Here is a 57,671-nt window from a genome sequence, read left to right on the forward strand (position 1 = left end):
ATAGCGGCTTGCCTGGGCGGTTTGCTGCAAATTGGCGGCCAGCGAAGCCTGCAACTGGGCCAGCCAGGCGCGCTCGGCATCGGTGTTTGGCTTGAGTACAGACGCCTTGCTCTGAGCCTGTTGCCACTGGCCGGACTGATAGAGCTTCATCACGGGCTCAAGCTGACGAGAGAAATGGGGGCTCACCTCCATCGCAAGACAGGCTTGGCTGACCAGGGCCAGCAGGCAGATCCAGATCCGCAACATAGTTATGACTCCAGTTTGAATTTGAGCGTGATGACTTGCACCAGTTTGTCGCTGGCGCCCGGTCTCGGCTGATAGCGCCACTTGTTGATGGCCTGAATGGCCGCCCGCTCGAACTGACGCTTGGGCTTGGCCTCGATCACTTCCACATCCTGTACTCGCCCTTCAGCATCGACGCTGAAGCGCAGGGTTACGGCGCCTTCGATTCCCGCCTGCTGGGCGCGATAGGGGTAAACCGGTTCGATCCGTTGCAGCGGCATCAACATATCGCCGGCGCCAACACCGGCGCCTTGCTGCTGACCATGAAAGTTACCGCTCAGTACGGGAGCCGTGCTGGTCGCCACACCGGGGGCATAGACCTGCACAGCACTGAGGCTGGATACCAGATCCAGGCTAGGTTGCACCGAAGGCAGCGGCGCTGCAGCCGGCAACGGCATGGGAGTCGACGCCAGTGCGGCGGGAGGTTCCGGCAGGGGTTCCGGCTCTTGCGGCACCGGGCGCTCACGCACCTGCACCTCTGTCACTTCATTCTGCATGTTGATGACGATGGATTTTTGCTCACTCGCCACCTTCTCGCCTTGGGGCGGTTCAACCAGCGTGGCCATGAACAGCAGGATCCCCAGACTGAGGGCAATTCCCAGTCCCAGACTCATCAACTTGTATTTCATTTCGGTGCCACCGCCACGGCAATATTGGCAATGCCCGCCGCCTTGGCCTCATCCATCACCCGCACTACCTTGCCGTGCGGTACTCGCTCGTCGGCCTGGATCACCAGGCTGGCATCGGGCTGTTCCGCCAACAGGCGGGCAATACTGGCCTGTACCCGCTCCACGTCTATCTGCTTGCGGTCGAGGAAGATCTGACCCTGGGCACCTATCGCCAGCATGATGCTGGAGGATTTCTGCGCCTTGGCCTGACTGGCCTGGGGTCTGTGCACCTCGAGCCCGGCTTCACGCACAAAGGAGGTGGTGACAATAAAGAAGATCAGCATGATGAACACGATATCCAGCATGGGGGTCATATCGATCTGCACTTCGTCACGCTGACGTTTGGATTGCCGTCTCATTGCATTACCTTCTCTTCTCGCAGGCCGTCCCGGGTCTTGGCCAGCGCACGCTTGGCCTGGCTCTCGAGTCGGCTGAGTAACAAGACGCCGGAGAGGGCCACCACCATGCCTGCCATGGTGGGGATGGTGGCGCGAGAAATACCGCCCGCCATGCTCTCCGGGTTAAAGCGGTTGGCCGCGGCCAACGCATCGAATACGCCTATCATGCCGGTTACTGTACCGAGCAGGCCCAGCATGGGGCAGAGCACCACCAGGGTGCGGATGAAGATCAGATGACGGTTGAGCTCAAGCTCGGCCTGAGCCAGCCAGCGACCACGAATGGCCCTGGCATGCCAGCTGTGGCGCTCACTGCGCGCCTGCCAGCGGCCAAGCAGCTGTTGCTGCAAGGGGCCAAAGCCCAGATTGAGGTAGAGCAGCCGCTCGATCATCAGAATCCACATCAGCACCAGCAGGGCTAGAATGACCCAGAGCACGGGACCACCACGCCCCATGAAACTCTGCAACTGTTGCCAGATGTCGAGCATCATGCTGCCCGCTCCATCCCGTTGTTATTGCTCTCAGCGCGCTCGGCCAGGATGCCGGCGACTTGCTGCTCCAGCACATTGGAAAGCTCGGTGAAGCGGGACTGCAGCAGGCTGTGAGCCAGGATAAGTGGAATGGCAGCCACCAGACCCTGGACCGTGGTGATCAGCGCCATTGAGATGCCGCCCGCCATGATCTTGGGATCGCCGGTACCGAACTGGGTGATGGCCTGGAAGGTGCCGATCATGCCGGTCACAGTACCGAGCAGACCCAGCATGGGGGCGATGGCCGCGATCACCTTGACCATGCCGATGCCACGCTCCATGCGGGGCGTCTCCTGCAGGATGGCCTCATCCAGCCTCAGCTCGAGGGTTTCCATGCTCAGCTCGGGATGCTGCTCCGCGACCGTCAGCACCCGACCAAGGGCATTGTCGGCGTGATACTCGCCGCTCTTGAGCTGGCGACGCACCAGAGTCAGCTCGCGGGAGAGGCTCCACAATCGCACTGCGGCGATCCCCAGACCGATGGCGGCCAGCAGCACTATGATGGCGCCAACCTGGCCACCCTGTTGAACTTGCTGCCAGAAAGTAGGCGCCTGTGCCAGCATCTCCAGCAGGGTGCCGTGGGAAGGATCCAGCGGCAGAGTTTCTCCCTCCTGACCCTGATAGGCCGCAACCTCGGAGAGCACGCCACCTGGCAGACCCAGCACAGGGCTCAACCCCTCGGCAGTGGGCTGCAGGAAACCGTCACCACCAAACAGGGCAAAGCTGCCGACCCGGGTCAGCGGCTGCTCGCTGGCAGCGCCCTGGGCATCGAGCACCTTGCCGTCGAACTGGGCAATCCGGCCAGACTCGCGGATCTCTTGCAGCAGAGTCGCAGGCAACAGGGCGAGGGCAGCGCGATCCGGGACCTGCTTCTCCTGCGCCATGGCTTTCAACGGGGCGAGGCGATCGGGATATTGACCTTCTACCGCAGATTCGGCCAGCAGCTTGACCGCATCGCTGGCGCCCTGACGGGTCACGGCAAAAATGTCATTCATGTCACCGGAGACCTGCTCCCACTGACCGTTGAGCTCGACCAGCTGCTTTTCATTGCTGGCGAACTGGCTGGCCAGCTCCTTGCTCAGACGCTGCGCCTCGGCCAGTTTGGCGCGGGCACTGTTGAGCTCTTTGGAGACGGTCGCCAGATCCTTCTGAGCCTGCTGTTCGCGAGCCTGCTCCTGCTGCTGCCAGGCCTCATCGGCGACAGCCACATTGGCACCCAGGGAGAGGGCGATAACGAGGGGGAACCATTTCATGACTGAGCCTCCTGGCTACGGCTGACCGACAGGGGCACATGAAGCAATTGCGGGACTTTCTTGTCGGTGGCCATCTCCAGTGCATCGGCGATGGGGGAGAGCCACTGACTGTCGAGGGCTTGCCACTGCTTTGCTTCCGTAGACCAACGCCATGCCTGACTGCGATCGGCTGTCATGGCCAGCAGGGAGACACGGCCCAGCGCCAGCACGTCGACCCGGCGCTGCGCACCATCCAGCGCCAGCTCGGCGGAATAACTGTCCATCCGGCTGCCGTATTCGGCTTCAATCTGATAGGCCTGCAGCAGCTGACGGAATTTCTCCGCTTCGCTCACATCGGCTCTGGCCAACGTCGCTTTCAGCTGTTCAACCCGTGCCAGGCGATCTTCTTTGCGCAGCGGCAGATCATCTTGCACCAGCTGTTCCAGATGGGCTTGCATCTGCAGCATCAGCGGGATCAGGCCCTGCCGGGTCTCTTGCACCGCCTCCAGCTGCTGGCTCAACTTGCCCAGCTCATTCTGCTGATCGGCCACCAAAGACTGCATGTAGCGGTTGTAGGCTTCCAGATCACGCAGTTGCAGCTGCGCATTTTGCAGCTCCAGTCTGGCGGCAACGGCCGCATCGGCGGCTTTTTCCACACGCTGCTGGGAGACTTTCCCGGCGGCTATGCTGTTCTTCAGTGCAGGCGCGACCAGATCATCGGCGCTGGCAGCGAAGTGGACTGACAATGGCAACAAGGCCAAACCCCAAAACTTGTTCATGATATAAATCTTAACAATGATAACTATTCTCATTATCTCAAAGAGTGGGGTCAGTGGCAATCAGATGATTTTCTTGGCCTTCGGTGGAAAAAACAGGATAATTTTTAAGCAAGCACGGGAGTCACTGGCGTTGGTAGTCACAACACCAAATCAATAAATAAAAAATATCTTTTCGATCAATGTGATAGGGATCGAAAAAGGAGATGTACATGTTTAACGATGCGATCTGGGAACACATCGATCGATTCACCAAGGCCAAGAAGACCAGCGAGATCCAGCAGCAACTGGAGCGCTTCAGTCATCAAATGGGCTTTGATTACTTCCGTCTGCTGATTATTTTCCCCATCAGCATGCAGAAATCCCATGTGGCACTGTTCAACAACTGCCCCACCAGCTGGTTCGAAGCCTACAGCGAACGGCACTACCTGACCCAGGATCCAGTGGTATTCCTGGGCCTGAAGCAGACCCAGCCCATCTTTTGGAACAAGCTCGACTGCGACTCTCCCTGGCTACCCAGCGCCAGCCGGGAAGTCATGAATCTGGCAGCCGACTTCGGAGTGAGAAACGGCGTCTCCTTCCCGCTGCATACGCCGCAGGGGGAACACGGCATCCTCTCTTTCATCAGCAAGGAAAAATCCAATTCCGATCTGATGTTTGAAAACGTTCCCTTGCTGTCGTTCTGCGCCAGCTACATCTTCAATTCGGCGTTGCAGCTGATAAAGAGCAGACCGGATTTGATGAAGCACCTCACTGAGCTGTCGGATCGGGAGAAGGAGTGCCTGTTCTGGGCCAGTGAGGGCAAGACCTCCTGGGAGATCGCCACCATACTCGGCATCAGCGAGCGGACCGTGAACTTCCACCTCAACCAGGTCACCAACAAGACCGACTCGAAGAACCGCAACCAGGCGATCGCCAAGAGCATCTCCAGTGGCATCATAGTGCCTTCGCTGGACGACGTGACCATCACCAACCTGCGGCTGTCATAGCGGCCACCCCGCCAGATAGCCAAAAAAAAGAGCCGCAATGCGGCTCTTTTTTCATTTCAGACAACGGCTTATTCCACGGTTACGGATTTCGCCAGGTTGCGTGGCTGATCCACGTCCGTGCCCTTGATGAGGGCAACATGGTAGGAGAGCAGCTGCAACGGCACTGTGTAGACGATGGGGGCTATCATCTCTTCCACGTGGTTCAGGCTCATCACCCGCATGGTGGCATCGCTCTTGAAGCCGGCGTTCGCATCGGCGAACACGTAAAGGATACCGCCACGAGCACGGACCTCTTCCACGTTGGACTTGAGCTTCTCCAGCAGATCGTTGTTCGGCGCCACAACTATGATGGGCATCTCGGCATCGATCAGCGCCAGCGGGCCGTGCTTCAGTTCACCGGCGGCATAGGCTTCGGCATGGATGTAGGAGATCTCTTTGAGCTTGAGCGCCCCCTCCATCGCGATGGGGTACTGACTGCCACGGCCGAGGAACAGGCTGTGGTGCTTGTCGGCGAACTCTTCGGCCAGAGCCTCGATGTCCTTGGCCAGCGCCAGGCTCTCCTTGATGCGCAGTGGCAGTGCTTGCAGCGCCTTGACCAGCTCGGCCTCGGCTTCGGCGCTCAGGTTGCCACGGCAGTGACCAACGGAGGCCACCAGCATCAGCAGACCGGCCAACTGGGTGGTGAATGCCTTGGTGGAAGCCACGCCGATTTCGGCACCGGCACGGGTCATGAAGGCCAGATCCGATTCACGCACCAGAGAGGAACCCGGCACGTTGCAGATGGCCAGCGAGCTCATGTAGCCGGACTGCTTGGCCAGTCGCAGGGCGGCCAGGGTATCGGCGGTCTCGCCACTCTGGGACAGGGTCACCAGCAGGCTGTTGGGACGCACCACGGATTTGCGATAGCGGAACTCGGAGGCGATCTCCACGTCGCAGGAGACGCCAGCTATCTCTTCGAACCAGTAGCGAGCGACCATGCCCGAGTTGTAGGAAGTGCCGCAGGCGACAATCTGGACGTGCTCGACCTTGTCAAAAATGGCGCGGGCGCCGTTGCCGAACGACTCGACTACAACGTGATCCGAACCCAGACGGCCTTCCAGGGTATTGGTAATCGCTTTGGGCTGCTCGTAGATCTCCTTGAGCATGTAGTGACGGTATTCGCCCTTGTCACCGGCATCGTGAGAAAGTTCGGACTCCAGCTCCTCGCGCACCACGGCATCACCGTGAGTATCAAAGATATGCACATCGCGACGGGTCACCTCGGCCACATCACCCTCTTCCAGGAAGATGAAGCGACGGGTCACCGGCAGCAGCGCCATCTGGTCGGAGGCAATGAAGTTCTCGCCTATGCCACGGCCAATCACCAGCGGGGAGCCGGAGCGAGCCACGACCACGCGGCTGTCATCACGGCTGTCCATCACCACAGTGCCATAAGCACCGCGCAGCTGTTTCACCGCAATCTGCATGGCGGCCAGCAGGCTGTCGGCAGATTTCAGTTCGTGGTGCACCAGATGGGCGATCACTTCGGTGTCGGTGTCTGAGCTGAACACATAACCCAGCCCCTGCAGCTCGGCACGCAGCTCTTCGTGGTTCTCTATGATGCCGTTGTGTACAACAACGATATGCTCGGAGACGTGAGGATGGGCATTGCGCTCGGACGGCTCGCCATGGGTAGCCCAACGGGTATGGGCGATACCGGTTCCACCATGGACGGACTGCTCCTCCAGCGCCTTGGCCAGCTCGGCCACCTTGCCCAGACGGCGAACCCGCTGCAGCGGCTGGTTGGCGCTGAACACGGCCACACCGGCCGAGTCGTAGCCGCGATATTCCAGACGGCGCAGGCCTTCTACCAGGATTTCAGCCACATCACGTTGGGCGACGGCCCCGACGATGCCACACATACACTTCTCCTCAAGACGTAATAAACGGAAATTGATTTGGATGGTTCAGATAAAAATGTCAGCCAACAACCGGGGCGCAGATCAGCGTGATCCCCCTGGCTTGAATTTGTTCTCTGGCCGAGGTGGCCAGCCCTTCATCGGTCACCAGGGTATGGATGCTCGACCAGGGCAGCTCCAGATTGGGGATCTTGCGGCCAATCTTCTCCGACTCGACCATGACGATGACCTCCCGCGATACCTCGGCCATCACCCGGGACAGGCCCACCAGCTCGTTGAAGGTGGTGGTGCCCCGCTCCGGATCTATGCCATCGGCACCGATGAACAGCTGGTCAAAGTCATAGGAGCGCAGCACCTGCTCCGCCACCTGACCCTGAAAGGATTCAGAGTGGGGATCCCAGGTACCGCCGGTCATCAGCAGAGTGGGCTCGTTCTCCAGCTCGCGCAGGGCACCGGCCACATTGAGGGAGTTGGTCATGACGATGAGGCCGCGCTTGTTGCCAAGCATGGGGATCATGGCGCTGGTGGTGCTGCCGCTGTCGATGATGACGCGATTGTGATCGCGGATCCGTTCGGCGGCGGCACGGGCAATTGATAGCTTTCGTTTCGAAACTTGCTCCGGATTGCTGTCCACCACCATCTCGCTCGGCAGAGGCACGGCACCACCATAACGACGCAACAGCAGGCCACCGGTTTCCAGCACAGCGAGATCTTTTCGGATGGTCACTTCCGAGGTGGAGAAGTGCTTGGCGAGAGTATCGACACTCACTTCACCCTGCTCCTGCACCAGATTCACTATGGTGTGACGGCGCTGCTGAGTATTACGTTTGGTCATTATTAAGTTTCGATTCGAAAGAATTGCGAAATGTTAGCGCCTTTTTCGGAAAAGTAAAACAGCAAATAGGATCCGATTTGGTTCGATGCCAGAATGGGGCAGCTGATTTGCGACGAGGACGCCATGCAAAAAAAAGTCATCTGGCTGGTGGAAGATGAGGCCAGCATCGCCGACACCCTGATCTATGCGCTGCAAACCGATGGTTTCGAGGTGGAGTGGTTTCCCCTTGGCCAGACGCTGTTGACGCGACTGGAACAGACGCGACCCGATTTCCTGATCCTGGATGTGGGGCTGCCGGACATCAGCGGCTTCGAGTTGTGCAAGCAGGTACGAGGCCGCTGCGACACCCCCCTGATGTTTCTCACCGCCCGCAGCGAGGAGATAGACAGGCTGATAGGGCTGGAAATTGGCGCCGACGATTATGTGGCCAAGCCGTTCTCGCCACGGGAAGTGTGTGCCCGGGTACGAGTGATACTGCGCCGCAGCCAGCCGGCAGCCACCCAACCGAGCCAGTTGCTGGCACTGGATGAGGAGCGGGCACGCATCAGCTTTCACGGCCAACCGCTGGCCCTCACCCGTTACGAGTACCTGCTGCTCAAGACGCTGATGCAGGCACCTGGGCGGGTCTACTCTCGTCAGCAGTTAATGGATCTGGTGTGGAGCGAGGCGGAAGAGAGCCTGGATCGCACCGTCGACACCCACATCAAGACCATTCGCGCCAAGCTGCGGGAACGTGACGCTGACGCCAACCTGATCCTGACCCATCGCGGGCTGGGCTACAGCCTGGAACTGGCATGAGGATCGGCCTGCAGCAAGCATATGGTCTGGCGCCCGGATACAAACGGATAGAACTGGTATGAGAATAGGACTGCAACTGCTGTGCGGACTGGTGCTGATCTTCGCGCTGGCGGCTTGGTTTGTGCTGGAGATCTTCGTCGAGGAGATAAAACCCGGGGTGCGCAGCGCCACCGAAGATACCCTGGTTGACATGGCCCAGATGCTGGCACCGCTGGCACTGGACGATCTGCAGGAAGGGAAAATGGCCGATGGCAGGCTGGCCAGCGCCTTCGCCCGCCTCAACCAGAGCCCCATCAATGCCCTGATCGACGGGCACCTCAAGCAACAGGCTGAATATCGCATCTATGTGACCGACGCTAAGGGCAAGGTGGTCTATGACTCGGACGGGGTGGATCTGGGCAAGGACTATTCGCGCTGGAACGACGTCTACCGTACCCTGCGTGGCCAGTACGGGGCTCGCAGTACCCGCAGCGATCCGGATGATCCCGCCAGCTCCGTCATGCACGTGGCCGCGCCGCTGCGTGAGGGGGGGGACATACTGGGCTCCCTCACGGTCGCCAAACCCAACCGCACTCTGATGCCAATGATAGAGCGCAGCGAACACCAGCTATTGCAGGCGGCAGCCATGCTGTTGCTCATCTCGCTGCTGATCGGCGCCCTGCTGGCATGGTGGCTCAACCGCGCCATCGGCAAGCTGGTGCACTACGCCGATGCGGTCAGTCACAACCAGCCTGCCACTCTGCCGGGACTCCACAGCCCGGAGCTGGAGCGACTCGGTCGTTCCCTCGAAACCATGCGCCGTCAGCTCGATGGAAAGGCCTATATCGAATCCTATGTACACAGCCTGACCCACGAGCTCAAAAGCCCGCTGGCCGCCATTCGCGGGGCTGGAGAGCTGCTGGCCGAAGCGCCCCCCCCCGAGGTGGCTCGACGTTTCATCGGCAACATCAATCTGGAAACAGCCCGCATGCAGCAGTTGATAGAACGCATGCTGCAACTGGCCAAGCTGGAATCGGGGCAGGGGCTGGATCGCCAGGCAACCGAACCAGCCAGACTGGGCAAGCGGGTACTTGATGCCCGCCAGATCATAGCCCAGCGTCGTCAGGTAACCCTGGTGGCCGAACTGGCCGACGCCTCAAAGCAGAAGTGGGATCCCCTGCTGGTAGAGCAGGCCCTCGGCAACCTGCTGGACAACGCCCTCGACTTCTCCCCTGCCGGCAGCACTGTCAGATTGACCGGCGAGATGCATGCAGACGGCTATCGCTTTCAGGTACGGGATCAGGGCCCCGGCATTCCGGACTATGCCCTGCCACGCATCTTCGAGCGTTTCTACTCCCTGCCCAGACCCGACAAGGGCAAGAGCAGCGGTCTGGGGCTCAGCTTTGCCACAGAAGTGGCACGCCAGCATGGCGGTCGGCTGCACCTCTGCAACCAGCCAGAAGGTGGCGTGCTGGCCGAACTCTGGCTGCCAGCCGGCTGACACTTCACATTGGGCACATAAAGTGGAGCTATGCTGCCGCCTCCCGGCCCTTTGTCCCATTCTCCAAGGAGACCCCATGTCCCGGATCCTGTTACCCGGCCTGCTCGCAGCAGGCCTAATATTCTCACTGCCAGCCAGCGCGGCCTCCGGCTGCATGCTGTTTGCCGATGGCACAGGCAAGCCCATCAGCAGCCAAGGGGATTGCTCCAGCCAGTTGCCACCCGCCTCCACCTTCAAGATACCACTGGCGCTGATGGGCTATGACAGCGGCTTCCTGGTGGATGAAAATCTGCCCGCTCTGCCATTCAAACCCGGCGACGATGACTGGTTGCCCGCCTGGCGCGAGACCACTACCCCGAGCCGCTGGCTCACCTACTCTGTGGTCTGGTACTCCCAGCGTCTCACGGAGTGGCTGGGGATGGAGCGCTTCCAGCAGTATGTCGACCGCTTCGACTACGGCAACCGTGATCTTGCGGGCAATCCCGGCAAGCACGATGGTCTGACCCAGGCCTGGCTCAGTTCGAGCCTCGCCATCAGCCCTCAGGAGCAGGCCCGCTTCCTCGGCAAGATGGTGAGCGGCAAGCTGCCGGTCTCCGCACAGACACTGCAGCACACGGCCAATATCCTGCGCCAGCCCGACATCGATGGCTGGCAGATCCACGGCAAGACCGGCATGGGCTACCCCAAGCTGCTGGATGGCACCCTCAATCGGGATCAGCAGATCGGCTGGTTCGTCGGCTGGGCCAGCAAACCGGGCAAGCAGCTCATCTTTGTCCACACTGTCGTGCAAAAGCCCGGCAAGCAATTCGCCTCGCTCAAGGCGAAGGAAGAGGTGTTTGCCGCCCTGCCTGACCAGCTGAAGAAGCTGTGATCCCAGAACCGGCGCAAGGCGCCGGTTTTTTATCACCCTTCACTCCCGCTTCACACGGCCCCATCTCCTCTTCACCCAAGCCCGGCACACTTGTTCCCGTCAACAAGGAGACGTGTCATGGTCAAACAGATATTCACCCACAAGATCTTTCTGCTGCTGTTGCTCAGCCTGCTGCTGATGGTGCCGGTGCAATCCATCATGGAGCTGAACCGGGAGCGTCAGGCCTATCGCAGTCAGGCCATCCACAGCATCATGGCCAGCAGCAGCGGACCGCAGCGGCTGCTCGGGCCGGTCGTGGTGCAGCCTTACACCCGCACCGTCATCATGGAGCAGGATGGCAAGCGCTTCGAACGCAAGCTGCAGCTCTACCGCTACCTGCTGCCGGAACAGCTGGATGTGCGGGCCAGCATGGAAGTGACCCCCCGCAAGCTCGGCATCTATCAGGCCCAGGTCTACCAGACCCGGATCTCCCTCTCCGGGCATCTGCCAACCCGGCTGGAAGGCAAGACGCTGGTATCCGGTGATCCCGATCTGAGCGTCGATGGCGCCGATCCGGCATTGGTGGCGGGCAAACCCTATCTGAGCCTGGTGCTGTCCGATGCCCGCGGTATCAACAGCGTCCCCGAACTGCAATTGGGGGAAGCGCGCATTCCGTTTGCCCCTGGTGCCCGGCTGGGTGACGGTCTGGCCGGTATCCATGCCCCCCTCGATACCTTGCCGGACGACAATGGCGTCTTCCATATCGAACTGAATCTGCAGGGCATGAACACCCTCGAAGTCGTGCCGCTCGGCCAGGACAGCAAGCTTCACCTCAGTAGCAACTGGCCTCACCCCAATTTCATCGGCGACTTTCTCCCCGGCAACCGGACCTTGGATCAGCAAGGTTTCGAGGCCAGCTGGCAGACCAGCTGGTTTGCCACCGACATGGAGACCCGCTTCAATCGCATGATGAAGGGAGTCAGCGGCGATCTGCCCGCCTTCAGCGTCAGCCTGGTGCAGACGGTGGATCACTATCAGCTGAACGAGCGGGCGGCCAAGTATGCACTGCTGTTTATCGGCCTCACCTTCATCAGCTTCTTCATGTTCGAACTGCTCAAGGGGTTGCGGGTACACCCGATCCAGTACGCTCTGGTGGGCATGGGGCTGGCGATCTTCTATCTGGTGCTGCTGGCACTGACCGAGCACCTGGGCTTTGGCTGGGCGTATCTCATCGCCAGTCTCGCCAGCGTGCTGCTCAACGGTTTTTACCTTAGCCATGTGCTGGGCGGGCCTAAACAGGGGCTCGGCTTCGCGGCCTTGCTGGGGCTGGTTTACGCCATACTGTTCGGCCTGTTGCAAGCAGAAGAGATAGCCCTGCTGCTCGGCGCCCTGCTGCTGTTCGCCATACTGGCACTGGTCATGATGCTGACCCGCAAGCTGGACTGGTATCGCGTGATGGGCAACAACTCACCACCCCGTGAACCATAAGGGATCTGCCGGAAACAAAACCGGCGCCATCAGGCGCCGGTTGCATTTTATTGATCGGGTATCACTTCTTCTTGACCGGACGGGCCCAATTCTTGATGTGGCGCTGGGGCACACGGGTGATGACCAGCTCGTTCTCGGCCACATCCTTGGTGATGGTTGAACCGGCCCCCAGGGTAGCGCCCTTGCCGATGCGCACCGGCGCTACCAGCTGGGTATCGGAGCCAACAAACACATCATCCTCTATGATGGTCTGGAACTTGTTCACACCGTCGTAGTTGCAGGTGATGGTGCCGGCACCGATATTCACCTTGGCACCCACCTCGGCATCCCCCAGATAAGTGAGGTGACCACACTTGGAACCGACCCCGAGACGGGATTTCTTCATCTCGACGAAGTTGCCGACGTGGGCATCCTGCTCCAGCACGGCGCCAGGACGCAGACGGGCAAACGGGCCGACGGAACACAGATCCGCCACCTGAGCCCCTTCGATGATGGAGTAAGGTTTCACATCGGTATGATCGCCGATGACGCAATCCTTCAGCACGCTGCCAGCCCCGATGCGTACGTGGTTGCCGAGCGTCACCTTGCCTTCGATGATGACGTTGACGTCGATCACCACCTCTTCACCGATCTCGAGCGACCCACGCAGATCGAAACGAGCGGGGTCGAGCAGGGTCGCACCTGCGATCATCAGCTTCTCGGCCTGCATCTTCTGGTAGCTGCGCTCGAGCGCTGCCAGCTGAACCCGGTTGTTGGCGCCTTCCACTTCCATGGCGCTGTCAGGATGGACGGCGGCGATGGGGCAACCATCGGCATGAGCCATGGCGATCACGTCGGTCAGGTAGAGTTCGCCCTGAGCATTATTGTTGTCCAAGCGCGACAACCAGCCACGCAAGTCGGCGCCGTTGGCCACCAGTACACCCGTATTCACTTCACGGATGGTCAGCTGCTCGGCATTGGCATCCTTCTGCTCGACAATACCGACCACCTGGCCGTTTTCCCGCACGATACGACCGTAGCCAGTGGGGTTGTCCAGTACCACTGTCAGCAGCGCCATGCCCTTGTCGGCCTTGGCGGCCAGCAGCCGTTGCAGTGTCTCGGGCTGGATCAGCGGGGTATCGCCGTAGAGCACCAGCACGTCATCTTCATCTTTCCAGAACGGGATCGCCTGGGCGACGGCATGGCCGGTACCCAGTTGCTGCGCCTGCAGCACCCAGTTCAGGTCGGGCGCCAGGATCCGCTCCTTCAACAGCTCGGCACCGTGGCCATACACCAGATGCAACTGCTCGGCACCGACCTGACGGGCGGTGTCGATCACATGGGAAACCATGGGTTTATTGGCTACCGGATGCAGCACTTTGGGCAGGACAGAGCGCATGCGAGTACCTTTACCCGCAGCCAGGATCACGACGTTGAGGGACATAATTCGACCTTTGGAACATGAAAAAATACTCGGCGGAGTCTATCCAACGAGCAAAAAAAAAGCGACCAGAAGGTCGCTTTTTACATCACCGCAATTAACGGTAATTCTTTTTGACGATATCGATAACCCGCAGTTGGGCCATCGCCTTGGCCAGCTCGGTGGCGGCCTGGGCGTAGTCGATATCACCATGGGAGCTGTGGATCCGCGCTTCGGCCGCACGTTTGGCTTCCAGGGCTTTCGCCTCATCCAAATCCTTGGCACGAATCGCAGTGTCCGCCAGTACGGTCACAGATTCGGGTTGTACTTCCAGCATACCGCCGGAGATGTACAGCACCTCTTCCGCTCCATTCTGCTTCACCAGACGGACCAGGCCCGGCTTGATGGCAGTCAACAACGGAGCATGACCGTGACGGAGACCCAGCTCACCCTCGAGGCCTGATACCTGAGCAGATTGCACGCGACCGGAAAACAGTTTCCCTTCGGCGCTCACCACATCCAGGTGAAAGGAGATCATCTCAGCCATGGGCCCTCCTATCGAGGCTTACAGTTTCTTGGATTTCTCGACGACTTCGTCGATGCTGCCAACCATGTAAAACGCCTGCTCAGGCAGATCGTCATACTCGCCTTTCAGGATGCCCTGGAAACCACGGATGGTCTCTTTCAGCGGCACGTATTTGCCCGGAGAACCGGTAAACACTTCTGCCACGAAGAACGGCTGGGACAAGAAACGCTCTATCTTACGGGCTCGGGCTACGGTCAGTTTGTCTTCTTCTGACAGTTCATCCATACCCAGGATGGCGATGATGTCCTTCAGCTCTTTGTAACGCTGCAGCACTGTCTGAACGCCACGAGCAGTCTCGTAGTGCTCTTTGCCAACGACCAGCGGATCCAGCTGACGGGAGGTGGAGTCCAGCGGGTCAACGGCCGGGTAGATACCCAGTGCCGCGATCTGACGGGACAGAACGACAGTGGCGTCCAGGTGGGCGAAGGTGGTCGCCGGAGACGGGTCGGTCAAGTCATCCGCAGGCACGTAAACGGCCTGGACTGACGTGATGGAACCGGTCCGGGTGGAGGTGATGCGCTCTTGCAGAACACCCATCTCCTCGGCCAGGGTCGGCTGGTAACCTACTGCAGACGGCATACGGCCCAGCAGTGCGGATACCTCGGTGCCCGCGAGCGTGTAACGGTAGATGTTGTCCACGAAGAACAGCACGTCACGACCTTCGTCACGGAACTTCTCGGCCATGGTCAGGCCGGTCAGTGCTACGCGCAGACGGTTTCCAGGCGGCTCGTTCATCTGACCGTAAACCAGAGATACTTTGTCCAGTACGTTGGACTCCATCATCTCGTGGTAGAAGTCGTTACCCTCACGGGTACGCTCACCCACACCGGCGAACACGGAATAACCGCTGTGCTCGATGGCGATGTTACGGATCAGCTCCATCATGTTGACGGTTTTGCCTACACCGGCACCACCGAACAGACCGACTTTACCACCCTTGGCGAACGGACATACCAGGTCGATAACCTTGATGCCGGTCTCCAGCAGGTCGTTGCTGTTGGACTGATCTTCGTAGCTGGGGGCCGCGCGGTGGATGGACCAACGCTCTTCCTCACCGATCGGACCTTTTTCGTCGATCGGCTCACCCAGTACGTTCATGATCCGACCCAGAGTCGATACACCGACCGGCACCTGGATGGATTTACCGCTATTCATTACTTCCAACCCACGACGCAGACCGTCGGAGGAGCCCATGGTGATGCAACGAACGACGCCGCCACCGATCTGTTGCTGAACTTCCAGCACCAGACCCTGACCTTGACCTTCGCTGACGACCTTGACTGCGTCGTACACCTGGGGCACGGCATCCTGCGGGAACTCGATGTCCACCACAGCGCCGATGATTTGGACGATGAAACCGTTACTCATGTCAAATCCTCTAAACCTTTGATAACCCTTGCCTTACACCGCAGCAGCACCGGATACGATCTCTGTCAGTTCCTGGGTAATACTGGCCTGACGGGCCTTGTTGTACACCAGTTGCAGGTCGTTAATCAGGTTGCCGGCGTTGTCAGTCGCGGCTTGCATGGCAACCATTCGGGCTGCCTGTTCACTTGCCAAGTTTTCTACCACCCCCTGGTATACCTGGGATTCGACATAGCGAATCAGCAGGGTGTCCAGCAGTTGCTTGGGATCCGGCTCATAGATGTAATCCCAGTGGTGTTTCTTGGCGAGCTTGCTGTCTTCAGTTACGGGCAAAGGCAGCAGTTGATCGACCCGTGGTTGCTGCACCATGGTGTTCACGAATTTGTTGTACACCAGATACAGCCTGTCAATCTCACCGTTGTCGTAAGCCTTCAGCATGACCTTGACTGAACCAATCAGGTCATTGACGCTCGGGTTGTCACCCAGTCCTGCGACATGAGCTTGCACCTTGGCGCCGTGCCGTTCAAAGAAGCTGGAGGCCTTGTTGCCGATCAGAGCCAGGTCAACCTTGGCACCTTTCACGCTCCATTGCTTCATATCATTGAGGGCAGCCTTGAACAGGTTGATGTTCAAACCGCCACACAGGCCACGGTCGGTGGAGACGACTATGTAACCCACTCGCTTGACCTCACGTTCCATGAGGTAGGGGTGCTTGTATTCCAAGTTCCCCTGGGCGATATGGCCGATCACCTTGCGCATGGTTTCAGCGTACGGACGGCTGGCAGACATGCGTTCCTGCGCACGGCGCATTTTGCTTGCTGCCACCATTTCCATAGCGCCGGTGATCTTCTGAGTGTTTTTCACACTCCCGATCTTGTTACGTATCTCTTTTGCGCCGGCCATCTCTTACTCTCCATCAGGTGGCAGCTCGCGCTGCCACACACGCTTACCAGGTCTGGGTTGCCTTGAAGTCATCCAGCAACGCAGTCAGCTTGCCAACGATCGCGTCGTTGTAATCTGCTTTGGCATTGATTTCAGCCATCAGCTCAGCATGCTGGGTATTGGCGTAAGAGAGCAGAGCGGCTTCGAAGTCGACAATCTTGTTCAGTTCGACATCGGAGAGATAGCCTTTCTCGGCGGCGAACAGCACCAGCGACTGCTGGGCCACGCTCATCGGAGAGTATTGCTTCTGCTTCATCAGCTCGGTCACTTTCACACCGTGATCCAGCTGCTTGCGAGTTGCCTCGTCCAGATCAGAAGAGAACTGGGCGAATGCCGCCAGCTCGCGATACTGGGCCAGTGCGGTACGGATACCACCGGACAGCTTCTTGACGATCTTGGTCTGAGCAGCACCGCCCACACGGGATACGGAGATACCCGGGTCAACCGCCGGACGAATACCGGAGTTGAACAGCTGTGAAGTCAGGAAGATCTGACCATCGGTGATGGAAATCACGTTGGTCGGTACGAATGCAGACACGTCACCAGCCTGGGTTTCGATGATCGGCAGCGCGGTCAGAGAACCGGTCTGGCCTTTCACAGCACCATTGGTGAACTTCTCTACGTACTCGGCGTTGACGCGAGCAGCACGCTCCAGCAGACGGGAGTGCAGATAGAAAACGTCACCCGGGTAGGCTTCACGTCCTGGCGGACGGCGCAGCAGCAGGGAGATCTGGCGATAAGCTACGGCCTGCTTGGACAGGTCATCATAGATGATCAGCGCGTCTTCACCGCGGTCACGGAAGTACTCACCCATGGAGCAACCGGCATACGGAGCCAGGTATTGCAGGGCGGCAGCTTCGGACGCAGAGGCAACCACCACTATGGTGTTGGCCAGGGCGCCGTGCTCTTCCAGCTTGCGTACCACGTTGGCGATGGTGGAGGCCTTCTGGCCAATCGCAACGTAAACACACTTAATACCAGAGTCTTTCTGGTTGATGATGGTATCGATCGCGATGGCGGTCTTGCCCACCTGACGGTCACCGATGATCAGCTCACGCTGGCCACGACCGATAGGGATCATGGCATCGATGGCTTTCAGACCGGTCTGAACCGGCTGGTCAACGGACTTGCGCTCGATAACGCCCGGGGCGATCACTTCGATCGGCGAGAAGCCGTCGTTTTCGACCGGACCTTTACCGTCGATCGGCTGACCCAGGGTGTTCAGCACCCGGCCCAACAGACCACGACCTACCGGCACTTCCAGAATACGGCCAGTGCCTTTTACTTTCATTCCTTCTGACAGACCGTCATAGGAACCCATGATCACAGCACCAACGGAGTCACGCTCCAGGTTCAATGCCAGAGCGAAGCGGTTGCCCGGCAGCTCGATCATCTCACCTTGCATGGCATCGGCCAGGCCGTGAATACGAATGATACCGTCGCTCACAGAGACGATGGTACCTTCGTTACGCGCTTCACTTTTGACATCAAACTGCGCGATGCGCTGCTTGATAAGCTCGGCGATTTCAGTGGAATTCAGTTGCATGCTCTAATACCCCAATCAAGATTGCAGCGCGTCGGCCATGCGATCCAGCTTACCGCGGACAGAGCCGTCGATAACCAGATCTCCGGCCTTGATGAGCACCCCGGCCATCAAGGACGCATCCATGCTGCAATTCAGCTTCACTTTGCGCGCGAGACGTTTTTCCAGAGAAGCCTGAATATTGGCTTTCTGCTGGTCGGTCAGTTCGATCGCCGAAATCACGTCAGCCTGAACTTCTTTATCCAGTTCAGCCTTGAACGCGACAAATTCAGCAAGGACCGCCGGCAGCACACCCAAGCGACCATTCTCAGCCATTACCCGGATCAGGTTCTGGCCATGCTCGTCGAGTTGCTCACCGCAGACGCCCACAAACAGGTTTGCGAGCTCTTCGGCAGCCACAGAGCCGTGTACCAGGTTGTGAATGGTCTCGTTCTCCGCTACTTGTGCAGCGAAGCCGAGCATCCCCAGCCACTGGTCAACCGCCTTGTGCTCAACGGCAAACTCGAAAGCAGCCTTGGCGTAGGGGCGAGCGATTGTAGTCAGTTCAGACATAGCCCCGTTCCCGTTACAGTTCTGCTACCAGTTTGTCGACGATGTCGCTGTTGGCAGCCTGGTCGATGTGGCGCGCCAGGATCTTCTCTGCGCCCGCAATGGCAAGAGCAGCAACCTGCTTGCGCAGTTCTTCTTTGGCGCGATGACGTTCAGCGTCGATCTCGGCACGGCCCTGAGCCAGGATTTTTTCCCGCTCAGTGTGTGCTCCAACAGCCGCCTCATCAATGATCTGGGCTTTACGTTTGTTAGCCTGTTCAATGATTTGTGCGGCCTGGAGCTTGGCTTCTTTCAGCTGATCGGTGGCGTTGGCCTTGGCCAAATCCAGATCTTTCTTGGCGCGTTCTGCGGAAGAGAGACCATCAGCGATAGCTTTCTGACGAGCCTCGATGGCTGCCATCAGGGGCGGCCATACAAACTTCATGCAGCACCAGACAAAAATGATGAAAGCAAGTGTCTGACCGAGGAGGGTGGCATTGATACTCACAACCAAGACCTCTCTATATGAAATTTAAAAAGAAAGTGATAACAACAGCATCACTTATCAGGCTGCAACCCCGAAAATCAGGTACAGAGCCATACCGACCACGATCATCGGGATTGCGTCGACCAGACCCATTACGATGAAGAAGTTGGTACGCAGGATAGGCATCAGGTCAGGCTGACGAGCAGCACCTTCCAGGAACTTGCCACCCAGCAGAGAGATACCGATAGCGGCACCGACAGCGGCCATACCCAGCATGATTGCAGCGGCGAAGTAAATCATTTCCATCTTTATATTCTCCAAACAGAGCTAGTAAACGTAACAGGATTAATGGTCTTCACTGGCCATCGACAAATAGACAATGGTCAACACCATGAAGATAAAGGCTTGCAGAGTAATTACCAGAATGTGGAACAGCGCCCAAGGCACGCTAAGCAGCCATTGGGACCACCACGGTAGCAGACCGGCGATCAGGATAAATACCAGTTCACCGGCATACATGTTACCGAACAGACGCAGACCCAGAGAGATGGGTTTGGACAGCAGGGTAACCAACTCCAACGCGAGGTTAACAGGGATCAATGCCCAGTGATTGAAAGGGTTGAGGGTCAACTCTTTCACAAAGCCCGAGACACCTTTCATCTTGATACTGTAAATGATGATTAAGGCGAAGACTCCCAGAGCCATGGACATGGTGATGTTAACATCGGCGGAAGGAACTACTCGCAAGTAGGGGATGCCCAGCACTTGTGCCGTGTAGGGCAGGTAGTCAACCGGGATGAGGTCCATCAGGTTCATCAGGAAAACCCAGATGAACACGGTCAGCGCCAGCGGAGCGATCAGCTTGCTCTTACCGTGGAAGATACCCTTGACGGTGTCATCCACAAACTCGACAACCATTTCTACAAAACACTGAAGCTTGCCCGGAACACCGCTGGTCGCAGTCGCGGCCACCTTGCGGAATATCCAGATAAACAGAGCGCCGAGGATAACGGAAAATATCATGGAGTCGATATTTACCGTCCAGAACCCCGAACCCACTTGCAGATGGTGCAGGTGGTGGGAGATGTATCCCTGAGTAGTCAGGGCTTCTCCGGTTGCAGCCATGAGTTTTCCTAGTAGCGGTTATTGAGAACGATCGTGATGACCCATTGGAAAAACAGGGAGAGCGCATAAGTGACATAAAGGGGGAGATGTTCCACCTCGACGTACAGGAGCACTGTCACGAAGAGTGCGACAGTACTTACCAGCTTGATCCCTGCTCCAACACAAAAATCCCACAACACCCAGCCCGCACTCCCGGGGCCAAGCTTCCGGCTCAACGTAAACAGACTGAACAGGAGTTGTGGAATCAGATATACGCCTCCCCCATAGAGGGATGCGTATCCGGCCGGAACACCTCTTAGATGAGCCCAAGTGGCACTCACAGCCAGGATCAGGGTAAGTTGGCAAGCAAGTATAGCCAAGGCCAGTGTCAAACCTTTCCAGGCTAATTTCTGCTCCACCAAATGCCCCCTGAACATTACAGAACTGTAAAAATCGACATGTTGGCACGCACGAATTTACAGCCCCAAAAGCCGGTCAAATTATACCCTTGAAGGCGGTGATTGCAATATGACAAAAACCCTTAATTTTTGCGGCTTTCCGCACAGAATTAAGGTTATGTTCATATCAAAAGGAATGGATGTTTTATTACTACAAAAAGCGTAAAAATCACGATTCCGACAGGCCAAAATAGCCCAAAATACGGTCCAAGTCGGTTAAATCCCCGTAACTTATTACTAACTTTCCGCTATCTTGCTTGCCAACCTGTAACTGAACCTGGTTGCCAATTTTTTCCGACAGCTGGCGCTCGAGATAACCAAACTGTGGATCGCGCACGGGTTCAACCTTGGCTTTTGCCGGTTCCAGCGCTTTTTGCACCAGTTTCTCGGTATCTCGCACTGTCAGCCCCTTCTGCGCGACCAGCTTGGCCAGTTCGGACTGGGCCTGACCACTCAGGGCCAGCAGGGCACGGGCGTGGCCCATGTCGAGATCGCCGTGCTCGACGAAGCGCTTCACGTCATCGTTGAGCTGGTTGAGGCGCAACAGGTTGGTGACTGTGGTGCGGGACTTGCCCACCGCCTCGGCCACCTGCTGGTGGGTCAGTTCGAACTCGGTCAGCAGCCGCTGCAGGGCAACCGCCTCCTCAATGGCATTGAGATCTTCGCGCTGGATGTTCTCGATCAGTGCGATGGCGACGGCGGCCTCGTCAGGCACATCCTTGACGATGCAGGGCACAACGTCGAGGCGGGCCAGTTGGGAAGCTCGCCAGCGCCGCTCACCGGCAATGATTTCGAAGGATTGCTCGCCGAGGGGGCGCACCACGATCGGCTGGATCACGCCCTGGGCGCGAATGGAATTGGCCAGATCTTCCAGCGCATCCTGCGACATATCCTTGCGCGGCTGGTACTTGCCGGACTGCAGCCACTCCACCGGCAGCCTGCGCAGTTCCCCCTGATTGGTGGGGGCCATGGCCTCTTCGGTACGCTGGTCGCTCATCACCTGTTTCTGGCGCGCGGCAGTGCTGGTGCTGAGCAGGGCGTCCAGCCCCTTGCCCAGCCCACGTTTTTTCGGCGTCATATGCTCTCTCGGTCTGCGATGGTCACCGGACGTTCCTGCTCCTGGCGGCGCAGCATTTCGCCCGCCAGCGCCAGATAGGCCTTGGCGCCCACCGATGATTTGTCATAGTGCATGGCCGGGGCTCCGAAACTCGGGGCCTCCGCCAGTCTTACGTTGCGGGGGATGATGGTGCGATAGACCTTGTCCCCGAAATGCTGTTTCAGCTGATCGGACACATCATTGGCCAGCCGGTTGCGGTGATCGAACATGGTGCGCAGCACCCCTTCGATCTTCAGCTCCGGATTGACCACGGCTGCCAGCTTGCTGATGGTGTCCACCAGAGCGGTGAGCCCTTCCAGTGCATAGTATTCGCACTGCATGGGCACCAGTACGGAATCGGCGGCGGCCATGGCGTTCACGGTCAGCATGTTGAGAGAAGGCGGGCAGTCGATGAAGATGTAGTCGTATTTGTCCCGTACCGAGGCAATGGCGTTGCGCAGTCGGATCTCGCGGGCGAAGAATTCCATCAGACGGATTTCGGCCGCGGTCACGTCGGCATTGGCGGCGATCAGGTGATAGCCCCCCGAGGTTTCGGGGATGATCACTTCAGCGATGGGGGCATCTTCGATCAGCAGCTCGTAGGCGGTGCGCTCGACTTCGTATTTGTCGACGCCGCTGCCCATGGTGGCATTGCCCTGGGGATCCAGATCGATCACCAGCACCTTGCGCCGGGTAGCGGCCAGGGAGGCGGCCAGATTCACACAGGTGGTGGTTTTACCCACTCCACCCTTCTGGTTGGCTATGGCGATGACTTTTCCCACACTATCCCCTAAATGAAACTGCGACCCTATTCGGGCTGGATATGTTTGAATTCCAGCAGATGACGTTCGCCTTCCAGTTCCGGTACCCGCAATTCATGACAGGCTACCAGATGGATATTGGCAGGCAACTGGGCCAGCTCCTGCTCGGGATATTGCCCCTTGAGCGCCAGGAAGCTGCCCTGTTCGGACGGCAGATGGTGACACCAGCTCAGCATGTCCTCTAGCGAGGCAAAAGCCCGACTAAGCACACAATCAAACCCCACATCAGGCTGATACTCTTCCACCCGGGATTTGACTGGCGTCACATTGGTCAGGCCCAGCTCCTGGATCACCTGGCGGATAAAGTTGATCCGCTTGCCCAGACTGTCGAGCAGCACGAACTGCTTGTCAGGATTGATGATGGCCAGTGGCAAGCCAGGCAGCCCAGGACCTGTCCCCACATCGATGAAGCGCTCACCGTGCAGGTGAGCGCTCACCACCAGGCTGTCGAGGATATGCTTGACCAGCATGGCGTCGGGATCACGCACCGAGGTGAGATTGTAAGCCTTGTTCCACTTGTGCAGCAACTCGACAAGCTGAACCAACTGGGTCTTTTGGGTATCGGTGATAACAATACCGGCCTGCATGAGCAGGCCGTTCAATCTTTGCAGCATGAAGATCCTCAGGCGGTTTTACGCAGCAGGCCGTGTTTTTTCAGGTGAACCAGCAGGATGGAGATGGCCGCCGGTGTGATACCGGAGATGCGGGAAGCCTGACCAATGGTCTCGGGCTTGGCATCGTTGAGCTTGGCGATCACCTCGTTGGAGAGACCGTTGACGTCGCGGTAGTTCATGTCCAGCGGCAAGAGCGTGTTCTCATTGCGCAACTGCTTCTCCACCTCGTCGTACTGACGCTCGATATAACCGGCGTACTTGATCTGGATCTCCACCTGATCGGCGGCGGCGTGATCGCTCAGCGCCGGGCCAACCCCTTCGATGGCCATCAGCGCATCGTAGGTCACTTCGGGGCGACGCAGCAGCTCTTCCAGATTCTGCTCACGGGTCAGCGGTGTGTTGACCAGGGCGTTGACCGCTTCCAGTGACGGATGTTGCGGGTGGATCCAGGTCGAACGCATGCGCTGACGCTCCAGCTCCACCTGTTCCATCTTGATATTGAACTTGCCCCAGCGCTCGTCATCCACCAGACCCAGCTCGCGGCCAATGGCGGTCAGGCGCAGGTCGGCGTTGTCTTCCCGCAGCAGCAGGCGATATTCGGCGCGGCTGGTGAACATGCGGTAAGGCTCGCGGGTCCCCAGAGTGGAGAGATCGTCCATCATCACGCCCATGTAGGCCTGATCCCGGCGGGGATGCCAGGGATCCTTGCCCTGGGCACGCAGACCGGCATTCAAACCGGCCATCAGGCCCTGGGCCGCGGCTTCTTCGTAGCCAGTAGTACCGTTGATCTGGCCAGCGAAGAACAGGTTGCCGATGCACTTGCTCTCCATGTTGGCCTTGAGATCCCGGGGATCGAAGAAGTCATATTCGATGGCATAGCCTGGGCGGGTGATGTGGGCATTTTCGAAACCACGAATGGAACGCACTATCTGCACCTGCACATCGAATGGCAGGCTGGTGGAGATCCCGTTCGGGTAGAGTTCGTGGGTAGTCAGGCCTTCCGGCTCGACAAAAATCTGGTGGGCAGTCTTGTCCGCGAAGCGAGTGATCTTGTCCTCGATCGACGGGCAGTAACGGGGGCCAATTCCTTCGATCACCCCGGCGTACATGGGGCTGCGATCCAGGTTGTTGCGGATCACATCGTGGGTACGCTCGTTGGTATGGGTGACGTAGCAGGGCACCTGGCGTGGGTGCTGGCTGGCATCGCCGATAAACGAGAAGACAGGGCGCGGATCATCGCCGTACTGCGCCTGCATCACGGAGAGATCGACGCTGCGGGCGTCGATCCGTGGCGGCGTCCCGGTTTTGAGACGATCGATGCGCAGCGGCATCTCGCGCAGCCGCTGAGCCAGGGCGATCGAGGGAGGATCCCCGGCGCGGCCGCCCTTGTAGTTTTCCATCCCGATGTGGATCAAGCCGTTCAGGAAGGTCCCAACCGTCAGCACGACGGTCTTGCCACTGATGCGGATCCCGCTCTGGGTAACGACACCGGCAACACGATCCCCGTCCATGATCAGATCATCACAGGCCTGCTGGAAGATCTTCAGGTTGGGATAGTTCTCCAGCATCTGGCGAACAACGGCTTTGTAGAGCAGTCGATCCGCCTGAGCACGGGTAGCTCGTACCGCTGGTCCCTTGGAGGAGTTGAGGGTACGGAACTGGATCCCGGCAAGATCTGTGGCTCGCGCCATGATCCCACCGAGGGCGTCAACTTCCTTGACCAGGTGTCCCTTGCCGATCCCGCCGATCGCCGGATTACAGGACATGTGTCCCAGCGTATCGATGTTGTGGGTCAGTAACAGGGTATTCAGGCCCATACGGGCTGCCGCTGTTGCTGCTTCGGTTCCTGCATGACCGCCACCAACGACGATCACATCAAATTGTTCATGGTATTGCATTGGGGATCACCTTGATCTGCACGTCTGAAGATCGTTGATTGCCTAGGCTGAGGGGCTGAACATTCTATCTGTTTCGCGCCCTGAGGGGAACGTCTACTTAACGTTCAGAATGAAGGGAGGATCTACTTAATAGATCTTAAGGATCTTTAGATCGATCTTTTATTGGATCTTTTATTAGGATCCACCTTTTCTGTTGATAAGCACTTTTTGATCATAAAGATCATCGTGTTAAAGACGATCCTAGCTTGTGGAAAAGCTTGGATCCTGGGGCCGTGAACCAGGGTATAACCAGTGCTTTTATACACAGGCGGCTAGCGGGTTGGATCTCATACATGGATAACTATAGGTTTTGCAGAGGTTTACACGGTAGTTATGCACATTACCCCTGGGCATTGTGGGTAACCGTGTAGAACAAGTCGTCAGGATCAATCTGTTAATAACTTGGTGGATAGCGATCTGGGGATAAACGGGGAGATCAAGGCTTTTTTACCGGATCTCCCACCTCCTGATCAGGCGATCATCTGCATCCAGCCCTGGATCCAGGCCTCAGCGGCATCTTCAGGGATCTCATACTGGGTCACATCTATGTCGAGACGATCCCCGATCCGGCTGGCGCCACATTCACTCAGCAGCAGATCCAGCGTCTTGCCGCCCTGGCAGAAGGTGTCATAACTGCTATCGCCGAGGGCGATCACGCCATATTTCAAGGCATTAAGATCCGGATGCTGCTCGGCAAGATCCTTGGCGAAGGGTTGCAGATTGTCGGGCACATCACCGGCACCGTGGGTGGAGGTGACCACCAGCAGTATGGCGTCCGGCTCGGCCAGCACCTCGGCCAGGCTGGCTGGATTGTGGATCTCGGCCTGATGGCCCGCCTGTTCCAGCAGGTTGGCGACGTGGTCTGCGACATATTCGGCGGCGCCCAGCATGGAGCCGACGACGAGATTGAGTTTGGCCATGGAATGGATCCTGAGTTCAGACAAAGAAACGGAAAGCCGAATTCTACCGCCAAAGGGTGTGGATAAATATGGATAAAGCTTGGGGATAATGGATCCTATTTTCTTTTCCTATATAAGGCAGGATCCCCCGTTTTTCGTCTGCCCCGGATCTTTTCCTCGGAAATGCGCTTGTCTGATCCCTCCTTTTTCTGCCCGACAGCTGCTGCTTTGATACGTTAGGTAACAATGCAGATGCAAATGATTAGCAATTATTGAATCGATTCGATCATGGCTCCTGTAGTAGCATTGCGCTGCTTTATTCGCCTGAGGAACCGGGCAGACCAGCTTGATCGGTCACCAATAATAAGAAACCAGAAACAACTCATTGATATTTGAGACACTTATAATGATTGCGCAAAAAAACACCCTGACCGCAGCGATGCGAAAGAGAGGGGCACAGCAACTGCTGCCGCTCTCCTGCCTGCTGGCAAGCCTGCCAGTACTGGCCGAACAACCGAAAGAATTGCCAAAAGCCAGCGAAACCATGGTGGTGACAGGTACTGCCATGAAGGTGGAAGTGCCGATGGCCGAGACGCCACGGGCCGTCTCAGTGGTCAATCGTGAGGAGCTGGATCAGCACGCCGTGCTGAAACTGGACGAAGCGCTGCGCTACCGCTCCGGTGTGCTCTCCCAATCCTACGGATCCGACAACGATGCCGACTGGTTCAAGGTGCGTGGCTTCGATGCCGCCTCCTATCTGGATGGCAATCGCCTGTTCAGCACCGGCTACTATGTGTGGACGCCAGAGCCGTTCGGTCTGGAAAGCGTGGAAGTGCTGAAAGGGCCCGCCTCGATCCTCTACGGCGAGGCGCCTCCCGGCGGCGTGATCAATGCCATCAGCAAGCGGCCGACCGCCACCCCGCAGGGGCAGCTGGATCTGCAGATGGGTAGCCGGGATCTTCGCCAGATCGGGGTGGATGTCTCGGATGCATTGACAGACAACAGTCGCTACCGTCTGGTCGCCCTCTACAGCGAGCGTGACGGCGTGCTGAACGATACCTATAACGATAGGGTTTATCTGGCGCCAAGCGTCACCCTGGATATATCGGATCGTACCAGCCTGACCCTGCTGGCCAGTTTCAAGCATGACGAAGGTGTGCCGACCAACGGCTTCTTCCCTGTCTATGGCACTATCAATACCAGCGGTGGCCAGATTGATCCCTCCACCAACCTGAGCCAGCCGGATTACGATCGCAATCGCAACACCCAGATCTCCGCCGGTTACGAGCTGGCCCACCAGCTCAACCAGACCTGGGAGTTCAAGCAGAACGTCCGCTTCAACTACAACGATCTGCTGCTGCGCCAAACCTATATTTTCCCGACCTATGAAGGCACGACCGCCTACCGTGGGCTTGTCTACCGGGATGGTGACACCAAGAGTGCCACCATGGATAACCAGATGGTGGGTTACTGGAACACGGACAGCACGGAGCAGACCTTGCTGCTGGGGCTGGATCTGCAGCGTCACGTCAACGAAGGTCAGGAAGCCGACAACTTCGGCATGGGTTCCATCAATACCATGAACCCGGATTACAGCGGCTTCCCCGGTTTTGACGAATCGACCACCACCCACCAGAAGAGCACCAAGGGCCAGAGCGGCCTCTATGCCCAGCACCAGATTCGCTGGGACGATCGCTGGTTGCTGACCGGTGGTGGCCGTTTCGACTATGTGGAGACCCACAACATCAGCGAAGCCAAGAGCAAGGAGGAGAAGCAGTACGATCACGAGCTCTCCCTCTCCGGCAGCCTGATGTATCTGGCCGACAACGGTCTCTCTCCTTATATTGCCTACGCCGAGTCGTTCGAGGTATTGCCCGGGATAGATCCCAATACCCAGAACTCCTACAAGCCGCTCAAGGGCACCCTGTATGAGACTGGCGTCAAGTACGCCCCCAGCTTCCTAGACGGTTACATCAATCTGGCCCTGTTCGATCTGGAGCAGACCAACTCGCTCGTCTCTACAGGATCCGGTCAGCAGACCCAGGCCGGCGAAGTGACCTCCCAGGGTGTCGAGCTGGAAGGCAGCGTGCAGGCCACAGAGGCGCTGCGTCTCACCGCTGCTTATACCTACACGGATGCCAAGACCAACGACACCGGCAAGGGTGATCGCCGTGCCAGCCTGATCCCGCGCCATATCGCCTCCTTCTGGGGCAACTACAAGGTGCAGCAGGGAATTGCCTCCGGTCTGGAACTGGGAACCGGCGTGCGTTATGTCGGCTCCAGTGTCGGCATAGGCGCCGTGGATGCCAGCTACAACCCCATCTATGGTTCGGCCCAGGTACCGGCCCATACCGTGTGGGATGCGATGATCGGGTATGACTTTGCCAAGAACTGGCGAGCCCAGCTCAACGTCAACAACCTGCTGGGTGAAACCTACGTGGCCAGCTGTGACTACTACTGCTACTACGGCGAGCCGCGCAGCGTGGTGGGCAGCATCAACTACCGCTGGTAACAGAGGTCGGGCGGGAGTCGTGACTCCCACCCCTTTTTCCCCGCATACAGGCCCGTCATGGAACTCTTGTCTCTGGTTTACCGCCAATATCGTTGGCCCTTCATCGCAATAACCCTGCTCAGCCTGCTTAGCGCAGTGAGCGGGATCGGCGTCATTGCCTTTATCAATCAATCTCTTGTCGAATCCGTCGGCGATCCGCTGCCGGTACTTGGCCAACTGCTTGGCCTGATCCTGTTGCTGCTGGTGATCACACTCGGATCTCAATTGGCCCTGACCACACTCGGTCATCATTTCGTCTACCGGTTGCGGGGCCGTCTGCTCAAGCAACTGCTGGATACTGATGTCGCCCGCATTCGCCAGCTTGGCCAGGGGCCGCTGCTGGCGTCCCTCTCCAGCGACATAGGCCAGATCACCATCGCCTTCGTGCGCCTACCCGAGCTGGTGCAGGGGCTGGTGCTCACTGTTGGTTCCGCCCTCTATCTCGGCTGGCTGTCACCGGCCCTGCTCGGCGTCACAGCACTCTGGGTCACCGTCACCATGGTGGTGGGCTGGCTGCTGGTGAACCGTGTTTATCGCCATCTATCCCACATGCGTCAGGCGGAGGATCGCCTTTATCAGAACTATCAGGCCATCATAGCCGGCAGCAAAGAGCTGGCGCTCAATCGCGAGCGGGCCCATTTCGTCTACCACCAGCTCTATGAGCAGAACGCCCGTGACTATCGCCAGCAGATCATCCGTGCCGACACCTATCACCTGAGCGCGGTGAACTGGTCGAATATCATGATGCTGGGAGCCATAGGCCTGGTCTTCTTCCTGGCCAATGGCCTCGGCTGGGCCAACACCAATGTGGCCGCCACCTTTGCCCTGACCCTGCTGTTCCTGCGCACTCCGCTGTTGCAGGGGATAGGCGCCTTGCCGACCCTGCTTTCCGCCCAGGTGGCGTTCGACAAGATAGCCGCACTGGCGCTGGCCGAGCCGGATCCCGACTTCCCGCTGCCACCGGCACCCCACACCTGGCAACGCATCCAGCTGGAGCAGGTGAGCTTTCACTATCAGGGGGAGGGTGGCTTCGCGGTGGGCCCCATCAATCTCACCATAGAGAAGGGGGAGCAGGTCTTCATCATAGGTGGCAACGGCTCCGGTAAATCGACCCTGGCCATGCTGCTGACCGGTCTCTATCAGCCTGTGTCGGGCCGGATCCTGCTGGATGGTGAACCCGTCACGGATCGCAACGCCTATCTGGCGCTCTTCTCCGCCATCTTCACCGACTATCACCTGTTTCAGCATCTGCTGGGGCCTGAGCCCAAGGCCGAGCTGATCGCCGAGTGGTTGGATCGGTTGCAGATGGGCAGCAAGCTCGCCATAGAGGATAACTTTATCGCCGATATCGATCTCTCCCAGGGGCAGCGCAAGCGGGTCGCCCTGCTGCTGGCACTGGCTGAGCAGCGCGAGGTGATGCTGTTTGATGAATGGGCCGCGGATCAGGATCCTCAGTTCCGCCGCATCTTCTATCAGCTGTTGCTGCCTCGCCTGAAAGAGATGGGCAAGACGGTGATCGCCATCAGCCACGACGATCACTACTTCTCCCTGGCCGACCGCTTGCTGGAGATGCGTCAGGGCCAGCTCACCGAACTGACCGGCGAGCAGCGCGAGCAGGTCAGCCGGGATGCCGTCGCCCATCTGGATTGCGAGGTGCCGGCTTGATGCCGGCACCGATGAGACTGGCATCAGGCCAGCACAGGAACAGCTTATGTTTGAGATGAAAGCCGCCAGCTTCGCGGTAAACGACCGCACGCTGCTGCACCCAACGGACCTGCGTTTCAAGCAGGGCCAGGTCTATGGCCTCATCGGCCACAACGGCTCGGGCAAATCCACCCTGCTCAAGTTGCTGGCGCGCCAACAGCCCCTGAGTGAGGGCGAGATCCTGTTCGATGGCAAACCGCTGACCGATTGGGGCAACCGGGAGTTCGCCCGTCAGGTGGCCTATCTGCCCCAGCACCTGCCGAGCGCCGAGAACTTGCTCGGGCGTGAGCTGGTGGAGATGGGTCGCTATCCCTGGCGCGGCCTGCTGGGCCGGATGGGAGCAGAGGATCAGCGTCAGGTCGACAGGGCCATTGCTCTCACCCATACCGAAGGTTTTGCCGATCGGCTGGTGGATACCCTTTCCGGTGGCGAGCGGGGCAGGGTATGGCTGGCCATGTTGCTGGCCCAGGAGAGCCGCTTCATCCTGCTCGACGAGCCGCTGGCCGCGCTGGACGTGGCCCATCAGGTGGAGGTGCTGACTTTGGTCAGGCAGCTCAGCCGTCAGCTAAACCTCGGCGTCATCATAGTCATTCACGACATCAACATGGCCTCCCGCTTCTGCGATCGGCTGGTGGCGCTGCACTCGGGTCGTCTGCTTACCCATGGCGAGCCAGAGCGGATCATGACCAGCGAGACCCTGCACGCCATCTATGGCATCCCGATGGAGGTCATTCGTCACCCGGCCCATGACCACGCCATCGCCATCGTTTAGATAAGGCTTGTTATCCTGATGAGTTTATTTGTACCCATATCACTGCAGACTGGCGAGACCCTGCACTCCATGTACCATGGCATTCCGATGGAGGTCATGCGCCACCCGGCCCATGCCCATGCCATCGCCATCATCTAGCCGGGACAGCTATCTTGATATCTTCATTGAAAAGGGCCGGCTGGCTGCTCTGCCTGCTGGCGCCATTGGTATTGCAGGCCAGTCCGGCGAGCCAGAGTGCCGCCACCGATACCGCTCGGCCGAGTGAGCGCACACAGGTACCACGGATTGCCACCGTCGACTGGACCATAGCCGAAACCCTGCTGGCGCTCGGGGTGACCCCGCTGGCGGTGGGGGATGTCAGCGCCTATCGAGCCTGGGTCGGCGAGCCGCTGCTGCCGGCCGATGTGGTGGATATAGGCCTGCGGGCTCAGCCCAATCGCGAGCTGCTGGCGGAGCTGAAACCCGATCGCATCCTCATATCCCCGCTGGCGGCGCCGCTGGCACCGACCCTGTCCCGCATCGCCCCCGTGCAGTCCATCGCCCTCTATGATCCACAAACCGATCTGTGGCAGCAGCTCCATGAGGCGACCCTGACCATAGCGGCGCTGGTAAACAAAACGGCCGAGGCGAACGTGCTGCTGACCGATTTGAATCGGGATCTCGAGCAGATGAAACAGACCCTGCCGGCGGAGCTGCCGCCCCTGCTGGTGGTGCAGTTCATCGATGAGCGACATGTGCGGGTGTTCGGTCGCCACAGCCTGTTCGAGGCCGTGATGCAGCGACTCGGCCTGCGCAATGCCTGGCAGGGAGAAACTAATGGCTGGGGCTTCTCGGTGGCCAGTCTCGAGCAGTTTTTATCCATACCGGAGGCCAGGTTGGTGGTAGTGGATCCCATTCCGGTCGGGGTGAGCGAACGGCTGCAGGAGCCCGGTCTGTGGCAGCATTTGCCGCTGGTGCAACAGGCTCCGGTACTGCATCTACCCGCAGTCTGGAGCTTCGGTGGCGTACTCGCCGCCCGTCGCTTCGCCACCTTGCTCAGCGAGGCATTACAGAAGGATGCCAGGGGAGATCGCCAATGAAACATATATTTCCATCCCCGTTGCAGCGACCGACCTTGATCCTGCTGGGGCTGACCCTTTCGCTCGCTTGCTGGGAGCTGGCCCGCCAGGTGCCGGGTGCGCTCTGGTGGCAGACCCTCTTCTCGCCCAATCTGGATGATGTCCGTCAGGCCGTGGTGCACTTCAGTTGGCTGCCCCGGCTGACGGTGACCCTGCTGGCCGGAGCCGCCCTCGGTCTGGCCGGCACCCTGATGCAGCAGGTGCTGCGCAACCCGCTCGCCTCGCCGACCACACTGGGGGTGGCCTCCGGCGCCCAGCTGGCGCTGATGATGGTGACCCTGTTTGTTCCCTCCTGGTTGCTGCTGGGGCGGGAGTGGATCGCCATGGCCGGTGGCAGCCTCGCCATGGCGCTGGTGTTCGCCCTGGCCTGGCGCCGTCAGCTCAATCCCGTCGTCATCGTCTTCGCGGGGCTGGTGATCAACCTCTATCTGGCGGCCATCAGCATGGGGCTGCTGCTGTTTTTTCAGGAGGAGTTGAAAGGCTTGCTGGTGTGGGGCAGCGGTTCTCTGGCTCAGAATAGCTGGAACGGTGTGAGCTACCTACTGCCACGGCTGCTGGTGGCGGGGGGACTGACGGCTGTGCTGGTGCGCCCGCTGGCTGTGCTTGAACTGGATGATGCCAGTGCCCGCAGTCTGGGGGTCTCCCTTCAAAGCTTGCGACTGGCGGGGCTTGGCTTGGCGGTATTTGTCACCGCCTGCGTGGTGAGCGTGGTGGGGCTGATCGGTTTTATCGGGTTGGCCGCACCGGCCATGGTGCGGCTGCTGGGGATCCGCCAGCTCGGTCAGCGGCTGCTGTGGGCGCCTGTTCTGGGGGCTCTGCTGTTGGCGGCCACCGATCTGTTGCTGCAATCCGGCAGTCGATTCTGGCCCATGCTGATCCCGACCGGTGCCATGACGGCTCTGTTGGGGGCGCCGCTCTTGCTCTGGTTGATCCCGCGACTTTCCTTGAAGTCGGGCACACCCAAAGCGAGTACCGGTTTGCTGGTAGCACGACATCCGGCCCCGACTCGCCTGATCACCTTGCTGCTGCTCGGCTTGGGGCTCGCCATCATAGGCTCTCTGCTGTTCGGTCAGGGAATGCACGGCTGGAGCTGGCCAAGCTGGCTCAGGTGGCAGGCCCAGCTGGAGTGGCGGCTGCCGCGCACTCTGGCGGCGGGGGCTGCCGGGATCTTGCTGGCGCTGGCGGGCACCCTGCTGCAGCGGGTCAGCAACAACCCCATGGCGAGTCCGGAACTGCTGGGGGTGAGTGGCGGCACTTTCATGGGAGTGATAGCGACGGCACTGCTGTTGCCTGCCTTGCCATTACCCATGATGCTGCTTGGGGGCTTGATCGGGGCTTTCGGTTGCCTCTTGCTGCTGGTGCTGGTCAACCGCAAGCATGGTTTCCAGCCGGAGCGGATCCTGCTGTCCGGCATCGCCATCACGGCGCTGTTCGAACCATTGCAGGCGATAGCGCTGGCCAACGGCGATATGCGGGTGCAGCAACTGCTCTCCTGGATGTCCGGCTCTACCTATTACGTCACCCTGCCGGTGGCTTATGGACTGGTGGGACTGGCGGTATTGATGCTGGCAGCCTGCCTGCTCATCAGCCGCTGGCTCGATCTGTTGCCCATGGGACCGGCACTGGCAACCGCATTGGGAATTCGCCTCAACCGTGCCCAGCTCGCCATACTGCTGCTGGTGGCCGTGCTCACCGCCAGCGCCACCCTGGTGGTGGGGCCGCTCTCCTTCGTTGGTCTGCTGGCCCCGCACATGGCCAAGCTGATGGGACTGGTACGGGCGCGCTGGCACCTGCTCGGTGCCGCCGCTTCCGGCGCCCTGCTGATGGTGTCGGCGGACTGGATCGGCCAGCAGATCCTGTTCCCGCAGGACGTGCCGGTCGGGCTGGTCTCCACCCTGTTAGGGGGCGCTTACTTCATGTGGTGCCTGCGCCGCCTCTAGGTGTGTGGATGACAAATGGACAAAAAAGAGCCCGGGATAATCCCGGGCTCTTTGTTTCAAGGCTGGCGCCGACTCATGTGCCGAGGCAGACAGCCAACTCAGAATGCCAGTGAGGTGGACAGAAGGAAGGTACGTGGAGAACCCAGTCCGCCGGACAGTCCGCTGCCGTCGCCACCGCTCCAGGAGCCGAGCCAGTAGGCATGATTGGTGAGGTTTTGCACCGAGGCTCGTACCGTCACCTCCTTGGTGGCAATCTTGGTGGTGTAGCGGGCCCCCAGGTCGAAGGTGGTGTAGGGGGAGAGCGACATGCGGTTGTCATCAGTGACATAGCGCTTGCCGACAAACTGGGTATTGCCGGTCAGCGTGAGCCCGGGCAGGGCGGCGAGGTCGTATTCCAGCCCCAGCTTGGCCATCACTTTTGGCACCCCGGTCGCCTGGTTGCCTTCATTGGCCTTGTTGAGGGCCTTGGTCAGCTCGGCCTGGGTATAGGAGGCTCCCCCCAGCAGGCGCAGTTCCGGAGTCAGCTCGCCAAACAGATCCCATTCAATCCCCCGGTTGCGCTGTTCACCGTAGACCCCATAGACATTGCTGACCGGATCCGTGTAGGCACTTGGTTTGGCTATCTGGTACAGGCTCAGTGTATGGGCGAACTGACCCAGATCCAGCTTGGCGCCGACCTCATACTGCTTGGTCTGGTAGGGCTTCATGATTTCACCCGCATTGCTGGCCGTGGTGGGCGCCGTGCCCCCCTGGCCCAGCCCCTCTATGTAGTTGGTATAGAGGGAGAGGTCATCCCGTACCTTGACCAGGATGGCGGTGGCTGGCGAGAGCCGGCTCTCGTCATAGTGGGAGGTCTGCGCGCCGCTGGCGCCATAGTTGGTGCTCTCCACCATCTGGTGTCTGGCGCCGACTGTCCATTGCAGGTCCCCGTCCAGGAAGGAGAGGGTGTCCACCAGGGCGACACTTTCCAGCTTGGCGTCGCTGCTGGACGTCACTGCGCCAAAACCGCTCTGATCGGGGGCCGAGCCAAAATCGAGGTGGTCATAGTTGGTGATTGTGTGGTTGGGATACATGCGATCCTTGAAGCTGAGCTCCGAGGTGTAGTGCGTGGCAGCCAGTGACCAGGCGTGATCGACAGGGCCCGTGCCGAGGTTACCGCGCAGACCGGCTTCGCCCGAGCGTTGGGTGCCGTCCCGTTCGGAGCGAATGGCCATGGCATTGATGTCCCCCGCATTGTTGAGCAGGGTATTGCGGGTGATCAGGGCTCTGTATCCCCCCTCTCGCTGGCCCCATGCGGCAAAGGCCGTCAGCGAGTCGGTCAGGTCGAACTCCCCCCGCAATACGGCTGCCCTGGTGTCATTGATGGTGTAGGCCCAGGCCGGAGCCAGTGAATAGTCGCCCTTTTTGGCTGTGGGCAGCTGGGTGACAGTGCTGGCGATGGAGAAGATGCTGAAGTAGTTGACCCCATCCACCTCTTCATGTTGCCGATAGAGATCGAGGGAGGCGCGGGCCCGCTCGTTGCGCCAGTCGAGGCCAATGGAAGTCAGCTCCATCTTGTGCTGCTGGTCATTGACCGGGGTGTCACCATCGCGGTAGACGCCATTGAAGCGCACCCCCCACTGTTTTTCTTCCCCGAAACGGCGACCCAGATCGAGATGCACGCCGCCGAGCCCGTCTGATTCATAGGTGGCGGTCACCTTGGCCAGAGGATCCTTGCCGGCGCGTTTAGGCACTATATTGATGCTGCCCCCCACGCTGCCGTCTGGCGGCATGCCGTTGAGCAGCACGGACGGGCCCTTGAGCACGTCTACCCGCTCGGCCATCTCGGTCGAACTGCGCATGTTGGGCGCCATGCCGATCAAACCGTTGAAGGTCATGTCACTGGCCGTGGTGCTGAAGCCACGCATGTAGAAGGTCTCGAAGACACTGCGTTTGCTCGGCACATAGATGGATGCATTGGTGGCACCGGTGAGGGAGCCGATATCCTGTGCCTGCTCGTTCTCTATGTACTCTTCTGTGTAGCTGACGGTGTTGAAAGGGGTATCCATGAAGTGCTTGTTGCCAAGCAATCCGACCCGACTGTCAGAGGCCACCTGGCCACCGGCATAGGTCTGACGCCCTTGCACCACCATGACCTCATCGGCACTGACCCCGGCTTGTCGGCGAACCTTGTAGCGTCCCTCTCCCGCAGGCTCGGCCACCAGATCGTGACCACTCAACAAGAGGGCCAGACCCTGGGGGGGACTGTATTGGCCTGCCAGCCCGGGGCTGGTCATCCCTTGCAGGGCTTTATCATCGAGATCCAGGCTGATACCTGTCTCGGACGAGAAGGTGTTGAGCGCCTGGGCCAGAGAGCCAGCCGGGATACTGAGGTTTTTTGTGGTCGTGACCGACAGCTCCGGGGATTGGGCCTGCGCCGATGGGGCAAGGCCGAGCAGCAGTGTGCCACTGACACCGGCCAGAATGGTCAGACGTGCGGCCACGCCCAGCTTGTTCAAGGAAAAGCGGGAAACGGTTTGTGCCAGAGGGGGATGGGCGAGCGCTGCAGGATGCAACAGATGGGGCTTTAACATTCAGGATTCCTTTCTATTCGAGGAGGTGATTGATTGTCTCCTTCTGTTTTCCGAACGAGACTTTACAACCCTCAAATAAAAATGAATATCATTTGTATCTTTGTGGCCCGGCAGCATAACGGCCAGTGATTCAGCCGCGACAGCCGGGCAAACAACGTGATCCTGTCAGCTGCGGTAGCCCGTCATCACTTCATCGGCAATACGGGTCAGACAGGTCACGCTGGCCGTGCAGAGATACCAGGTTTCCGGGTCGACAAAGATGACCTTGCCACTTTTCCACGCCTTGGTCTGGCGCAGCAGGGGGTTATCCAGGCTCTGGGCATTGAGTGCCGCCCGTCGCTCCATCACGGCCGTCCTGTCGATCACATAGAGGATGTCCGGATCCGCCTGCTGGATGAACTCGTTGGAGATGGGCTGCCCATGGGTGCCTGTTTCCCTGTCAGGACCCGCCGGCTGAACCCCAAGGGTATCGAAGATGAAGCCATACCGTGAGTGTGTGCCGAAGGAGGTAAAGGCGCCGTTATTGTGCAGCACTATCAAGGCCTTTTCCGGTCGGTTCCGGGTCACTTCACGCACCTGGGCTATCTTGTCGTCTATCTGCTGAACCTTTTCGCGCGCCAGCTCCTCTTTACCCAGTATCTTCCCGAGGGTGAGCAGGTGAGCCTTGGCGGTTTCCAGTACATGCCCCTGGTGATTGGTCATGTCGATGTCGTAGTGCAGGGTCGGCGCTATCCGGCTCAGCTCCTGATAACTCTGGGCTTGCAGGGGGGAGATCAGGATGAGATCCGGCTTGAGTTTGTGCAGTCGCTCCAGGTTGGGTTGTATGGTGGTGCCCACATCCATGACGTTGGGATCGTCTTTGTATTTGCTGAGGAAGTGAGCCACATAGTCTTTGGCGATGCCCGCCACGGGGGCGCCCAGCTGATCCAGGGTATCCAGTTCACTCATGTCGAAAGCCACCACCCGCTCCGGGCGGTGGGTTATCCGGGTCGTACCCAGCTGGTGTTCGACAGTGACAATGGGATCGTTTGCCGAGGGTGTCTGTGCCGCCGATCCTGATGAGGCGTCATCACACCCCATCAGGCCAGCGGCCGCCACCAGCAATATTCCGTGTACTGCATGTGCCTTGTTCATCCTCATAGCGATTCTCCTGACAGGGATGGGTTGAAGTAGTTGCAGACGAAGCCGTTTTGACTCGGCAGTATCTCGAAGTCCAGTTCATACAGGTCTTGCAGACAGGCACGGGTGACCACCTGGCTAACCGGGCCGCTGTGGGCGATGGCGCCTGCTTTCATAGCGACTATGTGGTCGGAATAGTTGGCGGCAAAGTTGATGTCGTGTACCACCAGAATGACGGTGCGGCCCTGTTCATCACAGAGGCGCCGTATGGCCTGCATGATGTTGACCGCATGCTTCATGTCCAGATTGTTGAGGGGTTCATCCAGCAACAAGCAGTCGGTCTGCTGGGCAATGGTCATGGCCAGAAACGCCATCTGTCGCTGACCGCCGCTGAGCTCATCCAGATAGGCCTTGCGCAGCGGCTCAAGGGCCAGAAAATCAATGGCGTCATCGATTGCCAGCCGGTCCTGGCGGGTGAGGGCTCCCTGGCTGTAGGGGAAGCGCCCGAAAGAGACCAGCTCGTCAACGGTCAGGCGCAGCCCGACGTCCGGTGACTGGCGCAGGGTCGCGACCCGTCTGGCATAGTCGCGGGTGGGGATCTGCTCGATATTGATCCCGTCCATCAGAATTCTGCCCCGGCTGACGGTGAGCAGCCGGGCAATCGACATCAGCAGCGTGCTCTTGCCTGCGCCATTGGGCCCGATCAGTGAGGTGACCTGGCCGGCGGGAAAGGCCAGGGTGACATCGCGCAGCACTGGCTTGTCACCGTAAGTCTTGTGAACATGCTCCAGGGTGATCATGGGGTGCCTTTCGTTTTGACCATGAGGGCGAGAAAGTAGGTGCCGCACACCAGGTTGATGAGGATGCTGACCGTGGTGCGGTAGTTGAACAGCTGCTCCACCAGAAACTGGGCGACGATAAAAATGGCGATGGCAATGGCGCAGCCCAGCGGCAGGGTGACCCTGTGGCGGAAGGTGCGTGCCAGCGCATAGGTGATATTGGCCACGAATACCCCCATGAAGGCCGTTGGGCCCACCAGGCTGGTGGAGACGGCCACCAGCACGGCGATCAGGGCCAGTTGCAGCCGCACTGTGTGCCGGTAATCCACCCCCAGCGAGATTGCCTGGTCACGGCCCAGGGAGAGCACATCCAGCACCGCCAGTCGTCGGCGGGTCATGATGCCGACCAGGGTGATCAAGGCGGCGCCGAACAGCAGTTGTCCGGGCTGTACCCGATTGAAGGTGGCGTAGCTGAAACCCTGCAGGATAGAGAACTCACCCGGGCTGGTCTTGAGCTGGATGAACTGGGTAAAGGTGCCGAGCACCATGGTCAGCACCAGGCCCGCCAGCAGCAGCTGATAGAGGTTGGTCTGCCCCTCCCTGAACAGCCAGCGATGGACTATCCAGGAGTAGCCCAGCATGAACAGCAGTGACAGCAGCACGTTTTCCTGCCGGTCCAGCAGGATCAGGCTCTGGCTGCCCAGCGTCAGTACCAGTACGGCTTGCAGCAGCAGATAGACAGCCTCGTAGCCCATGATGGCGGGAGTCAGGAGCCGGTTGCCCGCCAGTGTCTGAAACGTCACAGCCGATAGCGCGATACAGATGCCCGCCAGCCCGATGGCGGCAAGACGCATCAACCTTTGGGGGATCACATAGTCGAAGTCCAGATCCGACCCCACCAGCAGAAACAGCAAGGCCAGCACTATCACCAGCGCCCAGATGCCATAAGGGATCAACAGGTGCTTCATGCGCGTCTCCACAGGATCATCGACAGGAACAGCACGCCCCCCACGCTGCCTGCGGTCAAGCCTATCGGCACTTCGAAGGGGTAGATCAGCAGACGGCCGAGAATGTCGCACGCCAGCAGCAACAGGGCGCCGCTCATGGCGACGATGGGCAGGGTTTTCTTCAGGTGCTCACCGTAATGCATGGCCACCAGGTTGGGAATGACCAGACCGACGAAGGGGATGGCCCCGACTGTGATGACGGTGGCGGCTACCGTGACCGCCACCAGCACCAATCCCAATGCCGCCGTTGCCGAATAGCGCAGTCCCAGGCTGGTGGCCGCCTCTTCCCCCATGCCCAGCACTGTGAAGCGATGGGCATAAAGGTAGGTGAGCACGGTAATGGGCAGGATCAGGTAGATGATCTCGTAATTGCCTTCGACCACCTTGGAGAAATCCCCCAGCAGCCAGCCCTGTATGCTTTGCAGTATGTTGTGCCGATAGGCATAGAACTCGGCGATGGCGCTGAGCACGCTGCCATACATGAGGCCAATCACGGGGATCAGCACAGTATTCTTGAACTGAATGCGCCGTATGATGGCGATGAACAGCAGGCTGGACAGAAAGCAGAACACCAGCGCCACCAGCATCCGCCCCGTGGTGCCGGTTGAGGGGAGCTGGGTCAGCGCAATCAGGATGCCGAGTTTGGCGGCATCCAGCCCACCCGAGGTGGCCGGTTCCACAAACTTGTTTTGCACTATCTGCTGCAATATGACCCCGGACACCGACAAGCCGGCCCCGGTGAGCAGGAGTGCCGCCAGTCGGGGCAACCGGCTGGCGGTGAGGGTCAGCCAGCTGTCGCCCGAGAAGGACCAGAGCGCCGCCAGGGATATCTGTTTGACCCCGACCAGCAGGGAGAGGCCACTGAGCAGGATCAGGAGGGTGGGCAGTACCGCTGGTCTCAAGAGGTGGCCTCGTCACGGACGGTGCGGGTGATGCGCCATCCCTTGGCGGCTTGCCGTTGTGCCAGGAAATGGGCATAGGGACCGGACTGGCGGCTGAGTTCGGCATGGGTGCCCTGTTCGCGCACCTTGCCCTCTTCCAGTACCAGTATCTGGTCTGCCATCTCGACCGTCGACAGCTGGTGGGCGATGACAATCAGGGTTCGTTTCCCTCGCAGACGCGCCAGCGCCTCGGCGATGGCGGCCTGGTTCTCCGCATCCAGGGCTGCCGTGGCCTCGTCGACCAGCAGTATGGGGGCATCCTTGATCAGGGCCCGGGCGATGGAGATACGTTGCCGCTCACCGCCAGAGAGGCGGGCCCCCCCTTCACCCACCTGAGTTGCCAGACCCTGGGGCAGGCGCTCCAGGATCTCGCTCACCCCGGCTTGCATTGCCGCGATCAACACCTCTTCATCGCTGGCGTTCGGTTTGCCGATGCGGATGTTGTCGGCAATCGAGCCCTGGAACAGGTAGGCATCCTGGAAAATCTGGCTGATCTGGTTGGCCAGTGCGTCGCCGGTTATCTCCCTGACATCCACGCCACCCACCTTGACCTCTCCCTGGCTGACATCGAAAAAGCGTGCGATCAGCCTCAGCAAGGTGGTTTTCCCCGAACCGGATGCCCCGACCAGCGCTGTCATGCTGCCTGGTTCGACTCTCAGGCTGACGCCACTGAGCACGGAGGATTGATTTGCGGCATACCGGAAGCTGACGTTGCACAGCTCGACCGAGGCATCGGTCGGGATGCGTGGTGAGTGCGGGGCCGACTGGGGAGCTTGCGCAAAGATGTCTCGCAAGGCATCCAGCTGTCCACGGACGCTGCGCAGGATATCGCTGTAACTGGCCACATCGAGCAAGGGATCGATGAAACGGTTTATCAGCACCAGAGCCACCAGGGCGGCAATCAGGCCCTCTTTGTCCACGCCAGCGCCTGCATTTCCCTGCAACCACAGGGTCGCGGCGATCAGCAGGGCGGCAAAGCCGGCTTGCACCGCCCAGAGATTGAGTCCGGATGAGAGGGCAGTGAGCTGGATAAGCTTTTTGGCGGATTGCTGTTGCTGCGAGATGGCCTGCTCGAGGAAGCGGGTACCGCCGCGCTCGCCATTGAAGGCTCGCAGCACGGATTGTGCCTGCGCGAACTCGACCATGCGCTGGCTGGTGGAGGCGGCATTGTGGTGGAACTTCAGGTCAGCCGCTTGATTGAGGCGGCCAGTGAACCAGAACACCCCCACCATGAGCGGCAGGGCGACCAGCGCCACCAGCCCCAGGGTCAGGTTGATGGCAAACAGAGCCGCCAGCACTACCAGGGGTATGAGGGAGCCGGTCAGCAGCGGGGTAAAAACATGGGCCGGGAGCTGGGCTATTTCCATCATCCCCTGTGATGCCGCGTGATTGAGCCGGGCTGTGTTGGCAGGGGTAAACCAGCCGATGGGCAGGCTGCCGACATGCTCGCCCAGCTGATGGCGACCCGTCTGGAGGACGGCAATGCCGACCGCTATCCCCGCCTTTTCCACCTTGCGCCTGAGGTACCAGCAGAGCACCACCCCCGCCAGCTGGACGAACAGCCAGCTGGCTGCGCCGTTTACCTCTCCCAGCAACAAGTGCCTGAGCACTGGGATCAGGGTGACTATGGTGAGGCCGCAACAGAGGCTGTAGATCACTGCCAGCCAGCCATAGCGACGCAATATTGCAGTGTCATCGTCCAGCAGACGAACAAAGGTCTTCAGCATTGGGGGACCGCCTCTTCATGCTCAGGGGATTGTCTTTTCTCTACGGGAATGGCCTTGTCATAGCGGCCCTGGGCCCACAAGCGGGCATAACGGCCATTGAGTGCCAGCAGTTCGTTGTGCCTGCCCTGTTCGCAGAGGGTACCGTTGTCGATCACCAGGATTTGATCGGCGTTCATGACGGTGTCGAGTCTGTGTGCGATGACGACCAGGGTACGGCCATGAGCAAAGGCCGAGAGTGCCTGTTGCAGCTTCACCTCGTTGTCGGCATCGGCCGCCGCCGTGGCTTCATCAAGCACCAGCACAGGTGGGTCGAGCAGCAGGGCACGGGCTATGCTCACCCGTTGCAGTTCCCCACCGGAGAGCTGCGCATCCTCTCCGACTACTGAGTCGTATCCATGCGGCAGCGCCAGAATGCGATCGTGGATATTGGCGAGCCGTGCGACGGCTTCAACCTCTGCCCGGGTGGCGTTCGGACGACCCAGCGCTATGTTGTCGTGCAGACTGGCGTGAATGAGGCGCACATCCTGCAAGACAAAGCCGATGTGTCGATAGAGCCGGGCGCTGTCCATTTGTCTGAGATCGACCCCGCCAAGGGTGATCCTCCCTGCATCCGGATCGAAGAAGCGCAGCAGCAGGCGTGCCAGCGTGGATTTCCCCGAACCGGATGCACCGACAATGGCGGTGACAGTGCCAGGCTGCAGGGTGAAGTTGATGTTGGTCAGCACCTGTACCTGATCGTCATAGCCGTAGCTCAGTTGCTCGACCCGGATCTCCCCGTTTGCCGGCTGCCGGGAGTCGGCTGCAGCAGTGGTGTCCAGCACGGGAGTCAGCAGCAAGGCATGCACCCGCTGGGCAGCGCCGGTCGCATTGTTTAGGTCATGGGTGAGGTAGCTCAATAGCAGCAGGGGGGCGCAAAGCCCGGGGGCCACCAGCACGAATGGCAGCACATCGGCTGGCGCTATCCAGCCGGCACTGACCAGCACTACGCCCCCGGCCAGCACGACACCGAGCACAGAGGCTGGCGCCATGATGGCGTTGGCATTGGCCATGGCGCTGACCAGGGGGCGGGTAAACGCCTTGAAGGCATCGGCAAAGGCATCGATGGCTTCGCGGTAGCTGCTGTGGAGCTTTCCCTGAACACCGAATGCCTTCACTACCGGAATGCCGCTGACAAACTCGACCACGGCGTTGTTGATCCGCGCCATGCCGGCACCGAACTGCTGCATGTTGGCGGCGCTGGCGCTGTGCGCCCTGGCTGAGAACAGGAAGAAGAGGGGAAAGGGCAGCAGCGAGATGATGGCCATGCGCCAGTCCATGAAGAACAGGTAGGCAATCGAGATGGCAACGGCACCGGCGCTGCGTCCCATGGTCGTGAAGAAATGGGCCGTCAGGCTGTGCAGTGTGCCTATGTCATCTTGCATCGCCTGTTTCACTTCACCCGATGCCCGGGCCGTGAACCAGCCAAGCGGCACTCTGGCCAGGCGGCGGGTCAGCGCCTGACGCAGATAGCCAGTGATGCGGTTGTCGGCGAGGTGAGCGACCAGATCGCCCGCGGAAATGAGCGTCATGCCCAGAAACAGACTCGCCAGGCTGGCACCGACAATCAGCCAGAGTTCTCCAAGTTCCCACCCAGCACCCTCCTGGTCGAGCACCAGCTGTGCAATCCGGGTGATACCCGCCAGGGGAACCAGTGTCAGCATGGAACCAACGGCGGCGAGCAGGGCGGCAGCCAGCAGCCGGCCTCGGATAGGTGAAAGGACTCGGGCAATCGGACCCGCGGCTTTGGAATCAAGGATGAACTCGTCGTCTACCTTCATGAATACTTCTCCACTGTGGGGTGATGGCGGCCATGTCCCACCGTCTCGTTTGCATTGGGCTGACACGTCTCTTGTGGTTTTCCGAACGGGTGGATAAAAACCTCAAATGAATCTTTTTACGACCAAAGAAAGTTCAGCGTCCCGCGTCTGGTTCGCACTGGTGACAGGTCTGCAGGCCAAGGGCTATGTACTTCTCAACGGAAGAGACCGAGACCTGCAGTTCGGTTGCTATGTCCTGGTAGCCCATACCATTGAGTCTCGACAGCAGCAGTGCCTGGCGGATCTTGGGTGGCTTGCGCTGCAACGCCATATCGACAGCCCCCAGAGCTTCGCGCATCAGTGCACGGGTCTCTTCGGAAGGTTCCCTGAGTGCAGGTTGCTGGGTTTGGCGTTCGAGGTAGCGGGCTTCCAGACTGCGCCGGCGATAGAGATCGATCAGTTTGCCTTTGGCTATTTGCATCAAATAACGGCGCGATTCGCTGGCCGCGGGAATATGGCCCTTATTGATGAGGTGGAGGTAAATATCGTGAGCCAAATCCGCTGCATCGTACGAATTTCCCAGCTTGCGGCGGAGCAGGCGACAGAGCCATCCATGATTGTCCCGATATAACGTCTGCCACTGTTCCTGCAAGGAGCAAGCATCCCTCTTCACGGCTCTTTTCTCCCGAATACAGTGTTTTTCTTTTTGATAATGAAAATCTATATGATAATCATTTACAAGATATCCTGTTCGTAGATATCAAGCAATGCTCTTCACTGACTCTGACAGCAGGGGAGCTATCTCAGTGGTTTTTGACAGAAAAACCGGCATAACCCAATGGTCATTATTCACAATTCAGCAAGGAGGCCACTCTTGCCACTATGTTACTCCGAGGTATTGCCCGAAATACCTGTGAGCACTCATGAAGAAAATATCTGGTTGTTGCAACAACAGCATCCGGAGCAAGTCATCAAGCTCCTGGAAGTCTGGCGGCTGGATGACAAGGTCGATATTTCATTGCTCACTCTGACTATTCAGTCATTAATAACGGCCTTGCCGGATTTGAATTCCCGCTATCTCTTCAGTGATGAAGGAGACCTTTATAAATACAGGGTTGATGGCTGGTATCCCTGTCTGGAATTTATCCGGTTGTCTTCGGGGGACCTCGATGACAACCTTGGCGCCCTTCATAAGTCGCCCTGGGATTCTGCCAGCCAGCCGCCGTTCAAGGCATTCATTATCCATGTAGAACAGGGTGTTATATTCGCATTGATGTCTCATCCCATACTGGGGGAGGCGTGTTGTCTGAGCGCGCTGGTGGCCAGATTGCGTGATGAGTACGGCGCCCTTGCTCCGCATCTGCCTTCTCTGGAAATGACAAAGCTATCGATAAACTCAGGCGTGTTAGCACCTGAAATTACCAATAACCAGACGGAACACACGGAAAGGGACAAGTTGGCGCTTATTTTACTTGATGAGTTTCGTATTGCTTTATCCAGCCCTGACATGACGCTTAATGATGACTTCTTTGATTTTGGCGGCCACTCATTGCTGGCTACGCGCATTATTGGCAAGTTGCAGAATCGTCATGGTATTGAGTGCCGTTTCAATGATTTTTTTGAGTCGCCTTCTGCGGCTGCCCTCGCTAAAAAAGCAGTATTGAATAGCCCGCCTCAGCAAATACCTTCACGTGTTGTTGAAAATACCAGCCAGCAGGCACCACTCGCGCTGGCACAAGCTTCATTGTGGCGAGCCTATGCTGCCCATGATTTTGGCACCATCTTCAATCTGCCCTTTGCGCTGGATTTTATTGATGAAGTTGATGAAACGGTTTTTTTTCAGGCATTTACAGACCTGATAAAACGCCACCCCAGTTTGCGAACGACTTTCCATGTGCAAGATGGTCAGGTATTCCAGCGTATTATTCCCGTTGAACATCTGGGTCAATATCGGTGGTTCTGGCACAGCGCTGAAAGCGGAGGTGTCTCCCTGGCCAGTGAGGCGACCTATCAATTCGATCTCTCCCGTGAGCTGCCAATCCGTATCCGTTTCATTCGGGATGTGGCGACTGGCCGTCAGCACCTCTCATTCCTGGTTCATCACATGGTGGTGGATGAGTGGTCCATCAACCTCATGATGGAGGATCTCGCCAGCGCTTATCTTGCCCGTGCAGCAGATCAGGCGCCGGTATGGGCCACGCCAGCGCTCGATTTTCACGGATTTGCACGGCAGCAGGCAGAGCAGGGCATCAATCCCCGGCACCTGGCGTACTGGACCCGGATGTTGCAAGGTGCTGCCGACGAGCGGCGAAAGCAGCGGCTATGTGCTCCGTCCGAGGGCCAGGGTTCTATCGCGGCGCAATGGCTGGAGCTCAAGCTCGAGCAGGGGAGTCTCGACAGTTTGTATGCCTTCGCCAGAGGCCATGACTCTTCGCTCTTCAATCTGGTGTACACGGCGATTGCCGTATCCCTGCACAAGCTGGATGGCCTGAACGAGATCGTCATAGGGACCTCGGCATCCGGACGTACCGATCCGGCATTCTTTGATACAGTGGGTTACTTCACCACCATGGTGGCGCACAGGGTCGAGTTCGATGAGCAGGAGTCTTTCGGCAGTCTGTTGAGGACGGTTACGCATACCATCAATGACTCCATGTCCTATGCAGACATACCGCTGGAGCAGATCCAGCAAGGACTTGGCATGACGGCGGCAGAGGGTCTCCTGTTCGATGTCTATGTCCAGATTCACGCCAATAATGCCTTGAACGGGCGCTTGCCTACCCCTGCCGGTGAGGGGATCCGCTACCGACAGATTGATCCTGACAAAACAGAGTCCATGTTCGAGTTGCAGTTCGAGATCATGGAGGATGTGCTGGAAGGGGAGCGCAGATTGCGGCTGGTGATCACTTATAGCGCCGAACGCTACAGCAGGGATTGGGTCGAGGCCCTTTGCGTTGTGCTGAACCGGCTGTTCGGTCTGATGACAAGTACCGGTACGAGTGAATGTCGACTGGCTGATCTGGCACTGCAAAAGGAGGCATAAACAGGGTTCTGCCCCCTGTCAGCCGACAGGGGGCAGAACCCAGGGCTAGGAGGTTGGCAGCCCGTAGTGCTGGAAGGTGGAGGTTCGGGGCAGGCGATACTGCTCCCGACCAAGCAACTGATTGATGATATGTGCATTGCGGTTGGGGCCTATGCCCAGATCCGGTGAGCCCACCCCATGCTGAAATATTTCGGCATTCTGAACAAAGATCCTCCCCTGTCCTCTGTCGCAACGACGGGCCGTGAAATCTGGCTGGACTATGCAATCCCCCTGCTCATCAACAGCCAGGACTGTGCCTTTGAGCCGTTCAAACCACGCAGGCCATGCATGGGCATAACCAGTTGCGGCGACGATGGCGTCGGTCTCCAGTGTGCAGTGCTGATCCAGCTGGGTGTGATGGCAGCTCATGCGCAGGGCTCCCAAGCCATCCAGTTCCTCCACTCCTTCGACGGTGCAATGTGAGTAGAGCACCAGGCCTGGCGTCTCTCCGCCGATGGATCTCTCATAGAGCAGATCAAAAATCTCGCCAATGGTTGAGAAGCTGATGCCTTTGTAGAGCAATCCTTGCTCCGCCACTATTTCCCGGCGCCGCTCTCTGGGCAGAGTGTGGAAGTAGTGCATGTAGGCGGGGGTGAAGCACTCCTGTCCCAGCTTCGAGTATTCCATGGGGTGGAAACCGGCCGCCCGGGTGATCCACTGAATGGAGGCTCCGGCCTGGACCTGTTCCGGGGTCAAGGCGCTAAAGAGCGCCAATACGCATTCGGCGGCACTCTGTCCCGAGCCAACGACGGTCACCCGCTTGCATTGCAAGAGCTGCTCCCTGGCATGCATGAACCGGGCTGAATGCATGACGAGAGGATGTTGGCATTCTCGAGCCCAGTCGGGCAGCCAGGGGGTGGTGCCTATGCCGATCACCAGATCGCGGCTGCTGTAGCGCTGTACGGCTCCGGTTGCTGATGTGCTGTCGATGAGAAACCTCTCCCTGGTGTCGTCATAGCGGACATCGATGACCTCTTGGCCAAAGTGACAGCTCGTTAGCTGCTGCGCGGCCCAGCGGCAGTAGTGGTCATATTCCCGTCTCGGGATCAGGAAGTGATCGTAGTAATAGAAGGGGTAAAGCCGATCCTGCTGGTGCAGGTAGTTGAGATAACTCAGGGGGTGGGTCGGGTCGGCCAGTGTCACCAGATCGGCCAGGAAGGGCACTTGCAGTGTGGTGCCCGGCAGCAGTAATCCCTCATGCCAGCGAAACGCAGGTTTGCGCTCGAGAAATACCCCCGTCACTTCACTGTGACGGGAGAGCAGGGCTGCCAGCCCGAGATTGAAGGGCCCGATGCCAATACCGGTCAGGTCAACGCTTGTGATATCCATAAAAAACTCCGAGGAATGACAATGAACCCCGGGGAGTGCGCTCTCCCCGAGGCTTGATAGGTCAGAAACCGGGGGACCTGAGCAGGACTTCCACATCCGCTGCATTGCGGCAGCGCAGCAGTTGTCCCGGTGACAGGGCTCTGGAGAAGTGCTCACCCAGGCGTGCCGAGATGACCTTGAGGTGTTGGGGACGCAGTCCCAGGCTGGTGAAGTCGAGCTGACTGTTCATCCCTTCATTCCGGACCTGTCCCAGCACCTCCAGATAGATATCGAGCACGGCGCCGCCATCCGTCGCACCAGCATCCGCCGTGGCTTGTGGTGCTGATCCCCCCTTGTCTGATGAGGTCAACCTGCTGCGTGCTGCGCGCCGGTCCGGCTTGCCATTTTGTGTCAGCGGCAGGCTGTCGACCTGGATAAAGCGCGTTGGCACATGGGAGGCTGGCAGGTGTTGCTTGGCATGCTCGCGTAACGAGGTGATGGAGACAGTATCCCCATGCTTGCCCACATACAGGGCCCCGATACAGAGTTCCCCCTGCTGCTCGGCGCCGTAGTCCACTACCAGTACATGGGCAATGGCCGGGTGCTTGATGAGCTCGATTTCGATATCAGGCAATGAGACGCGCACGCCACGCACCTTGATGTAGCCGTTCACGCGGCTGTCGAACATCAGGGTACCGTCAGCCCGATAACGGCCCCGATCGCCGGTACGAAACGCCCTTGTCTCCTCACCGGAGCCTGAAGCAAGGGTGACAAAGTCCTGCTGTGTCAGCTCGCCATTTTCCAGATAGCCGAGCGCCAGGTTCACCCCTGTGGTATGGATGCGACCGGCAACCCCGGTCGGGCAGTGTTCCCCTCTGTCATTGAGCAACCAGTAGCCGTTGCCCGGCAAGGGCGTACCGTACGGTATCTTGTCCTGATCCCTGACGCCGATCTGGTGCCAGATACTCCAGATGGTGGTTTCGGTCGGTCCGCCCAGTGATGTCAGGCGGGCCGACGGCAGCCGCTTGCGAAGTTCGGCTATGATGCCGGGTTTGATGTAATCCCCCCCTTGCGCGATCAGCCGCAGGCTCGTCAGCCCCGTTGCCTGACTGCAGGAGAGCAACATCTCTAGCATGGCCGGCACAGAGCACCAGAGGGTGACGCCATGCTGCTCCACCAGCTGATTCCAGCGCACCGCATCTTTTTCCGCCCCCGTTTCCGGCTGTACCAGAGTGGCGCCAGCGCTCAGGCAACCGAACACGTCGAAGACCGACATGTCGTGGTGCAGCGGTGTGACCGAGATGAATACATCGTCAGGGGTGACTTGCCATGCCTTGAGCGTGTTGCCGATGACATTGGCCGTGGCCCTGTTGTTGAGCACCACGCATTTGGGCTTGCCGGTCGTCCCCGAGGTGTAGAGGTAGTAGGCCGGCGCCGGGTGTTGGGAGCGCCCGACCCAGGGGGTGCCGCTGACATTGTCGTGGGGAGACGCCAGCAGCGCCGCCGGAGTGACAGTGGGGTAGTCAGACTCGAGCCCGTCTGTACAGATGATCAGGTCAGGTCGGCAGTTCTCCAGCAAATAGTGCAGCCTCTCGGTGGGGGAGCAGCTGTCTATCGGTACCCAGACCACGCCGCTCAAGGCGCAGGCCAGGGTAGCCATGGTGTGCTCCGGGCTGCGGGGCAGACAGATGGCAGCGACCTTGCCTGCCGTGATCCCCGCTCTTTCGAACGCCCCCATGATCCGCAAGACGCTGTCGCCGAGAGTGCGATAGCTGATGCGGCGATCCCCCTGTATCAGGGCAATCTTGTCATTGCCGGCATCGAAAAGATGCGCCGCCATACGCTCGAGGAAGGGGTCCGTGTCTGCCATGGTATCGTCACTGTTATGGCGATAGTGGCCCGTATCAATGATGGCGCTGGCATCAATATCAAACAGACCGGAGGTGACGATATGGCGGCTTGCCTTGTCCAGCGCCGTGAGGATGTCGCACACCAGGTCACTCTCTATTGCCTCCCGGGCATAGTCGATATCCAGTATCAGGGCGCCATCCGCGCGGCTCGAAAAGCGAATGTCCATCGCCACCTGCGGCGTCTGGGTCAGTCCGGCGCACAGGGTCATGGTGCTGCTGCCGGTGGCTGTTGGCCAGGAGAGTCCATTGGTGATGACAATGGGCAGCGCCGGGCCTGTGCCCCGGGTTTCAAACAGCTGACGGGCAATATCCACCCCGGAGAAGGCCAGATGCTGCAACCCTTCCATCACGTCGTTTTGCAGCTGGTTTGCCCTGTCTACCAAGGTGTCCCTGGCGCCACACCACTCGACGGCGATGAAGCTGGATCGGTTGGCAAGCGGGCCTGAGGGCAGGGGGGCGACCGGAATGGCGACACACAGATCTCCCTCGTCGAGCCAGCGGGACAGCACATCCAGGATCAGGGCCATGATGGTGGTGTTTTTGAAAAAGTGCTGTCGGGAGCCCAGTTTGCAAAGCTGGGTGAAGAGGTCAGGGGGGATGATCAGGCTCTGTCGCTCGTAACGGGCGGTAGGGATCTGATCCAGTGGCTGCTTCCATGGCAGCCGGGGTGCCCCGTCCAGCCCGGCGAGTTTATGCGTCCAATACTGGGCATCAGCCTTGCGCAGCTCAGGGCTCAGGGGGGCGTCCTGAGCCGTCGTGATGGAGGGCATGTCGGGCTGATGACCTTCAAACAATTCCAACATCAGCGCCGCGATCGAGCGCCCGTCGAGGATGAGCGCATCGAAGCGAGCGAAAACAACATGTTGGTCATCCGGCAAATGGAGCAGGGTCAAGTTCCAGGGGGCATGATCGAGGCTGAAGAGTGCGTGGGTATAGTGGTTGCTATGTAGCTTGAGCCGTTCTTGCGCCGTGCTGGCAGAGAGGTGGCGCAGGTCGATCTCCTCAAGGTTGAGCCTCTCCTCGTCACTGACGTACTGGATTACTCTCTCGGGATCGACAAGGGTGCGCAAACTCTCGTGGCGTTTGACCATAGCGTGCAGTCGCTGCCGCAGCGTGGCCGGATCCAGTCGCCCGCAGTATTCCCGAAACTCCTGCATGGCGACTCCCCCGAGTGGGAACTGGGTGGTGCGACCCAGCAGATAGGCTTGCTGCAATGGTGTCAGAGGTGTTTCCATCAGAGGCTTTTGTGGCGTCAGCGCTTGGTCAAGGGTGGCTGGATTGGCGGCCACAGTGCGAACCTGAGTGACAAAATCGTTGAACAACCGGGTGATCCAGGCTTGCGGCAGTGCATCCAGGCGAATGTCCCAGTTGATCAATATGCCGCCATCAATACGGACAACTTGAGCATCCAGCGCGACCTGAGGTCCCTGGGAGATGACCCAGTTCATGGAGCCAAACACACGGTGAACCCGTTCGGAAAACAGCTCGCCGCCATCCAGATCCAGCGCTGCCGTGAACACCACTGGGGCTAGCTGGGCAGCACCATGGTGGCGGGAGAGATCGCGCATCAGGCTGACACCTGAGTAGCTGCCGTGACTGAGTCGTTCGGCCATCTGGCTTGCCAGTTGATGGCAGAGCCCTGCCAGGGTAGTGGCAGAAGTCATGTCGACATCAAGGATGGTCAGATTGGCGAACTCCCCGACGATTTGTTCTGTCCCCTCAATCACGGGCTGGCGCCAGAAGAAGGGCAGATTGAGACGAAATGTCGTGTCGCCCGTGGCCATGCCGAGCTGATGGGCAAACAGCCCCAATATCAGGCTGGAAGGCGTCATTCGTCTGTATCGGGCCAACTGGATCAGGGTTTGACGCTCTTCGGGGGAGAGCCATGCACTGAGGCGGTGGCTATCGGGGGATGAAGCAGCATGTTCTGGCGCTGGCAGCGAGGGGGCCGGTGCTATCTGTGACAGCTTGCTGCGCCACCAGGCTCTGTCTTCCATTCTGGCTGCTTGCTGCACGGGATCCTGCTTGATTGCATCGCACCAGTCGAAGAAGGCTGGAGGGGTTTGCCGTGGCGAGTCCGGGCATTCATAGAACAGCGCCAGGTCTTCCATCAGCACGCGGAAGCTGGAGGGATCGACCGCTATCATGTCGGTATCGATATGCAGCCTGCATGCATCCTCCCCCAGAAGTGATACCGAGAAACGCGCAGCTTGCCCCCGGGCCAGGTCAAGGCGTTGATGTGTCCACTCCTGGCGCTTGCGCCTCAGTGCATCCGCCCGTTCTGCATCACCCAGCGTCTTGAAGTCATCAACCTCAAGGCGTTGTGATGGTGCCATCTCAGCCAGTGTCTGCATGCCGTCAGGGGTTATCTGAAGTCGCAGCATGGGGTGTGCTCGATATACATGTTCAATGGCGCGGCCCAAGCGTTGCAGGTCGAGGGCATGGCAATCGAACTCGGCGTAAAGATGCGCAGAAACCTCACCCAGTGCTGAGTGATTGCCTCGGCCAATCCAGCAAGCCGCCTGCATGGAAGTCAGTTCTCTCATATCTCGCTCGTAATGTTGACAAGGCCATTCATTTGGTTCTTTATATATTTACCAATGAGAATGGTTTTCATTTCAAGTTTATTTTATTGAGTCAACCTGTATGGGGGGGAAGCAAGATAGTCTGCAACGGATCTACTGCGGAATGGTTTAAGGTGTGCGCTGAAATGTGGGACAAGTATTTTCCAACTCCATTATCCTGGGCGAAAAATTGTCATGACAAATGGCAGGCTTATATCCCTGCTCAATGTGTGGAGGCGTTAGGCCCATAGTTATGATGTGGGTATTTGTGTCTGCTGTTATTTACAATGACATCAACAATATGAGGCTGGTTTCACATGACCAATCCAGAAATGATTAGCCATCAATGGCTACAAGAGCGCGTACAGCAACTTATTGAAGACAATGACACAGAGCTGGATCTGGAAGAGAGCCTTATTTTATATGGGCTAGACTCTTTGCGAGTGATGCGATTTGCTGCTGAACTTAAAGAACGCAACATCCATGTCAGTTTTGAAGATCTGATAAAATCACCAACATTGGCTAGCTGGCGGGAGTTGATTGCCAATCGACAAGCCATTGCAAGATAACCGTAAATTATAGTTTTGACAGCAAGAGTCCGCGTGATGGCTTTTTACTTTTATTAATGGTTGTTTCACCGCCATCCCTTACGATTAATCATCGGCAACTTGATAAATCAAGGTGCGGATTGCCAAACTACACCACCAAATGTGCAGGCATGCCTGCATAGCGCTAGCCATGGGTATGATAATGGGTTTGTCATCAGAAGATGCCGGGAAAATAGAGTCGTTTTGGCGGTATTGTGTGCAGCATCAATATTTCAATATCGGTTATCCAGAGGCGGCTGACTTTGACTACTCCGCTTTGAACCGTTTTCTAAACTTCTCTATCAACAACTGTGGTGATTGGAGCCAGCAGAGCAACTACCTTCTCAACTCCTTTGATTTTGAAAGAGAGGTGATGCAATTCTTTGCAACCCTGTTCTGCATTCCTTTTGAGCAAAGTTGGGGTTATGTGACCAACGGTGGTACTGAGGGGAATATGTTCGGATGCTATCTGGCCCGCGAGTTATTTCCTGAGGCGACATTATATTACTCAAAAGATACACATTATTCGGTTGCAAAGATCATCCGACTATTGAGAGTAAAGTCATGTATGGTCGATTCACTGCCTAATGGCGAGATGGATTATGATGACCTGATCAATCGAATTCGACTGGATGGAGAGCGTCACCCTATTATATTTTCCAACATAGGGACGACGATGACAGGGGCAACAGACAATATTGCCACCATTCAAAGACGCTTGAAAAAAATAGGAATCACCAAGGGAGACTATTACCTGCATGCCGATGCGGCATTGAGTGGCATGATCTTGCCCTTCATCGACAACCCTCAACCTTTCTCTTTCGCCGATGGCGTCGACTCGATAAGTGTATCGGGTCATAAAATGATCGGTTCTCCCATTCCCTGCGGGATTGTCCTGGCCAGACGCAAGCATGTCGAGCATGTCTCGGTTGAAATAGATTATATCTCGGCATGTGACCAGACAATCAGTGGCTCGCGCAATGGCTACACCCCGTTACTGTTATGGATGGCAATAAAAAGCCGATCGTTTTCAGACTGGCGTCAGCGAACGCAGCACTGTCTTGATATGGCCCAATATGTCATCGAGCGTTTTCACGCCAAAGGTATTCATGCCTGGCGCAATCCAAATTCGATCACTGTGGTTTTCCCAAAGCCTGCTGACCATATATGGAAAAAGCACTGTCTGGCCACATCAGGAAAAATATCACATATCATCACCATGCCTCATCACACCGGGAAGGAAACCCTGGACAGGGTGATCAATGACATTGCTCTGGATAGAGAACCTGGCCGCGGTTTGGCACATGCGTTGACTGTCTGATAGCACCAGAGTCGACGGCCTTGCCATGATGGACACGGTTGCAGGGCGAGAGCCAGCTCTCGCCCTGTTTGCTTGCGTTACTCTGGCTGCTTCTCGCTAGATTACTTGCCGATGCAGAAGCTGGAGAAGATGCGACCGAGCAGATCGTCGGAGCTGAACTCGCCGGTGATCTCGGACAGAGACTCCTGCGCCAGACGCAGCTCTTCGGCCACCAGTTCACCGGCGACATAGATTTCCAGCTGATCTTTGGCCACCAGCAACCGCTCGGCGGCGCGCTCCAGCGCATCCAGGTGGCGGCGGCGAGCCATGAAGCCCCCCTCGGTGTTGCCCTGGAAGCCCATGCAGGCTTTCAGGTGCTCGCGCAGGGCGGGCAGCCCCAGCTCTGTCTTGGCGGAGATGCGGTAGACGGCGTGGCCCAGCTCCTGACTTGGAGCCAGATCCTCGCCGGTCAGGTCTGCCTTGTTGCGTACTACCGTGAGGCCGATGTTTTTTGGCAACCGATCAACAAATTCCGGCCAGATTTCCCGCGGGTCGATCGCATCGGTCGTTGTGCCATCCACCATAAAGAGTACACGGTCGGCTTGCTCTATCTCGGCCCAGGCACGTTCGATGCCGATCTGCTCTACCTTGTCCAGGGTATCGCGCAGGCCGGCGGTATCTATGATGTGCAGCGGCATGCCATCCAGGTGGATGTGCTCGCGCAGCACGTCGCGGGTGGTGCCGGCAATCTCGGTGACTATGGCTGACTCGCGTCCGGCCAGGGCGTTGAGCAGGCTCGATTTGCCTGCGTTGGGACGACCGGCGATCACCACCTTCATCCCTTCCCGCAGCAGGGCCCCCTGTTTGGCTTCACTGCGCACGCCGTCCAGCTCAGCCATGATGGCGTAGAGATCGCCTGCCACCTTGCCGTCGGAGAGAAAGTCGATCTCCTCGTCCGGGAAGTCGATGGCGGCTTCCACATAGATGCGCAGCCGGATCAGGCTCTCCACCAGTTGCTGGATTTTGCTGGAGAACTGCCCCTGCAGAGAGTGCATAGCGCTGCGGGCGGCCTGTTCGCTGGAGGCTTCAATCAGATCGGCGATGGCCTCGGCCTGGGCCAGATCCAGTTTGTCGTTCATGAAGGCGCGTTCGCTGAACTCGCCGGGACGGGCAGGGCGCAGCCCCTTTATCTGCAGGATACGGCGCACCAGCATGTCCATGATGACGGGGCCACCGTGACCTTGCAGCTCCAGCACATCTTCGCCAGTGAAGCTGTTGGGGGCCTTGAACAGCAAGGCTATGCCCTGATCCAGCGGTTGGCCTTGCTCATCCTTGAACGGCAGATATTCGGCATAACGGACCCGGGGAAGCTTGCCGAGCACTATCTCGGCGACCTGTTCGGCGGCGGGGCCTGAGACCCGGACTATGCCAACGCCGCCACGGCCGGGCGCGGTGGCCTGGGCCACGATCGTATTTGTTGTCATCTTGCTTGGCTCGTATGTTCGGTAATTGGGGACATTGTAATAAAAGAGGCGGCCCGAAGGCCGCCTCTTTTGTCATCAGGGGGAAGATCAGGTGCGGGTATGCAGCCCTTTCTTCTCCAGCTGACGATAGATGATGGTCTGCTGGGTAATGGAGATGACGTTGCTCACCAACCAGTACAGGGTCAGGCCAGCCGGGAACCAGAGGAACATGAAAGTGAAGATGATCGGCATGAACTGCATCACTTTCTGCTGCATCGGATCGGTAATGGTGGTCGGACTCATCTTCTGCAGATACCACATGGAAGCACCCATGAGGATTGGCAGTACGAAGAAGGGGTCCTTCACTGACAGGTCGGTGATCCACAGCGCGAACGGTGCGTGACGCAGCTCAACGGATTCCATCAGTGCCCAGTACAGAGCGATGAAGATAGGCATCTGGACCAGGATAGGCAGACAGCCACCCAGCGGGTTGACCTTCTCCTTCTTGTACAGCTCCATCATGCCCTGGGACATCTTCTGGCGATCGTCACCGAAGCGTTCCTTGAGCGCGGCCAGCTTGGGCTGGAGCATGCGCATCTTGGCCATGGAGGTGTACTGGGCCTTGGTCAGCGGGAACATGATACCGCGCACCAGCAGGGTCAGCATGATGATGGCCACACCCCAGTTATGCACAAAGCCCTGGAACACGGTCAGCAACCAGTGCAGCGGTTGGGCGATGAACCACAGCCAGCCGTAGTCGACGGTCAGGTCGAGGTGGTTTGCCACCTTGGCCATCTGGTCTTGCAGCTTGGGACCCACCCACAGCTTGCTGGTCACTTCGGCCTGCTGGCCGGCAGCCACGTCTACCAGCGGCGCCTTGTAGCCAATGATTGCCTGGTCTTTACCAGGGATCACGCGGCTGTAGAAGCTGTTGGTATCGTCGGCATTCGGTGCCCAGGCAGAGACGAAGTAGTGTTGCAGCATGGCGACCCAACCACCCTTGGTGGTCTTGTTCAGGTCGGCATCCTTCATCTCGTCGAAGGTGTACTTCTTGTAGCGACTCTCTTCACTGGAGAAGGCGCCACCACGGTAAGCACTGGCTACCATGGCGTGACCTTCCTGATCCTTGGGTGTGGTCACGGTCTGCTTCAGCTGACCGTAAAACTGCACCTGGACCGGCTCGGCAGATTTGTTGTCGATCTTGTAATCGACGCCAATTGCATAGTCACCGCGCTTGAGCACGAACTCTTTGGTGAAGACCACACCCTTGCTGTCGGTCCAGGTCATCGGAACGACGACTTGATCCTGACCATCGGCCAGCTGGTAGCTGGTCTGGGCGGCTTCATAGGTGGGACGACCCTGGGCCTGGCTGTCAGGACCATCGCGACCCACCAGGCCGCTTTGGGCGACATAGAGGCGGTCAGGCTGAC

48 protein-coding genes (2 of these 48 cut by a window edge) are annotated in these 57,671 nt (G+C 58.7%); 13 read left to right on the forward strand and 35 right to left on the reverse strand.

From position 1 onward, the window contains the following. The 6 genes in view from ONZ54_RS22375 to ONZ54_RS22400 are tightly spaced (at most 2 nt apart) and all read right to left on the reverse strand, a layout consistent with a single transcriptional unit that may run on beyond the window. Positions 1-246, reverse strand: the beginning of a protein-coding gene (locus ONZ54_RS22375; RefSeq protein WP_271787192.1) for a tetratricopeptide repeat protein. The gene continues 933 nt to the left of window position 1, outside the view; only the first 246 of its 1,179 coding nucleotides appear in the window; its start codon is at positions 244-246; its stop codon lies beyond the left edge, outside the window. Positions 247-248: 2 nt separating this feature from the next. Beyond that, on the reverse strand, positions 249-911 hold the full coding sequence (locus ONZ54_RS22380; RefSeq protein WP_113721775.1) for an energy transducer TonB: 663 nt from the start codon (positions 909-911) through the stop codon (positions 249-251). Next, a complete protein-coding gene (locus ONZ54_RS22385) occupies positions 908-1,309 on the reverse strand; it encodes an ExbD/TolR family protein (protein ID WP_005321875.1) in 402 nt (133 codons plus the stop codon). Before ONZ54_RS22385 ends, ONZ54_RS22380 begins: the two co-directional genes overlap by 4 nt. Continuing rightward, positions 1,306-1,836: a MotA/TolQ/ExbB proton channel family protein gene (locus ONZ54_RS22390; RefSeq protein WP_005321870.1), complete on the reverse strand. Its 531-nt coding sequence runs from the start codon at positions 1,834-1,836 to the stop codon at positions 1,306-1,308. Before ONZ54_RS22390 ends, ONZ54_RS22385 begins: the two co-directional genes overlap by 4 nt. Further along, the gene (locus ONZ54_RS22395; protein WP_271787193.1) at positions 1,833-3,128 is read right to left on the reverse strand and encodes a MotA/TolQ/ExbB proton channel family protein; all 1,296 of its coding nucleotides are present in this window, start codon (positions 3,126-3,128) and stop codon (positions 1,833-1,835) included. The genes ONZ54_RS22390 and ONZ54_RS22395 overlap by 4 nt, the downstream gene beginning before the upstream one ends. Then, on the reverse strand, positions 3,125-3,886 hold the full coding sequence (locus tag ONZ54_RS22400; RefSeq protein WP_271787194.1) for a DUF3450 domain-containing protein: 762 nt from the start codon (positions 3,884-3,886) through the stop codon (positions 3,125-3,127). The genes ONZ54_RS22395 and ONZ54_RS22400 overlap by 4 nt, the downstream gene beginning before the upstream one ends. Before the next feature lie 209 nt (positions 3,887-4,095). On the opposite strand from ONZ54_RS22400, the gene ONZ54_RS22405 reads away from it, so the two are divergent. Beyond that, on the forward strand, positions 4,096-4,872 hold the full coding sequence (locus tag ONZ54_RS22405; protein ID WP_005321862.1) for a helix-turn-helix transcriptional regulator: 777 nt from the start codon (positions 4,096-4,098) through the stop codon (positions 4,870-4,872). 68 nt (positions 4,873-4,940) lie between these two features. On the opposite strand, the gene glmS is transcribed toward ONZ54_RS22405, so the two are convergent. Both glmS and ONZ54_RS22415 read right to left on the reverse strand, forming a co-directional pair. Next, positions 4,941-6,773 (reverse strand): glutamine--fructose-6-phosphate transaminase (isomerizing), encoded by a 1,833-nt coding sequence (glmS, locus tag ONZ54_RS22410; RefSeq protein ID WP_011899256.1) that lies wholly within the window; start codon positions 6,771-6,773, stop codon positions 4,941-4,943. A 58-nt stretch (positions 6,774-6,831) separates the two neighbouring features. After that, on the reverse strand, positions 6,832-7,605 hold the full coding sequence (locus ONZ54_RS22415) for a DeoR/GlpR family DNA-binding transcription regulator (protein ID WP_005319642.1): 774 nt from the start codon (positions 7,603-7,605) through the stop codon (positions 6,832-6,834). 123 nt (positions 7,606-7,728) lie between these two features. Here ONZ54_RS22415 and blrA point away from each other — a divergent pair, with 123 nt between their 5' ends. The 4 genes from blrA (at position 7,729) to creD (ending at position 12,221) form a co-directional block, all read left to right on the forward strand. Next, a complete protein-coding gene (blrA, locus tag ONZ54_RS22420) occupies positions 7,729-8,403 on the forward strand; it encodes a beta-lactam response regulator transcription factor BlrA (protein WP_271787195.1) in 675 nt (224 codons plus the stop codon). A 58-nt stretch (positions 8,404-8,461) separates the two neighbouring features. Next, positions 8,462-9,883, forward strand: a complete 1,422-nt coding sequence (gene blrB, locus ONZ54_RS22425; protein WP_131731202.1) for a beta-lactam sensor histidine kinase BlrB — start codon at positions 8,462-8,464, stop codon at positions 9,881-9,883. Positions 9,884-9,959: 76 nt separating this feature from the next. After that, entirely contained in the window at positions 9,960-10,754 is a 795-nt protein-coding gene (locus tag ONZ54_RS22430; protein ID WP_021139936.1) for a class D beta-lactamase OXA-956, read from the forward strand. 117 nt (positions 10,755-10,871) lie between these two features. After that, positions 10,872-12,221: a cell envelope integrity protein CreD gene (gene creD, locus ONZ54_RS22435; protein WP_271787196.1), complete on the forward strand. Its 1,350-nt coding sequence runs from the start codon at positions 10,872-10,874 to the stop codon at positions 12,219-12,221. A gap of 61 nt (positions 12,222-12,282) precedes the next feature. Here the strand turns inward: creD and glmU are convergent, their stop codons facing one another. The 15 genes from glmU to mioC all read right to left on the reverse strand — a co-directional run bounded on the left by glmU (position 12,283) and on the right by mioC (position 26,021). Further along, positions 12,283-13,644, reverse strand: a complete 1,362-nt coding sequence (glmU, locus tag ONZ54_RS22440) for a bifunctional UDP-N-acetylglucosamine diphosphorylase/glucosamine-1-phosphate N-acetyltransferase GlmU (RefSeq protein ID WP_271787197.1) — start codon at positions 13,642-13,644, stop codon at positions 12,283-12,285. Positions 13,645-13,738: 94 nt separating this feature from the next. Further along, entirely contained in the window at positions 13,739-14,167 is a 429-nt protein-coding gene (locus ONZ54_RS22445) for a F0F1 ATP synthase subunit epsilon (protein WP_005319630.1), read from the reverse strand. 18 nt (positions 14,168-14,185) lie between these two features. Beyond that, positions 14,186-15,574, reverse strand: a complete 1,389-nt coding sequence (atpD, locus tag ONZ54_RS22450; RefSeq protein ID WP_005319628.1) for a F0F1 ATP synthase subunit beta — start codon at positions 15,572-15,574, stop codon at positions 14,186-14,188. Positions 15,575-15,607: 33 nt separating this feature from the next. Further along, positions 15,608-16,474: a F0F1 ATP synthase subunit gamma gene (atpG, locus tag ONZ54_RS22455; protein WP_271787198.1), complete on the reverse strand. Its 867-nt coding sequence runs from the start codon at positions 16,472-16,474 to the stop codon at positions 15,608-15,610. Positions 16,475-16,517: 43 nt separating this feature from the next. After that, positions 16,518-18,059 (reverse strand): F0F1 ATP synthase subunit alpha, encoded by a 1,542-nt coding sequence (gene atpA / locus ONZ54_RS22460; RefSeq protein ID WP_005319624.1) that lies wholly within the window; start codon positions 18,057-18,059, stop codon positions 16,518-16,520. A gap of 15 nt (positions 18,060-18,074) precedes the next feature. Beyond that, positions 18,075-18,608: a F0F1 ATP synthase subunit delta gene (atpH, locus tag ONZ54_RS22465; RefSeq protein WP_005319621.1), complete on the reverse strand. Its 534-nt coding sequence runs from the start codon at positions 18,606-18,608 to the stop codon at positions 18,075-18,077. A 13-nt stretch (positions 18,609-18,621) separates the two neighbouring features. Continuing rightward, entirely contained in the window at positions 18,622-19,092 is a 471-nt protein-coding gene (gene atpF, locus ONZ54_RS22470) for a F0F1 ATP synthase subunit B (protein ID WP_005319619.1), read from the reverse strand. A gap of 57 nt (positions 19,093-19,149) precedes the next feature. Then, positions 19,150-19,377, reverse strand: coding sequence for a F0F1 ATP synthase subunit C (atpE, locus tag ONZ54_RS22475; protein WP_370881544.1), 228 nt, complete (start codon positions 19,375-19,377; stop codon positions 19,150-19,152). A 39-nt stretch (positions 19,378-19,416) separates the two neighbouring features. Further along, the gene (gene atpB, locus ONZ54_RS22480; RefSeq protein WP_005319615.1) at positions 19,417-20,196 is read right to left on the reverse strand and encodes a F0F1 ATP synthase subunit A; all 780 of its coding nucleotides are present in this window, start codon (positions 20,194-20,196) and stop codon (positions 19,417-19,419) included. 8 nt (positions 20,197-20,204) lie between these two features. Beyond that, on the reverse strand, positions 20,205-20,612 hold the full coding sequence (locus tag ONZ54_RS22485; RefSeq protein WP_087756831.1) for an ATP synthase subunit I: 408 nt from the start codon (positions 20,610-20,612) through the stop codon (positions 20,205-20,207). Between the two features lie 190 nt (positions 20,613-20,802). Next, positions 20,803-21,711 carry a ParB/RepB/Spo0J family partition protein gene (locus tag ONZ54_RS22490; RefSeq protein WP_021139940.1) on the reverse strand — a complete coding sequence of 303 codons (909 nt, stop codon included), beginning with the start codon at positions 21,709-21,711 and terminating at the stop codon, positions 20,803-20,805. Beyond that, positions 21,708-22,511 carry a ParA family protein gene (locus ONZ54_RS22495; RefSeq protein WP_005319608.1) on the reverse strand — a complete coding sequence of 268 codons (804 nt, stop codon included), beginning with the start codon at positions 22,509-22,511 and terminating at the stop codon, positions 21,708-21,710. The genes ONZ54_RS22490 and ONZ54_RS22495 overlap by 4 nt, the downstream gene beginning before the upstream one ends. 26 nt (positions 22,512-22,537) lie before the next feature. Beyond that, a complete protein-coding gene (rsmG, locus tag ONZ54_RS22500; RefSeq protein ID WP_271787199.1) occupies positions 22,538-23,164 on the reverse strand; it encodes a 16S rRNA (guanine(527)-N(7))-methyltransferase RsmG in 627 nt (208 codons plus the stop codon). Positions 23,165-23,172: 8 nt separating this feature from the next. After that, positions 23,173-25,062: a tRNA uridine-5-carboxymethylaminomethyl(34) synthesis enzyme MnmG gene (gene mnmG, locus ONZ54_RS22505; protein WP_059169525.1), complete on the reverse strand. Its 1,890-nt coding sequence runs from the start codon at positions 25,060-25,062 to the stop codon at positions 23,173-23,175. A gap of 509 nt (positions 25,063-25,571) precedes the next feature. Next, positions 25,572-26,021 (reverse strand): FMN-binding protein MioC, encoded by a 450-nt coding sequence (gene mioC, locus ONZ54_RS22510; protein WP_271787200.1) that lies wholly within the window; start codon positions 26,019-26,021, stop codon positions 25,572-25,574. Positions 26,022-26,406: 385 nt separating this feature from the next. Here mioC and ONZ54_RS22515 point away from each other — a divergent pair, with 385 nt between their 5' ends. The 5 genes from ONZ54_RS22515 to fhuB all read left to right on the forward strand — a co-directional run bounded on the left by ONZ54_RS22515 (position 26,407) and on the right by fhuB (position 34,085). Then, the gene (locus tag ONZ54_RS22515) at positions 26,407-28,512 is read left to right on the forward strand and encodes a TonB-dependent siderophore receptor (protein ID WP_271787201.1); all 2,106 of its coding nucleotides are present in this window, start codon (positions 26,407-26,409) and stop codon (positions 28,510-28,512) included. Between the two features lie 57 nt (positions 28,513-28,569). After that, positions 28,570-30,216: a multidrug ABC transporter permease/ATP-binding protein gene (locus tag ONZ54_RS22520; protein WP_271787202.1), complete on the forward strand. Its 1,647-nt coding sequence runs from the start codon at positions 28,570-28,572 to the stop codon at positions 30,214-30,216. Between the two features lie 46 nt (positions 30,217-30,262). Then, the gene (locus ONZ54_RS22525) at positions 30,263-31,027 is read left to right on the forward strand and encodes an ATP-binding cassette domain-containing protein (RefSeq protein ID WP_271787203.1); all 765 of its coding nucleotides are present in this window, start codon (positions 30,263-30,265) and stop codon (positions 31,025-31,027) included. A 164-nt stretch (positions 31,028-31,191) separates the two neighbouring features. After that, the gene (locus ONZ54_RS22535) at positions 31,192-32,106 is read left to right on the forward strand and encodes an ABC transporter substrate-binding protein (RefSeq protein ID WP_416995600.1); all 915 of its coding nucleotides are present in this window, start codon (positions 31,192-31,194) and stop codon (positions 32,104-32,106) included. Next, positions 32,103-34,085, forward strand: coding sequence for a Fe(3+)-hydroxamate ABC transporter permease FhuB (gene fhuB / locus ONZ54_RS22540; RefSeq protein WP_271787204.1), 1,983 nt, complete (start codon positions 32,103-32,105; stop codon positions 34,083-34,085). Before ONZ54_RS22535 ends, fhuB begins: the two co-directional genes overlap by 4 nt. A 98-nt stretch (positions 34,086-34,183) precedes the next feature. Here the strand turns inward: fhuB and ONZ54_RS22545 are convergent, their stop codons facing one another. The 8 genes from ONZ54_RS22545 to ONZ54_RS22580 form a co-directional block, all read right to left on the reverse strand. Continuing rightward, the gene (locus ONZ54_RS22545; RefSeq protein ID WP_271787205.1) at positions 34,184-36,658 is read right to left on the reverse strand and encodes a TonB-dependent receptor; all 2,475 of its coding nucleotides are present in this window, start codon (positions 36,656-36,658) and stop codon (positions 34,184-34,186) included. A 165-nt stretch (positions 36,659-36,823) separates the two neighbouring features. Next, complete coding sequence (locus ONZ54_RS22550; protein WP_236556365.1) at positions 36,824-37,792, reverse strand: siderophore ABC transporter substrate-binding protein; 969 nt, start codon at positions 37,790-37,792, stop codon at positions 36,824-36,826. A gap of 2 nt (positions 37,793-37,794) precedes the next feature. Next, positions 37,795-38,577: an iron ABC transporter ATP-binding protein gene (locus ONZ54_RS22555; protein WP_271787206.1), complete on the reverse strand. Its 783-nt coding sequence runs from the start codon at positions 38,575-38,577 to the stop codon at positions 37,795-37,797. Further along, positions 38,574-39,509 carry an iron chelate uptake ABC transporter family permease subunit gene (locus tag ONZ54_RS22560; RefSeq protein ID WP_309266942.1) on the reverse strand — a complete coding sequence of 312 codons (936 nt, stop codon included), beginning with the start codon at positions 39,507-39,509 and terminating at the stop codon, positions 38,574-38,576. The genes ONZ54_RS22555 and ONZ54_RS22560 overlap by 4 nt, the downstream gene beginning before the upstream one ends. Positions 39,510-39,520: 11 nt before the next feature. Continuing rightward, a complete protein-coding gene (locus tag ONZ54_RS22565; RefSeq protein ID WP_059112332.1) occupies positions 39,521-40,465 on the reverse strand; it encodes an ABC transporter permease in 945 nt (314 codons plus the stop codon). Continuing rightward, on the reverse strand, positions 40,462-42,231 hold the full coding sequence (locus ONZ54_RS22570; protein ID WP_271787207.1) for an ABC transporter ATP-binding protein: 1,770 nt from the start codon (positions 42,229-42,231) through the stop codon (positions 40,462-40,464). The genes ONZ54_RS22565 and ONZ54_RS22570 overlap by 4 nt, the downstream gene beginning before the upstream one ends. Then, the gene (locus ONZ54_RS22575; RefSeq protein WP_271787208.1) at positions 42,225-44,048 is read right to left on the reverse strand and encodes an ABC transporter ATP-binding protein; all 1,824 of its coding nucleotides are present in this window, start codon (positions 44,046-44,048) and stop codon (positions 42,225-42,227) included. The genes ONZ54_RS22570 and ONZ54_RS22575 overlap by 7 nt, the downstream gene beginning before the upstream one ends. Positions 44,049-44,181: 133 nt before the next feature. Then, a complete protein-coding gene (locus tag ONZ54_RS22580; protein ID WP_271787209.1) occupies positions 44,182-44,700 on the reverse strand; it encodes a sigma-70 family RNA polymerase sigma factor in 519 nt (172 codons plus the stop codon). Between the two features lie 240 nt (positions 44,701-44,940). Here ONZ54_RS22580 and ONZ54_RS22585 point away from each other — a divergent pair, with 240 nt between their 5' ends. Then, complete coding sequence (locus ONZ54_RS22585; RefSeq protein ID WP_271787210.1) at positions 44,941-47,070, forward strand: condensation domain-containing protein; 2,130 nt, start codon at positions 44,941-44,943, stop codon at positions 47,068-47,070. 45 nt (positions 47,071-47,115) lie between these two features. On the opposite strand, the gene basC is transcribed toward ONZ54_RS22585, so the two are convergent. After that, on the reverse strand, positions 47,116-48,438 hold the full coding sequence (gene basC, locus ONZ54_RS22590) for a putative histamine N-monooxygenase (protein WP_271787211.1): 1,323 nt from the start codon (positions 48,436-48,438) through the stop codon (positions 47,116-47,118). Positions 48,439-48,499: 61 nt separating this feature from the next. Beyond that, on the reverse strand, positions 48,500-52,873 hold the full coding sequence (locus ONZ54_RS22595; protein ID WP_271787212.1) for an amino acid adenylation domain-containing protein: 4,374 nt from the start codon (positions 52,871-52,873) through the stop codon (positions 48,500-48,502). Between the two features lie 335 nt (positions 52,874-53,208). On the opposite strand from ONZ54_RS22595, the gene ONZ54_RS22600 reads away from it, so the two are divergent. Beyond that, complete coding sequence (locus ONZ54_RS22600) at positions 53,209-53,460, forward strand: phosphopantetheine-binding protein (RefSeq protein WP_005319564.1); 252 nt, start codon at positions 53,209-53,211, stop codon at positions 53,458-53,460. A 169-nt stretch (positions 53,461-53,629) separates the two neighbouring features. Then, on the forward strand, positions 53,630-54,799 hold the full coding sequence (locus tag ONZ54_RS22605; protein WP_271787213.1) for a histidine decarboxylase: 1,170 nt from the start codon (positions 53,630-53,632) through the stop codon (positions 54,797-54,799). 101 nt (positions 54,800-54,900) lie between these two features. Here ONZ54_RS22605 and mnmE read toward each other — a convergent pair whose 3' ends face one another. Both mnmE and yidC read right to left on the reverse strand, forming a co-directional pair. Further along, a complete protein-coding gene (gene mnmE / locus ONZ54_RS22610; RefSeq protein WP_271787214.1) occupies positions 54,901-56,262 on the reverse strand; it encodes a tRNA uridine-5-carboxymethylaminomethyl(34) synthesis GTPase MnmE in 1,362 nt (453 codons plus the stop codon). Positions 56,263-56,349: 87 nt separating this feature from the next. Further along, a protein-coding gene (gene yidC / locus ONZ54_RS22615; RefSeq protein ID WP_017411499.1) for a membrane protein insertase YidC crosses the window boundary here: on the reverse strand, positions 56,350-57,671 show its 3' portion. Its footprint extends 325 nt past the window's final position; the window shows 1,322 of its 1,647 coding nt (coding positions 326-1,647); its start codon lies off the right edge, out of view — the gene reads right to left on this strand; it ends in the stop codon at positions 56,350-56,352.

Source organism: Aeromonas salmonicida, assembly GCF_028355655.1.
Classification (GTDB): Bacteria; Pseudomonadota; Gammaproteobacteria; order Enterobacterales; family Aeromonadaceae; genus Aeromonas; species Aeromonas salmonicida.

Bases quoted from the DNA above. Each gene is read 5' to 3' on its own strand.
- ONZ54_RS22380 (WP_113721775.1), bottom strand. From the start codon at position 911: ATGAAATACAAGTTGATGAGTCTGGGACTGGGAATTGCCCTCAGTCTG.
- ONZ54_RS22385 (WP_005321875.1), bottom strand. From the start codon at position 1,309: ATGAGACGGCAATCCAAACGTCAGCGTGACGAAGTGCAGATCGATATG.
- ONZ54_RS22390 (WP_005321870.1), bottom strand. From the start codon at position 1,836: ATGATGCTCGACATCTGGCAACAGTTGCAGAGTTTCATGGGGCGTGGT.
- ONZ54_RS22395 (WP_271787193.1), bottom strand. From the start codon at position 3,128: ATGAAATGGTTCCCCCTCGTTATCGCCCTCTCCCTGGGTGCCAATGTG.
- ONZ54_RS22400 (WP_271787194.1), bottom strand. From the start codon at position 3,886: ATGAACAAGTTTTGGGGTTTGGCCTTGTTGCCATTGTCAGTCCACTTC.
- ONZ54_RS22405 (WP_005321862.1), top strand. From the start codon at position 4,096: ATGTTTAACGATGCGATCTGGGAACACATCGATCGATTCACCAAGGCC.
- glmS (WP_011899256.1), bottom strand. From the start codon at position 6,773: ATGTGTGGCATCGTCGGGGCCGTCGCCCAACGTGATGTGGCTGAAATC.
- ONZ54_RS22415 (WP_005319642.1), bottom strand. From the start codon at position 7,605: ATGACCAAACGTAATACTCAGCAGCGCCGTCACACCATAGTGAATCTG.
- blrA (WP_271787195.1), top strand. From the start codon at position 7,729: ATGCAAAAAAAAGTCATCTGGCTGGTGGAAGATGAGGCCAGCATCGCC.
- blrB (WP_131731202.1), top strand. From the start codon at position 8,462: ATGAGAATAGGACTGCAACTGCTGTGCGGACTGGTGCTGATCTTCGCG.
- ONZ54_RS22430 (WP_021139936.1), top strand. From the start codon at position 9,960: ATGTCCCGGATCCTGTTACCCGGCCTGCTCGCAGCAGGCCTAATATTC.
- creD (WP_271787196.1), top strand. From the start codon at position 10,872: ATGGTCAAACAGATATTCACCCACAAGATCTTTCTGCTGCTGTTGCTC.
- glmU (WP_271787197.1), bottom strand. From the start codon at position 13,644: ATGTCCCTCAACGTCGTGATCCTGGCTGCGGGTAAAGGTACTCGCATG.
- ONZ54_RS22445 (WP_005319630.1), bottom strand. From the start codon at position 14,167: ATGGCTGAGATGATCTCCTTTCACCTGGATGTGGTGAGCGCCGAAGGG.
- atpD (WP_005319628.1), bottom strand. From the start codon at position 15,574: ATGAGTAACGGTTTCATCGTCCAAATCATCGGCGCTGTGGTGGACATC.
- atpG (WP_271787198.1), bottom strand. From the start codon at position 16,474: ATGGCCGGCGCAAAAGAGATACGTAACAAGATCGGGAGTGTGAAAAAC.
- atpA (WP_005319624.1), bottom strand. From the start codon at position 18,059: ATGCAACTGAATTCCACTGAAATCGCCGAGCTTATCAAGCAGCGCATC.
- atpH (WP_005319621.1), bottom strand. From the start codon at position 18,608: ATGTCTGAACTGACTACAATCGCTCGCCCCTACGCCAAGGCTGCTTTC.
- atpE (WP_370881544.1), bottom strand. From the start codon at position 19,377: ATGGAAATGATTTACTTCGCCGCTGCAATCATGCTGGGTATGGCCGCT.
- atpB (WP_005319615.1), bottom strand. From the start codon at position 20,196: ATGGCTGCAACCGGAGAAGCCCTGACTACTCAGGGATACATCTCCCAC.
- ONZ54_RS22485 (WP_087756831.1), bottom strand. From the start codon at position 20,612: ATGTTCAGGGGGCATTTGGTGGAGCAGAAATTAGCCTGGAAAGGTTTG.
- ONZ54_RS22490 (WP_021139940.1), bottom strand. From the start codon at position 21,711: ATGACGCCGAAAAAACGTGGGCTGGGCAAGGGGCTGGACGCCCTGCTC.
- rsmG (WP_271787199.1), bottom strand. From the start codon at position 23,164: ATGCTGCAAAGATTGAACGGCCTGCTCATGCAGGCCGGTATTGTTATC.
- mnmG (WP_059169525.1), bottom strand. From the start codon at position 25,062: ATGCAATACCATGAACAATTTGATGTGATCGTCGTTGGTGGCGGTCAT.
- mioC (WP_271787200.1), bottom strand. From the start codon at position 26,021: ATGGCCAAACTCAATCTCGTCGTCGGCTCCATGCTGGGCGCCGCCGAA.
- ONZ54_RS22515 (WP_271787201.1), top strand. From the start codon at position 26,407: ATGATTGCGCAAAAAAACACCCTGACCGCAGCGATGCGAAAGAGAGGG.
- ONZ54_RS22520 (WP_271787202.1), top strand. From the start codon at position 28,570: ATGGAACTCTTGTCTCTGGTTTACCGCCAATATCGTTGGCCCTTCATC.
- ONZ54_RS22525 (WP_271787203.1), top strand. From the start codon at position 30,263: ATGTTTGAGATGAAAGCCGCCAGCTTCGCGGTAAACGACCGCACGCTG.
- fhuB (WP_271787204.1), top strand. From the start codon at position 32,103: ATGAAACATATATTTCCATCCCCGTTGCAGCGACCGACCTTGATCCTG.
- ONZ54_RS22545 (WP_271787205.1), bottom strand. From the start codon at position 36,658: ATGTTAAAGCCCCATCTGTTGCATCCTGCAGCGCTCGCCCATCCCCCT.
- ONZ54_RS22550 (WP_236556365.1), bottom strand. From the start codon at position 37,792: ATGAACAAGGCACATGCAGTACACGGAATATTGCTGGTGGCGGCCGCT.
- ONZ54_RS22555 (WP_271787206.1), bottom strand. From the start codon at position 38,577: ATGATCACCCTGGAGCATGTTCACAAGACTTACGGTGACAAGCCAGTG.
- ONZ54_RS22570 (WP_271787207.1), bottom strand. From the start codon at position 42,231: ATGCTGAAGACCTTTGTTCGTCTGCTGGACGATGACACTGCAATATTG.
- ONZ54_RS22575 (WP_271787208.1), bottom strand. From the start codon at position 44,048: ATGAAGGTAGACGACGAGTTCATCCTTGATTCCAAAGCCGCGGGTCCG.
- basC (WP_271787211.1), bottom strand. From the start codon at position 48,438: ATGGATATCACAAGCGTTGACCTGACCGGTATTGGCATCGGGCCCTTC.
- ONZ54_RS22595 (WP_271787212.1), bottom strand. From the start codon at position 52,873: ATGAGAGAACTGACTTCCATGCAGGCGGCTTGCTGGATTGGCCGAGGC.
- ONZ54_RS22600 (WP_005319564.1), top strand. From the start codon at position 53,209: ATGACCAATCCAGAAATGATTAGCCATCAATGGCTACAAGAGCGCGTA.
- ONZ54_RS22605 (WP_271787213.1), top strand. From the start codon at position 53,630: ATGGGTATGATAATGGGTTTGTCATCAGAAGATGCCGGGAAAATAGAG.
- mnmE (WP_271787214.1), bottom strand. From the start codon at position 56,262: ATGACAACAAATACGATCGTGGCCCAGGCCACCGCGCCCGGCCGTGGC.